The organism is Bacillus sp. RC51 (assembly GCF_044908115.1).
Lineage (GTDB): Bacteria > Bacillota > Bacilli > Bacillales > Bacillaceae_G > Bacillus_A > Bacillus_A mycoides.
This window is the reverse complement of sequence record NZ_JBIYCW010000001.1, coordinates 230,685-288,355: the sequence shown is the minus strand read 5'-3', so window position 1 is coordinate 288,355 and position 57,671 is coordinate 230,685. Positions and strand designations below refer to the sequence as shown.

Sequence of the window (57,671 nt, the reverse complement as noted above, 5' to 3'; positions counted from 1 at the left end):
AATACTTCCTTATTAATGACAAGCTCTGGCGCTGTTGCATTTACTGCAAAAGCTAGTGTATTTAATACATAATCATCACCAGATGTAGCAGCTTTTAATCGTATTTCTTTTTGTTCTGGTTTAATATATCCTGCTGGTAGCCTAATTAAATCTGCATCAATTCCTAAATTATTTTTATAATCTGGAGCAAAAGTACCTGGATACTTATCTCGCATATGCTCCTCATATTCAGAAATAGTCGAATTGAATATATTACCAGTTGGATTTAATTTATCCGTAACTTCTTTCCATGCATTATCTGTATGCACAAACAGTTTATCACCTTGCCAATATCTATCTCCTTGAACAGCGAAAACAGAAACTTTCGGATCTAGATCCCCAGCTTTTGAAGCGACAAAATTTTTCACTGTGAATTCTTTTTCACCAGAACCAGTTGCTCTTTTTAATCCACCATCATACACAGTAAACGCTTTTCTTGTTTTTGACTTATCCTTTGTGATAACTAACATGTACCATCCAGCAAAAGAATAGTATCCAGAATTATATGCAAGCTTTGTATTCGGATAAGGTATATTTGCTACAGTATAGCTTCCTCCTTTTGAATTAGAAGAATTTAAAAGCTCTGTAACATCTGCATAGTTAGAAAAATAAGTACCATCAATACCGAAACCATACAGTAAACCACCTCCGGAATACGTATTACTTGGTGATACTTGAAAGCTCTTCCCTACAGGAGTGGTCAACTTAACTGGTGCTACATACTGCTGTTGTGTTAATTCGTAACGTGTTGAACTCCAATATAATCCAGCCCACTCAATTTCAGCATCCTCCGGAACAGGAATATATGCCTTAGATGAATTTGTAGTCGTTGGGTCATCATCCACATCAATTAGTTCCCGTGTATAACCATTCGGTGTTGTCCCATAAATATATGTTATATCCGAATACAATGCCGTTTTCTTCTGAGCTTCAGTGGCTTTAATACCTAAATTCACATTACCGGTAGAATACATATCACCTTTATGAATAGATTGATAAGTTGGCGTATCAAAACCTTCTTCCTCTGTTATTTCTGCCTTTACCTCATCAATTGGACTCAAAAACTGTAACTGCGATAATAGTAAAAATAAACTCATAACAACTACAAATGTATTTAATATTTTTCTATTTCCTTTCATCCTATTGTGCAAAGAGTTCACCTCCTTAATTACAGTTTTTTAGTATATTATTCAAATATACTTTATATGTATTATTCTAATATAAATCTTGCTATTTGTTAACAAAATATGTGATAAATTACTAATTTATACATTTTTATATAGAGATTTTTAGATTTGCAGTATTTATTAATCATTAAATTCTGAATATAAAATAGAAACTTCATACCTTTTCTCTCATTTATGATGTTCTATATTACGGAAAGAAGTGCCATTGTCCGATTTCGAAAAACTACTTACAATTGACCAAATTATACAAGTAATAATGTGGGAACGTAATATTCAAAAGAAGACAGCGCAAGTATGCTGGATTAAAATTTACAGCCTAAAAAGAAAAGAAGCCCCATGCTTCTTTTCTTTTTATTACGTGCTAAAATACTTATTAAAGGGGGAATTTACATGGGAAATGCTCCACAAAAAACGAATCATTATTATGCAGTTATATTCACTTCAAATCTATCCAATGATACAACAGACTATAGTACCGTTGCTGAAAAAATGGAAGACCTTGCGAAACAGCAACCTGGATTTTTAGGTGTCGAAAGTGCACGTGATAATTCGGGACTCGGAATTACAATTTCTTATTGGGAGTCACTTGAAGCAATTGAAAATTGGAAAAGGAACGCCTTACATAAAGAAGCGAAAAAAAGAGGCCGTGAGCAATGGTATGAAAATTTCCACCTGCGCATCTGCCTTGTTGAGAAAGAATATAAGTTTCATAGAGGTACATTGTAACTATGAAGAAAAAACTAGCTCTCGTTGTTGTTCATGAAATATACGGTGTGAATGATCATATGCATCATGTTATAGACCACTTCACTACATCTCATATAGATGTATTTTGTCCTAACCTTCTACAATTACAAAATGCATTTCATTATAGTGATGAAGAAAAAGCATATCAGTATTTTATGAATCAAATTGGATTTGATGATGGAAAAGAGCAAATTGAAGAACTCATTACTAGCCTTTCCAGTAGTTACACACACATTGGACTTATCGGTTTTAGCGTTGGAGCGACAATTGCTTGGCTCTGTAGTAACAATCCTAGAATAGACTTTATCATTGGATGTTATGGTTCCCGTATACGTGACTATGTTCACATTAAACCTACATGTGCTACATTACTATTACTCATATTCATAATAATTCCCTTCATTTCAGCATTAGCTCTCATTTTTATGACGGTTAAAAAGGAACTTTTCTAAACCGACCACACTTACAATCATTCATCGTATGCACACTATTCTTTGCGAATTGGATATTATATTTAGCAAATTTTTATTCATTACTACCTGAGAAAGTTAGTCAATTTATATTCCTATTCATTTGGTTTTTCCTTTGCGTTTTAGGTTTAATCGTTTTCACACGCGAATGGAAAAACAATCGTGTTTTTTCCATATCTATTGGTTTCCTTTCTTCTATCCCGCTATTTGCCGGGCAGTAAGACTCCCACCTCAAAATTCGGCTGAAGCAAAGAAGTTAGGTGAGAGATTAACTGCCCGTAAACGCCCGATTGGTGAAGGCTAATAATCAGTGGGGGATGAACCAACCCCCCCACTGATTAAAGTTTCACTTTATTAGTTTTCTATTTGGAGTATTGTTGTTAGTTCTTTCAGGAATGTAAAAATAAAAGGAAGAAAAGCCCAACATCAACTTTTCTTCCTTCTATTTTTACCTTTAGATTTTATTGTCATAGTTTCACAAGGTGTATAATAAATTTGAGGTGTCGCCTTATCCACAAACATCATAAACGTAATAAAGCCGATAATAAAAAAAATAAACAACGTTAACAATATTGCTCCTATCGTTAAAAGTATCATAACACCACCCCTATATATTTCATGTTATTACACCTTTCGCTATTATATGAGCTGAATCCTTTTTAGAAAAATAAACGTAACAAAATAATTACAATGACTCCTGTTAATACTGTTCCTAATAAACTACGAGTATATATCGCTACGAAAAATGTAGGAATTGCCGCAATGATATAATCCCACTGCACTGTCTCATGCATAAATAATACTTGTGCTAAAAGTGCTGCTAATATCGCAATTGGTATGTAATTTAACCATTTTAAACCCCAGTCTGGAATTTGTAGTTTACTAAATACGAGAAGAGGTAAAATACGTGGTACGAGTGTGACAGCTCCGGCTGCTAGTAAAAGGAATAATACGTCCAATCTTACTTCCATTTTTCAATCACCACCCCGATTGTCGCAGCTAAAAGTGTTGCGATAATAACTGCTATACTATCTGGCATAAATAAGTGTGAAACGTATGCGATAATAATCGCTACAATTGCAACACTTAGATGAATGGCTAGTTTCGGTTTACTACTTATTAGCTGAAGTACAAATAATCCGATAAACATCGCTGGTAACGCATAATCCATTCCGTACGTATGAGGATCTGGTATCCACTCTCCAAAAAGCCCTCCGAGAACTGTAGCTAAAATCCAATTTAAATATGCTGTTACATTAAGTCCCATCATCCATTTCTCGCCTAAATGGCCTTTTTGTGCTGCTTGTTGCACTGCAACGCCGAAAGTTTCATCTGTAATTTGCGAACCAATTATTAAATTTTTAAAAAGAGGTATCTTGGTGAAGTAAGGTGCGAGTGCAGCACTCATTAATAAGTGACGTAAATTAACAAAGAACACAGTAAAAATAATTGCTGAGGCTGGGGCACCCGCTGCATACATACCCGCTAATATAAACTGAGCAGAACCTGCGTAAATTAATGTGGACATAAAAGCAATTTCTATGATCGAGAAACCTGCTGTTTTCGCAATAACACCAGCCGCTATACCGATGCTCAAATATCCAAATACAGTTGGTAAACAATCCTTTACACCTTGCTGAAATGAATCATCGCTCTGCAGTGTCATATGTGCTTGAGCTTTATTCACCATTATCTCCCTCCATTTCTTCTATAGTACGTTTTCCTGTTACGACATGAACTAAATCTATGTTTTCACGCCATAATGTATCTAATTTATCAGCTCCAAACTCCTTCGTAATCTCTTCCACCATAATGTCGTGCCGAACATATTCTGTAGCGACGAGAACTAAAGCTGGATCGTACGTTGTAACGGCCCATGAAGTGCTATCATTTGAAAAGTTAGCAATTAATACTTCTTCCCCATCACGCGCGATAACAGTTAAATGACCACCCATTCTCTTTTCAACGACGTGAGGTGTCATATAATTATGGTGAAATGTCGCTCCTATTTTTGTTTCTGGAGCACCAAATAAAATTGAAAAAATATGTACGCCTTCCGCTTCCTTTTGATGAATGAATGACTCAATCTCTTGCACTTGATCTTCCCATACAGAAATCCATAACTCTTCTTTTGCTCTATTAATTATATTGCATATTTCTTTCAAAACACGATCATTTGAGCGAATATGCGAAATTACATCAATTTGTCGCTCTTGTTCTAAACAATTTAATTTTCGGTCTAGAAATTCAAAGGACTTTTCAAAATCTTTTCGCATTCGATCTATTAATTCCGTAGCTGGCACTGGTACATATTTCACTGGTTCAGAAGGAACGATATGCACCGCTCCTTTATCCATCAACTTGCCAAGTACTTCATAAATCATCGAACGAGGTACGCCTGTTTGTTTACTAACTTCATAACCTGTTACTGGATAATGTTTTAATAGTCCAATATACGCTTTACATTCGTACTGGGAAAAACCTAACTTTTGTAACTCCTTTATTATTTCATCCATCGGTAACCCCTCACAATTTATATAGCTCTAATTTCAAAACTACGATTTCACTTTCCATTAGTAGTTATTGCTATACCTACTAATATAAAAAAGAAGCCTCTACAAGTCAACTGATAATTCCGAATTTTTATCCGAAATAAAAAGCCTTCTTTTGAAAGGCTTTTTGTTCATAATGAATTATTTCAACTGTAGAGCATTTGATATATTACCCTCCAAATGCTCACGTAAGGTTGAACCTGTATACTCTTCTCTAAATACACCTGCTCTCACGAATAAAGGAATGACTTCACTAAAGAATAAATCCAATGATTTTGGAGGACCGCCTGGAATTGCAATAAATCCATCTAGTGCTCCTGCTTCAAACCTTTCCATAATTTGTTTGAAAACGTCTTGTGGTGTGCCAATAGCGACCCAATGAGCAGAACCAACAACTTCTGGTCGTTCTAGTATTTGCTCAACAGTCGGTTCATTTTTTATGATGAAATTCCGTAATAATTCGGCATGTGTTTTACTACGTACAGCTTGATTTCTACTTGGTAGCATATGTTCAGTAACCTTACTTTCTAATGGCATCCCTCTAACGTCTAATCCGAGAACCATTTCGAGTAAAGCGTACCTCTTCTCTTTTGTAAGATGTTGATGAGCTTGCCTGTGCATTTCTAGTGCTTCTTCATATGAATCACCAATAAAGAAATATAAACCAGGCAATACACGTATATCATCTTGCTTTCGGCCATGCTTTTCTGCTCTTCTTCTTAAATCTTGACGCAGTTCCATTCCTGACTCTACATCTGGCGTTGCAGCAAAAATTGCATCCGCAACAGAAGCAGCAAAATTCCGTCCTGACTCTGAAGCACCAGCTTGAAATAATGGCATTTCCCCTGAAATATGCTGCGGAATATTAAGTGGACCTTTCACCTCAAAATATTTACCTCGATGTTCAATTGGCTGGACCATTTCTCTAATAACATCAGGATTATCTACTTTCAAAACTTTATTAGGGTGACTTCCCCAAAGTTTTCTTACTAACGCTGTACATTCTGCCGCTTTCGCGTATCGTTCCTCAGATGGTGGCATTCCTTCCTCTCCAAAGTTTTCAGCACCATCAATTGATGTGACAATGTTCCATCCTACTCGGCCGTTACTAATCCAATTTAAAGATTGTAGTTGCCTCGCTAGTATATATGGTGGATAAAACGAAGTTGAAGCAGTCGTAACGACTCCAATTTTTTCTGTTGCATAAGCAATAGCCGTAAACAGTAACGTCGGATCTAAAATGACATTCCCCTTATTACGAGCAATTAAATCTGGGTGCGCCACTAAATAATCTGCTTTAAAAACAAAATCTAACTTAGCCTTTTCTGCCTGTAGTGCCAACTCTACTTGTTCATCTATCCCTGAGTTAAACATACTCTCTTGTTCTTTCTTTCTAGAAATCAAGCATAGTCCAATGCAAAGCTGTTTTTTTGTAGACATATGTACACACCTTCCCCTTATTTTTAATTTACCTAGTTAAACAAATGATACGACCCTCACATCTTGTATTTTTTACAACACATAAAATGATAATGATTATCAATATCATTTTATGGTGTTACGGAAATAAATGCAATAACAAAAAAGACTCCCGCTAATAGGAGTCCTTTATCTCAATATTTCATTTGCTTCTTTTTCATAAATTTTATCAAATGAAGTCATAATACGTTGCGATGCTTGAATCATTTTTTGACTCGACATAAGGTCAGCCATTTCTTTCGTCATATCCACATTTGAATTTTCTAGCATATGATTTTTTACTATTCCTGTTCCGTTCGGTAAATCAGCGAGGTTACCTTCTGCTAGTGTAAAACTTTTATTTTCTCGTTGCACAAGGCGAGCATTCGTTTCTGCATCTACTGTTTTCGTTTGCAAGCGGCCAATATTATTTTGTGTTACTTCATCGTATAATGTACCGTCTGCTTGTACAGCTACCTTTGCTCCTTCTGGAATACGAATACGTTCATTATTCTCACCCATTACGAAAGCACCAGATGCTGTTTGTAAATAACGATCACTATTTAATGTAAAACTACCGTCTCTCGTTAAAAATGTTTCATCATTTTTAGATGTAACGAAAAATGATGATGTTCCGGCCGCACCGTCATCTAAAAAGAAATCTGTAGCACTATTTGTCATTTGTATATTTCCTTGTACTAAGTTCACATGCGTCGCAGCTGGTACGACAGCGTAATCGACCGAACCGATATTTGTCGTAGCTCCGTCTCCGCGGCGGTATGTGTCTTGCACATCAAATACTTTAGAAGTCATATTTTCTGCTTTAAATCCTGTCGTTTGGGCATTTGCAACGTTATTCGAATGAACATTAATATGCTGCATGTAATTCATCATACCCATAGAACCTATATAAAGACCGTTCATACTTGTTTGAATAAGGCAAGCGCCTTATTCTTCACCTCTTTTCTTACGATGTTTGTAACATTTGTTTTGCTAAATGTTCAGCTGTAGCGATATGTATATGTTGCTTCACGTCTTGTCCGTCTGTCATTAATACAATTGGTGCTGATGATACTGCTGGAATTTTTAACAATTCACCACTACTCGCTGTTTCATCAAATTTCGTAAATACGATTCCATCAATATGAATATCTTTAAAATTCGTAATGATTTCAATCATATCTTTACTTTTCATAGAAGCAGATAACGTTAAACAAATATAATCTGGCTCTACTTGCCCCATCGTCTCAATCATTTCTTCAACTGTATCTGACGTACGATAATTTTTACCGGCTGTATCTATTAAAATATAATCGACGCGAGCTTCTTCTTTAAAATAAGTAAGTGCCCTTGCCATTGCGGGTTCATCTCGCACAGCGATAACTTCTGCTCCAATTGTTTTTACGTAATCTTGCAGTTGCTGTACTGTCCCGATGCGAGAGTGATCTGTCGTAATAAAACCAACCGTTTTTTTCTTACCGTGAAACTGCCATGCCATTTTCGCAAGTGTCGTCGTTTTTCCAACGCCAGTTGGACCGATTAATGCAATTGTTTGTACCTCTTTCTCAAATACGTTTTCAGTATTAAAATGAGATCTCATATCTTCCAATATGTATCCGATGACTTCTTCTTCTGTAATCATCGTTGCATTCTCAAACTTCACTTTTAATTTTTCAGCATATGCATGAATGAAATATTGTTCCACATCGTTTTGTTCTAACATCCGAATTACTTTTTGAATAATAAATGGTACAGATTCCTGGTTTTCTTTTTTTATAACTACTTCTTCTTTCTTTACAGAAATAGCTTGTTTCACAACAGGCTGTTTTTTAGCTACTTTCGTCTCTTCTGTATGTTTCACAACGACAATACCCTTTTCAAACAGTTGTAATAGTTTCTCTTTTTTTCTTGCCCATTCTTCACTATTTCCTGTTTGCATCGCTGCGTACGACATAGAAGTCGTTACGTTTTCTAAATTGTGCAGTACCGATTGAATTCCATTTGCCTTCACAATTTCTTCTGAAGGTTCATTTACAACATCCATTAATTGTTCATGAAATTGAGTTACGCCTTCGTTACTTTCTTCCTGTTTATCTTCAGGAAAAGCGACTAACATCTCATAATTCTTCTTCCAAAAAAACGGGATGTTTCGTTTTACACTTTCATCGACAACGTAGTAATAATCTGTACCATATTGGTCAAATAACTTTCGATACAATTCATTTTTCGAAGCTGCTTTTATTCGCATTAACGCTTCTTTTTTTTCTGTACTTTCCATTACTTCACCCCCTACTATTCAATATAAGCAATTTGATCTACAACAATTTCTGGTGCTAATTCACTAATACATAATACTTTCGCTTCTATTTGATAACGTTCAAGAAGTCTCACAATCGCAAACCTGAAATCTTTTCTGCGTGTTAATAATACTGGCTCTCTTCCCATTAAACGAGCTTGTTTGAAAACGCGCTGTACTTGCTCTACTACTCGCGTTTCTAAATCTAAATCCCAGTTTAATAAATAACCTTGGTATGAATTATTAACAACATCCGCATCTAACTCAAGCGAGTCAGCGAAGAGTGCCGCATAAATTTTTCCATCAGGATTTTTCGCACTCTCACAAATAACTTTTGAAATACATTCACGAACAAATGCCGTTACACCATCAACGTGGTTTTGATAAATTTCTTTCCCGTCAATAATACCTTCAATAATTGTTGGTAAATCACGAATTGAAATTCCTTCTTTCAGAAGTTGTTTAATAACATTTTGCACGAGTGATAAATCGATTTCTTTCTTCTTAATTTCTTCTAATAAAACGCCATTATCAGTTTCAAGCGAGTTAATCAAGTCTTTCACATGTTGACGCTGAATTAACTCATGAAGATTACGTCTAACGACAACATCTAAATGCGTAATTAATATGCTAAGCGGCTCTAACACTTGATAGCCTTTCATTTGTGCATCTTGTACCATATGCTCCAAAATCCAATATCCATCTTCACCAAAAATTGGATCTTTCGCCGGCTCTGCATCTAAATCAGCCATTACATTCGGTGTTTTCAGTGCTAATAAATAACCTGACTTTAAAACACCTTCAGCCGCCTTCGCACCTTTAATACGAATAATGTAACGTCCGCGTGGTCTAAAGCTCGTATTATCTTTAAAGTTAATTCCCGGAACGTTAATTCCAAGGTCGGTAATAATTGACTTCCTCATAAGAACAACTTTATCTCGAGCTGTTTCCCCGTTAATCTTCTGCTTTACAAGCGCCGCTAAATCTAAACCGAGCTCTACAATAATTGGATATTTATCTGTAAAGACTCCGAATGAATCTTCCACTTGCTGTAATTGCTCATCCTCGCCTTGAATCATTTCTAATTCTTTTTGAAGCTCGTCTTCTTTTTCTTTCTTTATTCGCTTTTTATTGCGAATTCCTAAGAAGATAATTGTTCCACCAACGAGAGCAAATGGTAGAAATGGTAGCGGGGTAAAAACACCCATTGCGATAAATAAACCACCAAGCGCATATACAACAACTTCATGCGCTAATAACTCTTTAAAGATTCCTTCAGTTACTGTATCTGCTGAACCGTCAAATACACGCGTTACGATAATACCTGTTGAAATCGCAAGCATTAACGAACCGATTTGGTTTACAATTCCGTCACCGACAGTTAACTGTGTATAGTGAATAGCCGCATCTGCAAAGCTCATTCCTTGCTGCATCATACCGACAATTAAACCGAAAATAATGTTTACGAATAAAATGACAATCCCGAAAATAACGTCCCCTTTAATGAACTTTCCGGCACCATCCATCGCTCCGTAAAACTCTGTTTCCATATTTAATTTTTTTCGTTTCGCCTGTGCATCTTTTTCTGTAATAAGACGCTGATTCAAGTCAGCATCGATAGACATTTGTTTCCCTGGTAAAGAATCAAGTGTAAAACGAGCTGCTACTTCAGCTGTACGAGACGCACCGTTTGCAACGATAAACTGGAATATGATTAATACTATAAAAATAACGATACCAATTAATAAGTTCCCGCCAATTACGAACTGGCCGAACTCTTCAATAACATGACCCGCATTTCCGTCTGTTAAAATCGCTCGCGTCGTCGAAACGTTAATCGATACGCGGAAAATCCCGATTAATAACAACATCGTCGGAAATGACTTTAATTCATCCCACTCGTTAATACTTGTAGCTCGCATATAAATAAGCACTGACATACTTAGTAGAAAAACGATAACGATATCAAGTATAAATGGTGGAAGTGGAATTAAGAGCGCCACAACGAATGACGCTGCTAAAAAGATAGAAAAATAGGTTCTTGCAGAATCCATCTTAAACAAAGAGATCCCCTCCAAACGCGCTATTATACTTCAAGTTCTTTCGTTTGAATTAAATAGCGCATAACTTCAATTACAGCTACATATAAATCTTCTGGAATCGTCTCATCTTCCTCGACTTGATAATATAAAGAACGAGCGAGCGGACGGTTTTCCACCATTGGTATTTCTTGTTCACGGGCAAGCGTTCGTATATATAATGCGAGCTCATCTTCCCCTTTTGCAACGACAATAGGCGCCGCATCAACTTGTTTATTGTAACGAAGCACAACTGAAATATGCGTCGGGTTGTTCACAATAAACGTTGCACCATCCATCTTCTTCGCGATTGTCCCTTGCAAGATGGCATGCATAAAGTTTTTTCGTTTCCCCTTTACTTGCGGGTCACCTTCATTATCTTTATGCTCTTGTTTCACTTCTTCTTTTTTCATCTTAATATCTTGTTCGTACTCCCATTTTTGATAAATGAAATCAATAATAGAAAGAATGATTAAAATAATTAAAATGGCTAGAAAGATAAATTTAATTTGGCTAATAATTTCAGTAAGTGACGCTGTCCAGTTAAATCCAATCATACTAACAATCTTCTCTAAATTCTTTTTAAAGAGAACGTACGAAACGTAACCGATTAATCCCATATAAAACAGTGATTTCAAAATATCTACTAAACTTTTACGACTAAACAATCTCGTAAAATAGTTTTTCGGATTAATACGTGATGCTTTCGGCTTAAGTACTTTAGAAGAAAATAAGAAACCAACTTGAATCATATAATTGAACAAATGAAAAGCATATACAAGTATTAATATAGGAGCCGATACTTTCAGAAGTAATATACCCATTAAATAAAAATACTCGGTCGAATCTGTATTTTTTCCAATTTGATCAAACAGTACCGCTACGGAATGTGCAATCTCATAGCCGAGCCAATCTCCGAAAAAGTAAACGACAACTGCTAATACAAGAATGGAAAATAAATTATTTAAATCTTTACTCCGGGCGATATTCCCTTCTTCACGCGATTTTTTACGCTTCTGCGGGGTGGCCTTTTCTGTTTTATTATCCTTTGCCATGCGCGTCCCCCTACTTCGTTAAGAAAAAGTTAAATAGTTTCGTATACTCTTCCAGTAATACGTCTGTCATATTTTTAAACACATAACCGAGCATCGGTACACTCATCGCAATAAACAAAATACCACACGTTATTTTAATTACGTACGCATTCATAAAAACGTTTAATTGCGGTGCATTTTTTGCAATTAAAATAAGGACGAAATTAATAATGAATAGACTGCCCATAAGTGGCAAAGCAATTTCAACCGCTGATGTAATTGCAAATAATAACGTTGCAAGTAGACTATCTAAAAAACTAGTCGTCAACAATTTTGAAATCGCCTCTGTATATTGAAACGACTTTAAAATCGTAGCAACGAAATAGTTAATGCCGCCCAGTGAAATAAAAATAATAAGAAAAAATATATCAAAAATTGTTGATAGCAAAGTGGACTGTGACCCTGCATTTACATCAAATAAACTCGCCTGTGATAAACCGATATCAAAGTCTAAAATATGCCCTGCCATTTTCGGAATGTTCCACAGCATCTCTACAATTTTTGAAAGTGATAATCCAATTACAATTTGCGTTCCTGCATAAGCTGCTACATCCCAAACTGTCTTTATGTGAGAGACATCCACTTGATCTGCCACTGTAATCGAAAGAGCGAGTCCAAATGTAACCTTTGCCATCGCCGGAATTGATCGACCTGAGAAAAACGGTAGAAAATATAAAAATGAAGTAATGCGACAAAACGCAAAAAACGTCGCCGCCCATAATTCCATATTCATTTCAGTTCACCTATCTTAGTACGAACGCAATAGCGATGGGATTTTATCAAATAAATCTAAAATAAGCATCGTTAACTCTTGAAACATCCACGGACCTAAAATGATAATAACGAGCACAATACTCGCCATTTTCGGTAAAAACGTCAGCGTTTGCTCTTGAATTTGCATCATCGCCATAATAACCGCGATAATAATAACGACAATCATACTTACAACGGCAATCGGCATTAAAATCATAACCCCTTTATAAAAAAAGGTTTGGAAAATATCTATAATTGGTGACGTATTCATTTATATGACTCCTATCACATAGCATCAAACGCTTCAGGCGACCGTCTTAAACATAATATCGACGATTTTTGTATATCCACCTAAATATACGAAAACGAGTATTTTAAATGGTAAACTTAAAATCATCGGCGGTACCATCATCATCCCAAGGTACATTAAAAGTGTACTAATAATTAAATCAATAAAGACAAACGCTAAATAAATGAACATCCCTGTAAGTAACCCTTTTTGAATTTGCGTTAACGTAAAGGATGGCACAAGCGTAAACAATGAAAGATCCTTTAAATCTTTCGGCAACTCTTCTCCACGCACTTTCAGCATCATTTTCAAATCATGCTTATACGTATGCTTCGACATATAATCTTTCATAATCGGAGCTGTCGTCTCCGCAGCTTGACTTACTGTTATTTTTTCTTTCGTCATCGGGTCCCACACATCACTCTTTAATTGACCAAGTACTGGCTGCATTGTAAACAGCGATAAAAATAATGCGAGTCCAACAAGCACTTGGTTCGGTGGTAAATTCATAACCCCAAGCCCTTGACGAGTAATCCCAAGAACAATCATAAAATAAGTAAAATGCGTAAATAAAAGAACGATAGAAGAAGATAATGATAGAAGGGTAACGAGCGCGAATAGTTGTACACTTGAATTACTCGTAAACTCTTTTCCATTTTCGAAATTAATAAAGCCGTTCGGGGCTGCATACGCTGGATTTACAAAAACAAATGAAAAAATAATAGAAAATACGAAAATAACGGCAAATAACGATAACTGTTTCTTTATTCTCATGATGGATCCTCTACTTTTTTCGTTTCACTCTTCACCGCGTCTTCTAGCGCTTGTTGAAACTGATTTCCTGTTCCTGTTAACTGCACAGATTGTACACCGTTATTACTAATAACAGTGAACACTTGCTTTCCGTCCACTTCAAATAAAAAGGCACTCGTTTGATGATTTAAATAAACACCGTCTTTCACTTGAATGTGTCCATTTTCACCTTGCTTAAAAAACTGCTGTTTGCGCGTCTTTTTCGTCATATAATATGCACCATAGCCGAGCGCACCAAACAGTAAAACGACTTGAAATAAGGTCGTCATATACGACATATGACTCCTCCTCTACTCTTTATCCTGCATTTGATTTTGCGCCTTCATAAGCGCTGCATGTTTCTTATCAGCTTCAATTTCAGAAATAATAATACCAAACTTCTCGTCCATTACTATTGCCTCACCAATACCGACTTTCATATCACTTAAATATACATCTACTTTATGTCCTAAATTTTTCTCTACTTCAAGAACATCGCCAACTTTTAACTGCTTCACATCACCAAGCGTAATAGATGACTTCCCAAGCTTTACTCCAAGTTCAATCGAAATATCTGAAACGGTATCAATATGTGCCTTCCCCGCTTCATTTCGTTTCCCTGCAAATTCTTCTAATCCCATTAATGACACAGGAGATACTTCATGCTTCATATGGATCCTCCTACTCTATAAAACTTTTAAATAGGAGCGCCTTACGCGTTCCATCTTTCCCGATAAAACAATTAAATTTATGCTTTCCATCTACATAACCACGTAGTTGGTCTGAAACTTTCGTATGAAGCGGAATAATATCGCCTTCTTCAATTTGCTCAATCTCGCCCATTGTCATCTTCTGCTCACCAACCGCAACGTGAACAGGCTTGTACACTTGATTTACTTTCACTTCTACTTCAGACGTATACTTTTTACGCTTATCCGAAGAATGTTCGACAATATTTTCAGACGTTAACTTATCCATAATTTCTTCAACAGATAAGAACGGAATACCGATACGAACTGTCGTATTCCAAAACTCTGTTTTCATATTTACGTTCAATAATGAAATAATATCGCTCGCCGTCGTAATCTTCAGCGCATTCGGATCTGTCTCCGTCGTTACAAACTTCGGTTCAATCGCAACAACGCTTTCAAATGATTGCTCTAAATTTTTACAAAGAAGCAAGAATATATTATCAAGCGTTAAAAATTCAAACGCCGTTAGCGGTCTGCGCATCGTAAAGTTACGCTTACTATCTCCGCCAAGCCAACATTCATGAATATAAATAACAAATGCTAAATCAATCTCAATAACAATTTCTCCAAGCTCTGGTAAACCGAGATCTATCACGCAATATAAATAATAATCTTTCGGCATTTTCTCCACATACTCACTCGTAAATGGAACTTGCTCAACAGTAGAAGGCTCGAGTTCAATTGGAATACGCATACGCGCTGACAACGTCTGTGACGTCTGCTTTCCAAATGTAGACGCAATCGCCTGCAAACTACGTAAATGTTCAACACCAAACTTCTCTGGTCTATTAAAATCATACTCTTGAAATTTATCTTGCTTCCCTGCTTCTTGTGCGAAAGCCGGCATTTCCTCGCCTTCATTTACCGCCTTCAGCAGGGCATCAATTTGCTCTTGGCTTAATTTTTCGCCACTCATGACAATCCCCTTCCCTACCTTTTCAATTCAACGATTTCGACATACATTTTCCCATTCTTCGTCAAAATCTTTCCGGTTCCAATCTCTTCATTCTCAAGCATAAGACGCACCGTATTTTTCGTTGAATTTTCAAGACGATACAATGTACCTTTCGTAATATGAAGCAGATCTTCAATTTTCTTTTTCGTATTTCCGATTTCAAAATAAATTGTTAACGGAATATCATCTTGTAATTTCAAATCTAGCCAACTCCCATATCATGTTCACAAAAATTTCATGTTCTCTATTTATATAATGAAATTTTCTATTTCGAAACGTCGATATTTAATATTTTTTTAATATATCCTTGCGTTTCTTTAAATGGTGGTACGCCTCCGTACTTTCTCACATTACCAGGACCAGCATTATAAGAAGCAAGCGCCAATACGAGATCACCGTTATTTTTCTTTAAATAACCGCTTAACTCTTTCACACCGCCCTCAATACTTTCAGCTGGTGAAAATGGATTTTTTATACCCATCTCTTTCACATTCGCTGGCATAAGCTGCATCAGCCCCATCGCCCCTGCATGTGACACCGTTTTTGGATTAAAATTAGACTCTACTTCAATCATTTTTTGAATTAACGTTTTCGGAATTCCATATGTACTACTTACGCGATCAATAATATCCTCATACTTACCTTCATTTGAAGAACGTATTTTCTGAATATTATATTTATTCGTTAATCCCCACGTATCAGCAGGCTCATTTTTCATTTCTGAGAAACGTCGCTCAAACTCTTTTTGTGCAACTTGCACTTCATCTACTTTCTTCGTTTCAGCTTTTTCCTCAGGCTTATTCGCTTCCTCTACTTTATTAATAGATTCTTCCGGTTTATTAACAACCGTTTCTATTTTCGTAGATTGTACCGGCTGACTCATATCTTCTACTTTTGCCGTTTGCGGAGTAACCTTCGTCTCCTTCGCAGGTTCACTCTGCAATTGATCTTGAAAACGGCTACTAACGAACGCCTGCGGACTACTTAACTTTTGCTGCATTTGTCCTTTTTTATATGCAAGAACTTCTTTTACTATATTTCCAATTACCATAATATCACCTTTTCGGTAAACAAAGATAATCTAATATTAGAGTTTTTTAAAAAAGTTTGCAATAATCCTTTTAATAATATTTTAATAAAAAAATGAATATATTGTTAAACTGTTATTTTTTTATATTTATTAATTCGAATTTTTAGTTGACACCCGTTATAGCAAGGCTTACAATAAATCTCGAAATCGATTTTTTCGCATATTACCGTTTTTCGATTTGCAGAAAAGTCAATATAAAAAAATGGGGGTTCTTAACATGAGAATTAATACAAACATTAATAGCATGCGTACTCAAGAGTACATGCGCCAAAACCAAACAAAAATGAGCAACGCTATGGACCGTTTATCAAGCGGTAAACGTATCAACAACGCTTCTGACGATGCAGCAGGTCTTGCAATCGCAACTCGTATGCGTGCTCGTGAAAGCGGATTAGGTGTTGCAGCTAACAACACACAAGATGGTATGTCTTTAATTCGTACAGCTGACTCAGCAATGAACTCAGTATCTAACATCTTACTTCGTATGCGTGACATCGCTAACCAATCTGCGAACGGTACGAATACTGCAGACAACAAAGATGCATTACAAAAAGAGTTTTCTGCTTTACAAAACCAAATCACTTATATCTCAGAAAACACACAATTTAATGACAAAAACTTATTAAAAGAAGATAATACAATTAATATCCAAACTCTAGATTCAAGCAATAAAGATCAACAAATTGGCGTAGAATTAAAAGCTGTGACTCTTGAAAAATTAGGAATCAATGAAATTTCAATTGGTGCTGATAAAGCGGCTCCAACTACTCCAGTTGACCTAACTGACTTTAAAAACGCAATTGCTAAATTAGAATCACCAGATGCTACTGATAGAAACTCAGATGTTACTGCTGCTAAAGGTGAATTTGATAAAATCAAATCTTCTTTAAGTAAAGAAGATGCAGAGGCTATCGATCAAGCACTTACTACATTCGATACAACTAAAAATGACGCTAATGCTACAGCTATCCACACTGCGGGTAAAGATGTGAAAGTTGCTGACACAGATGCAACTAAAGGAAATTCTTTAAATGCAGTTAAACAAATTGATGAGGCTCTTAAAACAATCGCTTCTAACCGTGCAACTCTAGGTGCTACATTAAACCGTCTTGACTTTAACGTAAACAACCTTAAGAGCCAATCTGCTAGTATGGCTTCAGCTGCTTCTCAAATCGAAGACGCTGACATGGCAAAAGAAATGTCTGAAATGACTAAGTTCAAAATCTTGAACGAAGCTGGTATCAGCATGCTTTCTCAAGCAAACCAAACTCCTCAAATGGTTTCTAAATTATTACAATAAGCCATTTGAGTTAGCTTCATGAATAAACCTCTCTGCTTGCGGAGAGGTTTATTTTTTCTATATAGACAGATTTAAAGGCTTTCTTTTTAGCCTAGAGAGAAGCTCCAGCCATGTTTGGAAGCGGTCAGGGCTTATTCGGACCTCGTCCCGTGTATTAAAACAAAAAGATAAAGTGAGCATAAGCCCCTTTTTCTTTTCATAACCGTTATTAGCTTTAAGACCATATATTAACTTATAAGGAATGTCCATTATGCGTATTGGTATGAATGGCTAGACAGTCGTTGTGTGGGATGAATGTTACGATGGAGCATTTAGTTGCATTTAATACCGTTTCACAAGCAAATCAAATTTCGCAAATGGTTTCGCAGTTACTACAATCTTAAATATATAACCTTTAAAACTATTAAAATAACTCCATAAAAAATAAAAAGTGGGATACATACATGCTATGTATCCCACTTTTATATCAATCTATCCGTTATAAATTAGATCCTCCGCTAAAGAAGTAAACATCTCCCCAACAAGTGAATCTTCATCATATACACATGAACCATTGTTCTCTTCACGCTTCGCAAAAGGTATTTGTGCTATCACTTCTGTTTGCAGTTGTTCTGCTAACATTTCACCGCCGCCTTTTCCGAAGAGATAGTTTCTTGAGCCGTCTTGTTCTTCGTAATATGCCATGTTTTCAACGATACCTAAAATATCGTGTTTCGTATGTTTTGCCATTACTCCTACTCTAGACGCGACAAATGAAGCTACGTTATGAGGCGTCGTAACGATAATTTCCTTCGCTTGCGGGATCATCGCAGCAACATCAATCGCAACATCTCCTGTTCCAGGTGGTAAATCAAGAAGAAGGTAGTCTAATTCTCCCCAGTGCGTGTTCGCAAGGAAGTTTTGTATCCATTTGTTTAACATCGGCCCGCGCCACATAACTGGGTTGTTTCCCTCTGTAAAGAATCCCATCGACATAATTTTAACACCGTGACTAACGACTGGAATTGCCGTTTGATCGATCATCGTTGGCTTTTCTTTCGTTTCCATCATCGCTGGGATACTAAATCCATATATATCTGCATCTAAAATCCCAACCTTTTTGCCCATACGAGCTAAAGCAGTAGCAAGGTTACTCGTCACAGTTGATTTTCCAACTCCGCCTTTTCCGCTTGTTATAGTAATAAAACGCACCCCTGAATCAGATTGAAGCATACTAGGCATACCTGTTTCTGTTCTAGCCTCTTTCTTTAAAGATGCTGTTAATGTTGCTCGTTCTTCTGGCGTCATTGAGCCAAATGTTAAGGAAACTTTCGACGCACCAATGTTTCGAAGGGAGTCTTCAATATCTTGTTGAATTTTTGCTTTCAACGGACAACCTTGAATTGTTAAAACAACTTCTAGCCCAACTTCTGTACCATCTATTTTTATATTTCTAACCATATTTAGTTCCACAATACTTTTATGTAACTCTGGATCTTCTACATGGCTTAACGCGTTCATAATCTGTTCGTGAGTAATCATCATACACATTCCTTCCATTGTAATTATTTTACCTTGTGAAAAAAGTCTCCGCTTTTCCCACCCGTTTTTTGTACTAAATACGTTTCTTTCATGACCATCGTTTTATCAACTGCTTTACACATATCGTAAAAAGTAAGGGCGGCGATTGATACAGCAGTTAATGCTTCCATTTCTACACCTGTTTTACCGCTGCATTTTACTGTCGCTCGTATCATTAACTCATACCCATCACTTGTCTTTTCATAATGGAACGTAAAATCTGTCCCTTGTATTAATATCGGATGACACATCGGAATAATATCGGCTGTTTTTTTAGCACCGATTATTCCAGCAACTTGCGCTACTTGGAGCGGGTCTCCTTTTTTCAATCCACCACTTTGAATTGCCTCAAATAATTCATTTGATAAAGAAATCGTACTTTGCGCAATAGCTGTGCGTGTTGAACTATCCTTTTGAGAAATATCAACCATTTTAGCTCTTCCCTCTTCGTTCCAGTGCGAAAATTCACTCATAATGATCCTCCTTAACGTATGAAAATTTTGATACTCGAATAGAAAAAATTAACCTCCACTTACAGGCGGGATAAACGCAACGGTATCTCCGGCTTTTACAGTATCTTCGTCCGTTACAAATTCTTCATTGATTGCTACCATAACTTTTTCTAGCGTCTGTAAGTGATAGTTATCTTTCAGCCATTTTTTCAATTGATGAACAGTCATCTCTCGTTTTTCTATTATTGCTAATCTCTCTGAGCCGACTTCTTCTCGTAAATTTGCGAACAGTAAAATTGTAATCATTTTCTCATTCTTCTTTCTTTGGCTTTCCTTCTGGATACGGAGTATTTTCAAGTTGATCTCCAATCCATTCCGTTCCATCTTCCCAAAATTCTTTTTTCCAAATTGGGACGATTCCCTTTATACGTTCAATTGCGTATTCATTCGCTTCGTACGCTACTTTACGATGCGGTGACGATACTGCAATGACAACGGCGATATCCATTATTTCTAATCGTCCTACTCGGTGCGTGATTGCTATTTTCGCATCCGGCCACTTTTTCTTAATTTCTTCTCCAATTGCAGTAAGCTTTTTTACTGCCATCGGTTTATATGCTTCATACTCAAGATGTAACGTTCGTTTTCCTTTCGTTAATTCTCTAACCGTTCCTATAAAAGTTGTAATTGCTCCTGCTTCTCGTCTTGCTACTTTATTCGTTACTTCTTCAACTACAATCGGATTATCGACAATTTCAAATCGTGCTTGTCCCATCAAAACCTCTCCCTACTTTGCGGAATGTCCAAGGCCATTCACTACCTTCGTTATCTTCTAATAAAAGAATTTCTACAAACATCTCTTTCTTATATCCTCTCGTACCGCCCTGTAGTACAATAAAAACGTTTGATTCTGCTAATGAAGAAACGGAACTAGATTTATCAAATCCTGATGGATAAGCGATTAGTTGTCCTTCGTTATACTTCAGCTTACCTCGTACAAATCTTGTAAATGGATTCGGTTTTAGAAAATCTTCTCCGAGCATTGCTTTTTCTCGTTTTACATGTGGTTTTTCGCTAAACATATATGCACGAATGCTAGGTTTTACGAATAATTCAAAACCTACATAGCAAGCAGATGGATTACCTGATAATCCAAATAATAATTTTCCGTTTAATTGCGCTACAGTCGTGACGCTACCCGGCCGCATGGCTACTTTATTAAAAAGAACTGATGCGCCTAATTTTTCGTATATAGCTGGCAAATAGTCATAGTCGCCTACCGAAACACCACCAGTTGTAATTAACATATCCACTTCGCTTAACGCTTTTTTCACTGCTTCGTAGCACGTATTCAAATCATCGCTAAACTTCCCAAAGTATTTTACTCTTCCACCTGCTCTTCGAATTTGAGACGATATCATATGCGTATTACTATTTCGAATTTTCCCAGGTTGTAGTTCTGCATTTACATCGAGAAGTTCACTCCCAGTCGCTAATAGTCCAATAACAGGCTTTTTCGCTACTGGCACTTCACTATAACCGAATGTAGCAAGAAGAGCAGAAATACCTGGATTAATGTAACAACCCCTTTTTGCGAGAACGGTTCCTTTACGTGCATCTTCACCTTGAAAGGATATATTGTCCCCTTCTTTAAATGAGCGCCTCACTTCCATATAGCTTTTTCCGATATTCTCATATTGACGATGACGAGTCAGTTCTAGCATGACGACCGCGTTACATCCTTTCGGAATTTGTGCCCCTGTCATAATTCGAACTGCTTGAAACGCTCCTACTTCTGTAGGAAATACGGAACCTGCTCCAATTTCACCAATTACTTCAAATACGATCGGATTCTCACGACTTGCTCGCGAAGTATCTTCTGCCCTAATAGCAAATCCATCATATGGCGAGCGATTGAAAGAAGGCACATCGTGATCCGCCACTAAATCTTCTGCTAACGTACGCCCATATGCTAATTCCAGTGGTACTAGTTCTTTTACACCACAATTAGCAAATGCCATCACTTTACGAACAGCCTCTTCAACTGTAATCGGTACCCTTCTTTCCATCATTACCAATCCCTTTCTATTAGCCTAATAGCCGATAGTATAGTTGTTTTGCTTTTTGAATTTCATTCGTGCCATGAATAAATACACGACCATCATGAAAAATGACGATGCGATACTCTTCTAATTGGCAAGAGAGCAAATACGGATTCCGATCAACTTTCCCGTGGTTCTTTAATACTTTTTCTAACTCATCAAAGTTGTAATGTCTATTATGCGCCGGTCTAATTTGAACTGTATTTCTTCCACATAACACAGCTGTCTTCGTTTGATTTTCGTATGATAAATAAGGATAAGTTCTATTTGTTCCGCACGAAGGACAGTCTTCCATTTTGATTTTTCCTAGTTTGATAGAATGATATTGATTACTCCATATATCAAACATTAAAAAAGTTTTCCGAACTGCTTCATAGTCTTCTACTAAAATTTTGAATGCTTCTGCCACTTGGTACGCTGCAACGATTTGAACAGCTGGACTAATAATTCCAACTGTGTCACACGTCGCCCCTGTAACAGGAACACTTTTCAGTACACAATGTAAGCACGGTGTTTTCTTCGGAATAATTGTATAGCTCATGCCATAACTTCCGACACAAGAACCGTAAATCCAAGGGATATTGTATTTTTGTGATATATCATTGATTACAAACCGAATATCGAAATTATCTGTTGCATCAATAATGACACCGACACCACCTAATAAAGCTTCTATATTATCTACTCTTGCATCCATTACTAGCGCCTGAATTTGCACGTCTGAATTAATTTGTTTGAGACGATTCTGCGCTGCGATTGCTTTTGGCAACTTTTCTATCGCATCTTGTTCAGCGTAAAGTTGTTGCCGCTGTAAATTACTCCATTCTACGTAATCGCGATCAATAATCGTTAATTTCCCGATACCTGCACGTACAAACGCCTCTGCACTTGCACTTCCTAATGCACCTGCCCCTATTATTAATACATGCTTATTTCTAATTTTCTCTTGCCCTTCTTTTCCAATAGGAGTGAACAACTGTTGTCGTGAATACCGCTCTATCATGAGGTGCCTTCCTTTCAAATACTGTTATTTTTTCAATACATCTTCTTCGGTAGCACTTTGTTTCTGATAACAAGAAAAATAAGCGAATCCAACAAATCCAGCTCCGCCAATTACATTTCCGATAAAGACTGGCACAAAGTTTTTCGCAAGATCCATCCACGTAAGGTGACCCGCAAAAATAACTGCTGAAATGACAAACATATTTGCTACTACTTGCTGAAACCCAATTACGACAAATGCCATAATCGGAATCCAAATTCCAACAATCTTCCCAATTAAATCGTTCGTTCCGTACGCTAACCAAATCGCAAGGCAAACGAGCCAGTTACAGCCAATCGCTAAAATTAACGTTCTTCCGAAAGATTCATGTAACTTATCTTGAGCTATTGCTATCGTCTTATTTAAATACGCACCTTCAGTTAACCCGCCAAGGTGACCGAAACAATACGCTACGAAAAGTGCACCTGCGAAGTTCGTTAAAGTGATCCACGCCCAATTGTTTAACACATGTTTCAATGAAATTTTCCGTGCATACAGTGCCATGGCCATCGACATCATATTTCCCGTAATTAATTCTCCTCCTGCTAAAACAACGAGCATAAGTCCAATAGGAAAAACCGCTCCTCCTATAAAATTGACTAAACTTCCCCACTGCTCCGGTACATTACCTAAAACACGAATATTAAGTAAAAATCCTAATGAAATGAATGCTCCTCCTAAAAAACCAAGAATAAGCATCGCTGATAGCGGTTGCCCCACCTTTTGAACACCGGATTCAATCACAAGCGCAGCAATTTGTTCCGGTTTATGAAATGCCATAACCAATTCCTCCATTTTTCTCATCTAAAAAAAGCAGCACCAAAACCCCTTAACATCGTAAGGATTTTTGAATGCTGCTTAATCTCTCTGCATATCTCTTACAGAAATATCAATCATCATTTTTACTATACTCATAGAAAGTGTACAAAACTTGCACATTTCCCACTATTTACGTTAACAAAGAGAATCTACATTCTTAGTAGCTTCTCAGCCACCGATATGCGACATTTCAATTTTCGGCATTGCTTTTTTATTCGTATTGCTTAACCGTTCGTCTGAATAACGGTCTGAACGATTATTCCAAATGTCACGAATAACATTAGTAATCTCCTCATCCGTATATCCAAAGCGAAGTAATTCTTTAAGATCGTTTCCTTTAGAAGCAAACAAACATGTATACAATTTTCCTTCTGCAGAAATACGCGCTCTTGTACATGATGAACAGAACGAATCCGTTACAGATGAAATAATTCCTATTTCTTCTTCGCTACCAACATAACGATAACGTGTTGCAACTTCACCAGGATAGTTCGCTTCAATATGTTCAAGCGGCATCACTTTATGAATCATCTCTACTATTTCCTGCTTAGAAACTACTTCACCTAATTCCCAGCCGTTAAAATTTCCGACATCCATATATTCAATGAGCCGAAGGATATGCTTATTCTCTTTAAAGTACTCTGCCATCTGAACGATGTCTTCTTCATTTTTCCCTTTTTGGACAACCATGTTCATTTTAATTTTCATTCCGGCTTCCGCTGCAGCCTGTATTCCCGTAAGAACCGTTTTTACTTTACTTCTATTCCCATTTAAATAAGAGAATCGTTCTTCATTTAACGAGTCTAAACTAACTGTTACACGAGATAAACCCGCCTTATATAAATCTGGAGCAAACTTTTTAAGTAATGATCCATTTGTCGTTAAACCAATATCTTCTACTCCATCAATTTCGTTTAACCGCTGTATGAGTTCAGGTAAGTCTTTTCGAAGTAAAGGCTCTCCTCCGGTAATACGTAACTTTCTTACACCTAAAGAAACGAAAATACGTGTAATCCTTTCAATTTCATCAAAAGATAAAATTTTATCATTAGACAAAAAAGAATAATCACGACCAAATATTTCTTCTGGCATACAATATCGACAGCGAAAATTACAGCGATCAGTAACAGAAATACGTAAATCCTTTAAAGGACGATCTAATTTGTCTAATGTAACAGATTTCATGATTATTGCCTCGTTTCTACTTATTTTATATTTATAATCCGCTCTGGATGCGTATATACATTTAAAGATTTATTACGAATGAAGCCTATTGTAGTAATCCCTAACTGCTCCGCCAGTTCTAATGCTAACTCAGTTGGAGCTGATTTTGACAATATTACTTCACAGCCAATTTTCGCAACTTTTAATAGAATTTCAGAAGAGATACGTCCACTAAAAACAATAATTTTATCACCAATCGAAATGTTATTTTTTAAACAATAGCCGTAAATTTTGTCTAAAGCGTTATGTCTTCCTATATCCATGCGGCTTAAAACAATTCCACTCACATTACATAAAGCTGCATTATGAACGCCGCCTGTATGTTGAAACGTAGACGCAGATTGCTGCATATCATTCATTAACCGAAAACAATCCTCGGCAGAGATTTTTACGCGAATGTCATTCATTTCTTTCGCAGTCAGCGCATCGTTTGCGAAAACAAACCCTTGCCTACTCATTCCACAGCACGAAGTAATATAACGTTTGTTTTGTATGTCGCGATAATAAGGATTGATTTTCGTCGTTTTTACATGTACATAGCCTTCTTTTTCTTGCACCCATATTTCATCAATATCTTCATACTTTCGGATAATACCTTCAGAGGCTAAAAAGCCAATTACCATATCTTCAATATACTCTGGAGTACTAACCATTGTAACAAATTCCTGGCCGTTAATTTTAACCGTAACAGGAAACTCTGTTACAATGCTGTCCTCTATATGTTTAAATTCCCCTTGCTCATATTTAAAAATTTTCCGTTCCACCTGAATCGATTTCACGATGAGCATCCTTCTCTCACGTTATATTTTTATCAAAAACAAACACGGAAACTGCAATATCTTCATCTACTTTCATATCAGAAAACAGATGAACTAACTTCGCACCAACAAGTTCTTCTAAATGTTCATGAGGATTAGCCACATACACTTCTTGAATCATTTTCGTTCGAGCCATATGAACCATTTCCGCCCCATCCGTAGTTCCCGAAATAAATTTTTCAGTAGGTGTTAAATTCCCATAAAGTGTTGCAATCGCCATGTTCTCGGTAAATACAGTATGAATTCTTTCCGGCCCTTTCCCGAACAACTCTTTTCGAAGCTTTCGGATCATATCATTAAATTCATGTACCATTTTTGACATACTCTCATTCCTTCCTAGTTATTCCATCACAACTATTTTAACAAAATGATCATTTCGTCTAAACTATTTAATAATGAGACGAAATGGATCATCTTTTACAATTATCTCAAGTACGCAAACAACATATGAAATACTATTATTGTTGCTTATCTATTCTTCTTTTAACCCTTTACCCATACCTTTTAAGAAATGAAGACCAAATCCGATAGCACGATTAATATCTGGGTCTTTCAGTACTTTCATAAGGTCTAATATTCCTACTTTTTTATTGCTTTGCAGATGCTGGTTTCCTTCATCCATACCTGTCAATACGCTACCTATAAGCTTTTTCGTAAGTTCCGGATCAAGTTCTGTTAAAGCTCCTGCAGCGCCCATCATATTATTAATTAAATTTGTAACTGGTTCACGAGTGACTTGGCCTAGAACGATTTTTGCGATTGGTTCTTTCGCTTTCAGCATAGAATTTGCTGCTTCCAGCATCCCAATGTCATTTAATTCACCTACTATATTAAACATTTGATTTAAAGCATCTTCATTATTAGCTAGCAGTTCTTTTAAAGCTTCGAGTTTTTGTTGTTTAAGTTCTTCCTCAGTTAGCTCCTGCTTCTGGATCGCTTGAATAGGTGCTGCCATATTCTTTTCTCCCCCTTAGTTATCCCGCTATTTGCAGGCAGTAAGAACCCTACCTCAAAATTCAGCGAAAGCAAAGAATTTAGGTGGGGTCGGGCTGCCCGTAAACGCCCGATTGGTGCGAGCTAATAATCAGTGGGTAATAAAGAAAACCCCCACTGATTAAAGTTTCACTTTATCCGTTAAATGTACGTATCCTGGACGAGCCCACTTACGATTTACCTCAATTCCGTTTTGAGGATGACGCTTTTTATTACGCGGGTTCGTTTTTGGCATCGGATTTTCGCCATCAACTTCTAACACTTCCATACGTACTTTCGTTTGCTTATATGCCGGCGTGTTTGTACGTAAGTCAACGGCAGGACCTGTTAAGAAATTAATTGCCGATTCTTTATCCGTCGAGTTCATCGGTAAATACAGTTCATTCGCTTTTACACGATCCGTTACAAGTGCACGTAATTTTAGTGCTCCGAATGGAGAAACAAGGCGTACTAACGAACCAGTTTTCACTCCGCGTTCCCTTGCAAGTTCTGGAGAAACTTCGACGAAAACACCTGGTACTTTCGATTGAATACCAGTTGATTTATTTGTCATGTTCCCTTCATGGAAATGTTCAAGCATACGGCCGTTATTAATGTGAAGATCGTATTCTGCTGGGAATTCAGCAGGACGTACCCAATCAGCTATCGCAAAACGAGCCTTTTTGTCCGGGAAGTTAAATCCATCTTTGAATAGAAGCGGCGTATTCGTACCATCAAAACTTCCCCAGTGGAAACTGTTCCACCCTTCAAGCACTTCATAGTTTGCGTGTGCAAATAGTGATGATAAGCTTGCCATTTCCGCAAAGATTTCACTTGGGTGATTATAGCTCCAGTTTGCGCCTAAATTATTAGCAATTGCCTGCACGATCCACCAGTCTGGTTTCGCATCTCCTAGCGTTGGAAGCACTTGATATAATCTTTGTACACGACGCTCTGTATTTGTAAAAGTACCTTCTTTCTCAAGAGATGGCGCTGCTGGTAATACTACATCAGCGTATTGAGCTGTTTTAGAAAGAAACACATCTTGAACGACAAAGAATTCAAGGCTTGATAACACTTCATGTACGTGATTTGCGTTAGAGTCTACAAGAGCCATATCTTCTCCAACAAGATACATAGCTTTCATTTTTCCTTCATCAATTGCGTGAAGCATTTCAATGTTATTAAGACCTGGTTTGTTATCAATTTTTACTCCGTAAGCTATTTCAAATTTCGCACGTTCTACATCGTCAGTAACGTGCTGATATCCTGGAAGCCAGCCTGGAAGTGTTCCCATATCACAAGCACCTTGTACGTTATTATGACCTCGAAGCGGATATGCGCCAGCACCTGGACGGCGATAGTTTCCTGTTGCAAGAAGTAAGTTTGAAATTGCAGCGGAAGTATCTGAACCACCAGTATTTTGCGTTACGCCCATTCCCCAAAGAATACACGTACCGTCTGCATCACGAATCATTTCTGCCATTTTAACGAGCGTTTCTTTTGAAATGCCTGTAATCTCTTCTGCATATTCAAGCGTATATTCCGCGAGACTATCTTTGAAATCATCAAAGAAGTTTACATTCTCGTCGATGAACTGCTGATCGTGCCAACCTTGATCAATCATATATTTCGTAACAGCCATTAACCATACTTGGTCCGTTCCTTGCTTTGGACTAATAAAGATATCCGAACGCTCTGCCATTTCAGTTTTACGAAGATCTGCAACAATTAGTTTTTGACTGTGAAGTTTATGCGCACGTTTCACACGAGTCGCTAGCACAGGGTGACCTTCTGTTGGGTTACAACCGACGATAATAACAAGACCCGATTGTGCGATATCTTTAATCGTCCCTGCATCTCCGCCCATACCAATTGTACGGAACAATCCATCTGTCGCTGGTGATTGACAATAACGTGAGCAGTTATCAACGTTATTCGTTTCGAACACTTGACGCGCTAATTTTTGAATAACATAATTATCTTCATTCGTAATTTTAGAAGAAGAAATAAAGCCGATAGAGCCTTTACCGTACTCTTCTTTAATAGAGCCCAATTTATTCGCCACTACATGAAGCGCTTCTTCCCAACTTGATTCAACGAACACTCCATTTTTACGAATTAAAGGTTTCGTAAGTCGTTTTTCAGAATTAACGAAATCCCAACCGAATTTTCCTTTTACACAAGTCGAAATCGCATTAACAGGTGCCTCAGAAGTTGGTTGTACTTTAAGAATTTCACGGCCCTTCGTCCATACTTCAAATGAACAACCTACACCGCAAAACGTACAGACTGTTTTCGTCTTCTTCGTACGAATGTCACGCATCGCAGCTTCTACTTCTGACACAGCGAAAATACCGCTATATCCAGGTTCAACCTCTTTAATAAGATCGACCATAGGTTCAAGAATATCCGGCTTCAGCCCAGTCATAAATCCAGCTTCACCGAGCATCGATTTCTCCATTAATGCATTACAAGGACAAATTGTTACACATTGACCGCAGCTTACACATGAAGAATCGTTAATATCTACTCCTTCATCCCAAATAACACGTGGGCGCTCTGCCTCCCAATCAATAGATAACGTTTCATTAACTTGTAAGTTTTGACATACCTCTACACATTGACCGCACGCGATACATTGATTCGGGTCATAGCGATAAAATGGATGGGACATATCAACTTCGCCTGCATCAACTTTTGGCTCATAAGGATATTTTTGATGCTCAATTTCCATTAATTCTGCCGTATTATGCAGTTTACAATTCCCGTTATTGTTGTCACAAACCGTACAGTAAAGTAAATGATTTTCTAGTAAACGGTCCATCGCCTCATGTTGTGCTGCCTTCGCACTAGTAGAGGACAGCTCAATATTCATACCGCTCGTCACTACAGTAGAACAGGATCGCACAAGCTTTCCGTTAACTTCTACAATACAAGTATCACACGTTTGAATAGGATCCACTTCCGGCACGTAACAAATTTGTGGATGTTCAATTCCGTTCTCATTAATGATACCTAGTACCGTTGAACCAGGCTCAGCATTATACTCTTTGCCGTTAATTGTAATATGAACCATGCTGTCGTTCATGGTTACTCCCCCTTTTTGAGAATAAAAAAAACTCCACCACGAAAATATACGCACCACATTTTTGGCACGTTATCATCATGGTGGAGTAGTTTATTAGCACATCTTGCTAAAATACCAATCCATTTATTCATAAATAAAATGATAGATTCATAACAGGTCATATCACGATTCCATCTTTAACACTGTAATTATAGCGTTAAATCCAAAAATACACAATATAAATATCATTACAAAGGACAAAGCACATAATGCTCTGACCTTTGTATTACATTTTAGGATTATTCTGAGATGACTTACTTCCCGGTGCAAACCAACCAATTAGTGCGATGGCAACTAATACCCCATAGAAGATTAAAGTCCAAGTTGTACTGTGCGGAAAATCATGATCTAAAATACCTATATCCTCATGGGCAAGTGTAATTACAGCAAGTTTGACGCCGACCCAGGCAACAATTGCATATGCTGTTGTTTCTAGTGCTGGACGTTTCTCCAGTAATTGTACAAACCAAGTTGCCGCAAATTTAATTAAAATAAGTCCAGCTATCCCTCCAAGAAGTACAACAATGAACTGTCCTCCATCCATACCTCCGAAATCATCAAGCGGAGAATCCGGAAGCCCCAGAGCAAGAGCAACTGCGGCTAATATTGAATCAATCGCAAAGGCAAGGTCAGCTAATGCAATCTTTCCTACTGTGAACCAGTAGCTTTTTCCTGCTGCTTCCTTTTCATCTTCCTTGTGAATATTTTGATTGTTTTTTCCGAATTGCGCCTGAATGACATGCTTTAATCCTAAGTAAAGAAGATAAGCTGCTCCTATCGCCTGTATTTGCCAAACATTTGCAATAAATGATATAGCAAAAAGGGCTGCGAATCGAAAAACAAAGGCCATAATAATCCCGTAATTTATAGCTCTTTTTTTCTCTTCTTCGGGTAAATGCTTGGCTATAACTGCTAGTACAAGGGCATTGTCAGCCGATAACAACCCTTCTAATCCGATTAAAATTAACAATGCCCAAGCATACTCTAGCCATATTGAATCCATCCGCTTCTCTCCTTTCTAAAACTAAAATCAGATAAGGTCTTTGCTCATTAGAATTTCCTATTAAGCCAAATTAAATGCTAAAACATTTTGACAGTTACTTTGCTGTCCTCTATTTGTTATAATTTCAAAAAAACAAATCTAGATTGTGGTTTCCTTAGAAAAGGTGACGCGACATTGTGCTTAAAAACTTGATGAATTCATCTTCACTTACAGGTTTACTGTAGTAATAGCCCTGAATTAGATAACATGCATTACGTTGTAACACTGTTAATTGTTCCTTCGTTTCCACCCCTTCTGCGATCACTTTCATGTTTAAAGTATGCGCTAGTGAAATAATGGTATGAATAATTTCATTTCCATCAGTAGAATTTCCGATCCTATTAACAAATTCTCTTGGAATTTTTAAGGTATCAATTGGATACAAAGGGAGATATGCTAATGAAGAATACCCTGTACCAAAATCGTCAATTGATAAATGTACACCATATGATTTTAATGCTTTTAACTTCGATAAGGTTTCTTTTTCATCTACCATTGCTATTCTCTCTGTTAATTCTAAATCAATCGAATTAGCAGGTACCCCTACTTCTTCTATAGTAGATATGATTGCTTGAACAAAATCTTTCTGTTCAAACTCTATAGCTGATAAATTTATCCCCATTTTTAGATTTGCATAGCCTGCAGAATGCCACTTTTTCAGTTGTCGACACGCTTCCTGTAACGTCCATTTCCCAATTGGAATAATTTGCGACGTTTCTTCCGCGATAGGTATAAATTCAAAAGGAGAAATAAGTCCCAGTTCTGGATGTTGCCAACGAATTAAAGCCTCTGCACCAATAACCATACCAGTCTTACTGTCAACTTGTGGTTGATATAATAAAAACAACTCATTATTTTCTAATGCCTTCGGTAAATCCTGTTCTAATCGTAATCGTCTTGTTATTTTTTTTGATAATGTCTCGTCATACATGCAAACAGCATTATTACCTTTTTCCTTTGCACTATACATAGCAATATCAGCATGTTGTAAAAGTGTAGTAGTATTTATTCCTCCAAACGGATACACCGCTATTCCTATACTAAGAGATAAATAAAAACTATGTTGATTAACTACAAATGCTTCTTCAGTTATACGAAATAGAGTTTCACACAAATCCAATAGCTGTTGCTCTGTGTGGTTATGGACTATGATCGCAAACTCATCTCCCCCTATTCTCGCTAGAGGAATAGCCGGTGACAGACATGTCCTAAAACGTTTAGTAACTTCTTTTAAAACACTGTCACCAATTGAATGTCCCAGTGTATCGTTAATGGTTTTAAAACGATTTAAATCTATATACAAGAGTCCAAATTCACCCTGCGTTTTTCGTGCACGCTCAATGGATTTTTCTAATTCTTTTTGGAAGAATATTCGATTTCCAATCTCCGCCACTGTATCATGGAATGCTAGATAGTTTATCTCATCTTGTTGTTTCTTCATTCTCGTAATGTCTTTTACCATTACATAACTCCCAAAAGTTTGTCCTTCTATCATAATAGGAACAATGGTGACGTACCAAAAATGAATGTCCTTCTCATTATTATTTTTCACACGTAATTGTAACGAAGCCGAACTGCATCGTTTCCCTTCCTGTAGAGCTGCTTCCAATTCAGATCTATCTTCGTCTAAAAAAATCGAGAAGCACTCTTTACCTATTAATTCATCACTGTTTTTTCCTAATAACATACTTCCAGCCTGGTTTATATTTAACACAGTACCATTTGAATTAATCGTTAAAATAGGATCTGGATGATACTCATATAATGACTTAAATCTCTCTTGATTTTTGACCAAGTCATTGGATTTGTTTATTAAATCTTCTGTTCTTTGAGATACTTTTTGTTCTAATTGATTATTAAACACTTTTAACATTTCGGTTAAATCTCTGTTTTGCATTCGTACGATAGTATGACGAATCAGCACAAATACAAATGCAATACAATTCCCAGTAATAAGTGTAGCCGAGGCAGTTTGCTCTTTTAAAGTAAAGCCAATTAATACCGCAACTGCAAGATAAGGAAATATAACAAGAAGTTTCTTCCCAAATGTGGGATCGATAATGAAATAATTCCTTCTAGAAGATGCATTCTTTGAGATCGAAGCAGCAATAGCGATAAATAATAGGAAAACTCTATACAAACACCTTAATAATATAAGTGAACGATCTGACAAATCATCTTGTAAGTAAAAATACAAGTAGTCCGTAATAGCCAATCCAGTTAATACGAGGATAAAAATAAATAATTTACTTTTCGCATTAAAAATAGCTGGTCGAAAGATTAGACTAACTCCTAATAAAAGAAGTAATAAATCTATAATCGGAAAAATAAATGAGAGAAAAACATCTCCAATTGATAAGAATAAGATATTTGCAGAAGGTTTATTAAACAGGTACCACTCTAATGTAAAAATAGCAGTAACAACAATACATAAATCACAAAGTAAATACGCCTTTTCCCACTTGTTACATTCCATAATGATTTTATAAAAGAATGCAAAGAGAAAGAAGAATAAGAAAAACAACAAAAACACATCAGAGATATTAAAATTTTGTATTGGTAATTCTACATTAAGCACTTGAAAAGCGGATATAAAATTCCCTATCAAGAAACACCCTATTGCAATAGTAATGCAAACCCAGAATACTCCTAACTTAATTTTTCCGGATAATATAGAATAAAGTAATGAGATAAATACAATAGTTTCAACAACTAAGGATGATAGTCGGATATTAAAATCTGATACAAAATAATGATTCGGAAAAACAAATAAAAATATAAAACAAAAGCTTATATAGAATATTAGAGCTATTGTTAATAAGATAAATTGCAAATGTGAATGTTTAAGCAATATATTCACCTTCTTAAGTCTTTCATCATTTTTTCAAAAATTTGTTTCTAATTATTATTCATATTATGGCCATTTCAAAAGATTTCTTTCAAAATAAAGCAGCCTTACATTACACCTGCAAATATTTAACAATTCCATAACAGGAATTACAAAAAAATATGAACAGCTATGTCCTTAACACTATCAATTATTGTTATACGAACTATTTATGTAACAAGTTTATTTAATAGCTAATTAGTTCAAAGAATGTTTTCTTTGAACTAATTGTATACTGCCCATCTGAATCATATAACTTAACTATTTTCAAATTAAAATTTCACGTAAAAATAATGAATGTAGGTGTATGCCCCTATCTATTTATCTTTTTTTCTTCATAACTTCTATAGTATTCATTAAGTACGCTAACTTAAACACCGATTTATTTATAATCCTTAATAAGTCGGTGCTAGTATACACTATAAAACTAAAACACATTTCAAATAACAAAACTATACTTTAGCAATTTATAAATTTCATATTCCTAGAATTACTAAACTTTCTTTTACCTATTACAATCTATATTCAGATACATTATTTCCTTTCCATTCATAATAATCTAAAACCCCTTCATAAATGGCTTCTGCTGCAATCTGTCTGCCGTTTGCCGTAGATAGTTTACTGTAATCGATTCCATTATCTATAAAAGCCAGTTCCGTTAACACAGCTGGCATGTCGTTTTCTCTTATAACATGAAGATCTCCATGTTTAACGCCTCTATCACGTGTTTGAAGAGCCTCTACTAAACGTGTTTGAATTTTTTCCGCTAACACACGACTTTCTTCCACATGAGGATTTGTTTTTTCGGATTCAGAAGATTTATAGTAGTATGTTTCGGTCCCTTTTGCATTACCATTAAAAGCATTTGCATGAATGCTTATAAAGATATCCCCCTCATTTTGCTTAGCAAATTTAACACGTTCCTGTAAAGAGCTTTTTTGGTCATGTCCAGGTCTAGTATCAGATTCACGAGTTAGTAAAACTGTAAATGGTGTATGTTTTTCGAGCAATTGTTGTAGGCGTAAGGAAGTGTCTAATACGATTTTACTTTCAGGCAATCCTTTTGTGGACTTTCCGGGATCTGCACCACCATGTCCAGGATCAATAATGATTGTTTTACTTTCTAAAGGGTTTTTCGGACTGTATTGAAGGGTATCTGTTTTGGCAGTAAGTTGTGCGGCTTCTGCACGTGTTATGAATTTATTTGGTTGCCAACCATTATCAGTACCAACAGAAATCTTTAAATCAATTAAAATATTGGCAAATTTTTCACCCCAATGTCCTTTTAAATCATCAAATTTACTTTGCCCATTACTATTTGTTCTATCTTGTAGCTTATATGCATTTACTAACATTGTTGCCATTGCAGCACGAGTAACTTTTCCAGAAGGATTAAATATTCCATTTCCTTCACCTTTAATTATTCCTGCTTTTTCAGCAGCAGCAATATACGGCGTTCCCCAGTGGTTTTGTGAATCTGTAAAAGATGGTTTTGCATTTAAGTCAATATGTATACCAAGGGCCTTTGTCATAATTGTTGCCGCAGAAGCCCTATCTAATGTATCACTTGAACCAAAAGTTCCATCTGGATAACCACTCAATACTTTTTTATCAACTAAATAATTAACGGATTTGTCAGCCCATGCAGGAACATCTGAGAATTTATGAGTATTTGCAAATGCACTAGATGAGTAGGATAGTAGACTTCCAGCAAGAATTCCTGTAGCAATTAATTTTTTCTTCAAAATTTAGCACCTCTAAAAAATTATTACAAGTTGGTAAATATATCATTTATAGTTAATCTTTAAATAATACGACCTAGAATAAAGAATAGATTAAATCCGCATTATCCCTATATTAAAGATATCAAATACAAATCGAACTATTATTCCGAAAAGAATCCTGAGACATACACTTATAGATAGAAACTATTAAATATATTCACCAACGTCGTGTAACCAGTATAGTTACTCGTATGTACGAGTGTCAATTAAAAAAACCTTACATTTTTGTAAGATAACCATGTTAATTATGTAGCAAGTAATTATTATATAATGTGAATAATTACTCGGTATAATAAAATAGTAATCTTATATTTTAAACAAATATTAATTATCTTGGTAGGCAAATAACTTATAACAGCCACCTTTTTGGCTATGCTTTGGAATCCTACTTTACTCTTCAATTCTCCGTATTAAAAGTTTGTTGATGAAATGTAATAACAACTGTACGATTATACAACGTATTCACCTCAATTAAATCAGTTAAATATTGAGGAAGAGTCGGTTTATCTTTAAAATCATTATGTATTAAGTCCTTTCACAGTGACAATACGCATATTCCTAGTATTTTTCTGATCGCAATACTACAAAGTAAGACCTAGCCCCTTCCTTTTGTACAAATTTTTGATTTACTAAAATTAATTGTAACTTTTCCTCTGTCCGAAACGATTCCATACAAAATAAAAGGGAAATACATATACACTATGTATCTCCCTTTTATTTTGTACCCAAATTTTTTATTGCGTTACGGTCATAACCTGTCCACTACGATCGACCATAATTTTCATTTTACCGTCTTGTGCGTTATATAACCCTAGCTTATGCAGATCTTGTTTGCACTCTTTTACGAAGTAAGGCAATGTGCGAATTTGATCGATATCCGAGCTCGTCATGAAATGAATTAAATGATGCGTCATTTCTTTAATATCATGAACGAGCTCTGCCTTCTCTCGTTTTAATCTTTCATTTTCAGCTCGTAATGAATGTAATTCGCCTTCAAGACCACGTGCATTCTTTTCATCTTTTGAACGCTCTGCTGCCATACTGGAAAGCTTATAGATTCCCTCCATGAACTGATGCAATTCGTGTTCTTTCTTGTCACTACATTGACTAATTGTTTCAAAGTTATCCACGATGCCAGATATAACTGTTACGAGGCTTTTTTCATCATCTTCATTTCGAACGTCTTCAATTACTTCCTGCTTACTTTCTTGTTTTGTCTCAGCAATTGTCTCTTTTACAGGTGCATATTTACGTTTTCGCCCCGGCTTTTGTTTTTCAATATTTTCAAACGGGATTTCTTGTTTTTTTAATTTATAATACGTATTTTGTAATTGACTTTCCGTTTTTCGAAAAAGATTCAATTCATTTTTACTAACATATTTTGAAATATTTGCGATGTTTAAGCCATGACGTTGACAAAATTGATACACTTCATACAATAATTCTAGTTCAGACTTCAACCAAGTAATCGCTGATTTTTCATATTCTCGCATACCGCCATTTTTTTCTATATCTATTTGAAATAATACCATTCTATTATATAAATCGATTAGCTCTTCATACCCGATTTGGAATTGTTTCTCTATTTTTTTAAATTCCGCCTCTAATTTCATATCGTTCGTTTTATTATTTGACATGTTTTGTAAAAGACTTAATACATTGATTGCTGTGTGGTGATACATAATATGTGTCACTCCCCCTCATCCTTTCACAATTCTCATCTGACTCCCATGTCTTTTAAGAAAATAGAAATTTCCACATATCCATATTATAACATTTCGAAATTGTCTGTCAAATAATTAACATACAAAAAGGTATAAAAAGTATCGAAATAAAAAATGATTTTTAACAAAAATTAAAAATTAAAAAATAGCTAAGCAAAATATTATATCAGAAAAATTCTACTTAATTATATTATATGGTATTCCTAATATATTTTCACCGAAAAAGTTTGCGTCACCACGAAATCTTATAGATGAAATAATTGAACATCATGTAAGAAAACCCTCACCTTTATAGTAAAGGTGAGGGTTTTACACAACGCTAACTAATTAACCGAAAGAATGACCATTATTACCACGGTGGCTACAGAAAAACAAAAATATCTCAGAAACACTCAACCTTTCTGTCTTTATACACATGGCTGGCTCCTCTCTTCCAACTAAAAGAAGCTTTATAGTACTAACTTATCAACTAGCCCGATTAACTCTTGAATATCAGGCTTACTCACTTGAGCATTCGCTCCAACTGCCTCACCTTTATGGAACAACTCATTTGTAATTAATGAAGAGAAAATAATGACTGGTAATTGATTCATTACTTCACTATCTTTAATTACTTTCGTTAAATGGTGTCCATCCATTTTCGGCATTTCAATATCTGTAATAAGCAGGTGAATATGTTCATACATTTTTTCACCTTGCTCTTTTGCTAGTTTTTCAATTTGTGCTAACGCTTCAGCACCATTACTGAAGAAGTTCATTTTTGTATATCCAGCTGATGATAATGTTTCTTCTAATATTTGGCGAAGCATCGCTGAATCTTCCGCAATATAAATCACCTTTTCAGCTCGATCTGTTTTTTGCTCTAATCCTGCAAGTGATTTATTGTCATAGCCAGTACCGCTAATTTCACATACAATTTTTTCATAATCTAATAGTAAAATGATTTTCCCATCTAGTTTTACAATACCAGATGTCGTTTCTTCTAGTCCCATAGATAATGAAGCTGGTTCATCAATTTGTTCCCATGAAATACGTTGAATACGATGCACTTCATCAACACGGAAAATAACTTTCATTTGATTTAATTCTGAAATGATAAATTTCGTTTGATCAAGTGGTTTTATAGATTTTAAATTAAGAGCCGTTGCTAAGTTAATAACAGGCAAAATTTCACCACGTACTTGAACAACACCTTCAACTGCATGATGAGCTTCTGGCACAGTTGTAACAGGGAATGGATTAATAATTTCACGCACTTTCATTACATTAATACTAAATAAATTTTCACCAACAGTGTACGTTACGATTTCTAATTCGTTTGTTCCGCTTTCTAATAAAATACTTTGTGCTTGTGACATAAAGGTGTCGCTCCCCTTCCATTAATTCCGTATATCTAATTATTAAGCTTTATTAAAACCGAAAAGTCAACTACCTATATGAAAAATATAGATAGTTGAGTGATTCTCACAGTTTTAAAGTAGAAATACTACCGGTAAAACTTAATCTTGTATAAACGAAGCAAGTGCCTCTAGTAACACTTCTTGTGCTCCTACAATTTCTGTGGGCATCGCTTCCCATTTTTTTGAAAGCTCTGTTTCCACTCTCATTCTTAGCTCTGGCCCCATTTCACCTAGCACATATTCTTTCGTCGCTATATCAACATCGATAAGCGAAAGAGCGTATAGTTCAGGATCATTTATTTTCTCAAATAATTTCTTCAGTACACTAGGCGCCATATGCTTTAATTTTTCAATGTGAATTTCCTTATCAGAAAATAGTAACTCATATTGAATATACGTAACATTTTCTTTAATAACTTTAAAATAGCAATTATTTTTTTTATCATTTACAAAATAACCGTTCGGATCTGCAATAATACTCTCTACTTGACGTATTAAATTAGGTAAACTACTCGCCGCCATTACAGTACGTTGCTCAACCTCACTTGGCGAAATGAATGTAACGCGATACTTATTCTGCGCCATCCTCCTCACCTCTCCTTTTATATAAACTTAGTCTAATTGTACAATATCTTAATTAATCTAAATCTATTTCAAATCAATGCTTCTAGACTCGGATAAATCCTCTCTCCCAAAAGTGAAGAGACACCACCTAAACACTTGGCTTTTGGCCTCTTCAACTACCTTAGAACCAATCCATACCTCTCGTCTTACAATGTACGAGCCGCTCATAGGCAACTGACCGCTACTACACTCAGCTAGGTCCTCGCCCCACTTCAACTAACCTAGAACCACTCCATATCTCTGTTCTCACAATGCGCGAGCCACTCATAGGCACTAACCGCTACTACACATCGCTAGGACATCTCTCAAAACCTAAAAGAAAGCTTTTAAGCCCCTTTCAACAACTCAATGTTATTGAACCAAAAAGCAAGCTGCTGATTTGTAATATCCGGCAACATAACGAAAAACTCACGGCACTTCATCTCATCTTTAAACAGTTGATACTTCCAAACACCACTACTACCAATACTTACGAAGTAAAACTCGTGTATACGGCCAATGATTGCTTGTTTTTCACCAAACGAATATGGAGGCACTTGTTTGATTTCAAATTGATCTGGTAAATATACATGCTCTTCTCGTTCTATTTTTAACATTTGCTCAGCAAGCTCACGTTTATTTTCAAAAAAAGGCAATTGTAAAATTCGCTCTTGTCTTGTCATACGAATATAAAACCCTTTCTACTATGTTACAATTTTTCTTTACGATTTATTATCGAATTAAGTTCACAACTTCATTTAATACTTCATCTGAAATTTTGATTACTTTCGCATTTCCTTGGAATCCACGTTGGTATAACATTAAATCAACGAATTCTACAGATAAATCTACGTTTGCACCTTCTTGTGCACTACCGCGTACTTTTCCTGCACCATTTTGACCAGATACACCCATTGCTAAAATACCCGTTGTATTTGTCGCTGTATAGTTACCATTACCAGTTTTCATTAAGCCGCCTTCGTTCGGGAACATTGCAACAGCTAATTGACCCGCAGCTTTCATACTTCCATCAGAATATTTCACCATCAAATATCCACCGTCAGCAATAAAGCAATCTTTAACAGTCGCTGCTGCTCTACCATCTACGTTTGTTACTGCTAATGTTTTTTCTGTCGGATGGTTTGTTAGTTTACTAAAATCTAAATTTACTGTGCCGCCATTAAATGGAATAGATGCCCCAGGATTTTGCTGATTTGGCTTTCCTACCGCATCAAACGTCATATCACCACCTGCGCCTTGAACCTCATTAAACGTTGTTTCTTTCTTCGAGTCGTTACGCATATGTACTGTATATTTATAATTATGTTCACTAGTTTGTGTAAACTCCACGCGCATTGTCCATGTATTACCGGCATCATCGTATACAGGCAATTCTTGCGTAATTTGTTTTGCATCGGCTGGAATATTCCCTCCAACAACTCCTTTTGATGTTCGAATACCACCGATTGCTGATCCCATTGGAATTTGCAATGGTCCCGGGATACCAGATAAGTCAACATTACCAGTTGATGGATCTGCTGGATAAGCGAATACATATTGACCTTCTGTATTCGTAACATAGTAATCTGAAGATATTGCAAATGTCCCTTTACGTGTAAATTCCATATTTCCAGCTTTTGAATCACCTACAACGAAGAAACCATTACCTTCCATTGCTGCTTGTGTTTTACCACCTGTTAACGTAATTGTACCATCGCTATAATCCGTAACCGTTCCACTCATTTTTACACCGTTACCGATACTTTTAGGGTTCGTCCCTGCGTATCTATCATCACCTTTTGCACCAATTGAATTGTTGTATAATAAATCATCAAACATTGCTTTTTGTTTTTTATAACCAACTGTTTGTGCATTGGCAATATTATTTGAAGTTACACTTAATGCATTTTGTGTTGCATTCATCCCTGTAATACTTGTATATAACGCTTTAATCATAATGTATGTACACTCCTTATGAATTTGTAGTTTTTACTTCTTCAGTTACTTTTTGATCGTCGTTCTTTGCATCTTCTGGATTCGTTTCTCCAATCGGTTTATCAGACACCCTCTCAACAAAGCGAAGGGATACAATCTTATTATCAATAACGAGCTGTACATCATTATTTTCCGCAAGGCGAACTGTCTCAACTTGACCAGTTACTTTTTTACCGTCACCGTCGATCCCTCTTACGTATTTCCCTAAAAACTTCATTCCGCCATCAAGCGCTGTCGAATACATCGTCGTTCTTAAAGAATCAACTGCTTTTGTCATATTTTGCACTTGTTCCATAAGAGATAACTGCGCTGTTTGGTTCATCATTTGATTCATATCCATCGCATTAAATGGATCTTGGTGCTGGAAACTCGATAAAAACAATTTTAGGAAATCATCTTTCCCCATTACCCCAGGAGTCTTTTGCTCTCCTGCTGAAACTCCATTTGCTTGTTGAACTGGCGATTGTACACCGTTAACAGGTACATTACTTTTTTGCGCTCCTGCTTGTAACGGAATATGATTTGTACTCGTTGTATTTAATCCAACTGTTGGCACGCTTTATTCCTCCAATAATCCCGCAAATTCTTTTGATTGTTGTTTCTCATGTTTCGTATTTGCTAATTTTTGTTTTTGCCTTTGCTCTTGTTCTCGCTGTTCTTTACGTTGTTCATCTTTTTCTGAATAACTTATTTGAATATTAATTTCTTTTTCTTTTAATTTCAGCTTCAATTCGTCAAAAATTATTTCAACACGCTTTTTCGCATCGTGTTTTTCCATTTCTACATGGACTTCAATTTGATCTCCATGCTTTTTCATAAATACAGTTAATGAACCAAGTTTCTCTGGATTTAGCTGGAATAAAACACGTTCTTGTTTCACTACAAACTTTTGCAGAGCCTCTACTTGTGCTTCCATTTTCTTGCTTAAGTCAGGTAATGTAACCTTTTCAGCTCCACTATTTTGTTTTCCTATTTGATCAGTCCCCGTTGCCTTATTTAATAATTCAGCTCCGGCCGAACTTGAATCGTTTAATTGATCGACTTCTGGTAACTCTAACTTCACATCATCGCTTTCAGCTTTCTGGAGTTCTACTTCCTTAGACTCCTCTTGTTTCTTTGCGATATTACAAGTTTCTGATTCTACGACTTTTAATACTTGCAACGTTTGCTCTGGCATCGTCACCTTGTCTAGCGCCATTTGCATTGTATCTTCTAAACATATGGCATTTTTAATATTCATATTAGAAAAAAGCTCTTGTAATTGCTGTAATTCAGCTGCGGGCAATTCATTCATTTTAATATTTCCGTATTCTTTATATAACGCCTGTATTTTTTGTATGTATTGATATAACAATTCTGGCTGCACACGCAATTGCTCAATTGCAACCATCTGCTCAGATACAGCTAACAATAACTGTTCTGTCTCTTTCTTTTCTTCTTTCTTTACAATCGGCTCTTCTTTCGTTACCGTTTTTTTTGCGAGAATATATTCTTTCTTCTCTTCTTCTGGTGCTTCTTCTCGTTTCGTTTTCTCCGTTTTCGGCTGTTTTTTATTTTCAATTCTCATTGTATTATCGAATGAAGAATTTTCATTTTTCGATTGTACTTCTAGCCCTTTTTCTTTTTGCGGAGGTAAACTTTGCTGCACCGGTAATACAAACTGTATCACTACATCCACCTCATCCGTTCATACACATTTTTAAATCAAGAAGCATTTTTTCTTCCAGCTTTTCTTTTACTTTCACAAGCTTCTTACAATCTTCTTCATACATTTCATCAATGACACGTTCTTTTTCTTTTATTTGCTCTAAAAAGCTTTCGTTTTTTTGAATAAAACCTTCTGTTTTTTTAATTTTTCGATTCCATTCTTCTATTCTTTCAGGTGAAAATGTATGTGATGAAAGCATACCAGCCATAATACGTTGTCCCGTTTGTACAACCTTATTGCGTGATTTCACAACATATAGATCATATTCTTTTTTTTGTTCTATTTTTCTTTTTTCAGCTGTTAGTTCGTACACTTCTTTCAAGATATGTTCTTTCTCTTGATTAATCTGCAATTTAATCGTGTCGTACTGCTGCTTATCCACCCGTTTTCATAGCCCCTTCCTATTATAACGTTACCTTTTTCTATTATATAGTTTTTTTACAAAAAAATCTGTGAAATATTAAAATCAAAAAAATAAGACCTCAAAGGGCGAGATCTTATACAATATGGTGCATCGCTTGGACAATATCTTCAAACTGAAAACTATCCGTTCGACCTTGTTTTAAAAACGTATTTATAGCTTCTACTTTATTTTTACATTCAAAAATATAAGCATTTTCTTCATTCTCTTGAATTGTTCCAAGTTTAAAATACAATTCATTCTCTTTATAAATAGATAAAATTTTTCTCATTTCATTTGCAAGTTGCCAATGATTCGGCGATACGATTTCTTCCATAATCCTACTTACCGAATCTAATACCGAAATGGCAGGGTAATGACTAAGAGTTGCGAGCTCACGTTTTAATACAATATGTCCATCTAAAATACCACGAGCTAAATCTGGTACAGGACCATTTAAATCATCACCATCAACTAACACTGTATAAATACCTGTTATTGACCCTTTTTTCGTTTTTCCTGATCGTTCTAATAACTTTTTCATATAACTTTCCATTAACAGTGTTTTACCACCGATCGGTAATTCCTTTACCGCAATATCAACACTTCGGCGTGCATCAGCAAAACGAGTAACAGAATCCATCATAAGTAATACGTTATTACCTTGGTCACGGAAATATTCAGCAATAGATGTTGCAAGCTTAGCCGCACGAAGTTGCATAAGGTGACTTTCATCTGACGTTGCTACAACAACGACACTTTTTTTCATACCTTCTTCGCCTAATTCTTTTCGAATAAAGTCTTTTACTTCTCGGCCACGTTCTCCTACTAAACTAATAACGTTAATATCAGCTTTTGCGTTTTTCGCAACCATTCCAAGCAAGGTAGATTTACCAACACCCGATCCTGCGAAAATACCAATCTTTTGACCAATCCCAATCGTTAACATGGAATCAATCGATTTAATTCCCGTTTCAAATACATCTGTAATTTCTTCACGCTCAAATGCATGAATCGGCGGTGCATCTAATTTTATTTTTTGTAGTGGAATGTTTTCAGTGCTCTCATTTAACACTTCACCATTCGCACTTAACACTTTCCCAAGTAAATGATTACCACGAGGTACAACAACATCTTCTTCAATTAATGTAACTGCATCTCCGTAACATACTTTTTCTGTCTGTCCAAATGGAAGTAGCATATTATTTTCTTTTTCAATCGCAATTACTTCACATAAGACACTATGTTCTCCAACGAGACAAACATCTCCAATCTTTGCTTTCGGACCTTTCGCTACAAAAAACTGCTCCTGTACACTATGAACTTTGCCAACTTTCGTATAAAACGGTCTTTCAATAAATGTATTCCATTTATTATGTTCATTCATTAGCTCGTTGTTCATACATTTTGCTCCTCAAATAACTTCTCTTCTTCCCACTTATGACGAAGCTTCGCAAATATAGGCGCAAATTTAAACTCAAAAAACTCTTTCTCTTCTTCCAGAACAAATTCGCCAAACTGTAAAGAAAAATCATACTTCCATTCTACTAATTGTAGTAGCCAATACTCTTTCGTATTTTCTTTCTCTTCTTGTATACGTTCAAATGTTTCTGGATGAACCGTTATAATTAATTTTTCAAATGAAGTAGGCAATGTTTGCACGATGCCTGTTAAAATCGGCAAAACGTCTAATAAGCGCGAATCTACCGCTTGATTCACTACTTTTTCTGCTAACTGAAAAGATTGATTCCATAATAACTCTGTCCATTCGTATGCTGTTTCTTGTTGTTCTTTTTGAAACTGTATACGCGCTGCTTCCATCTGTTCCATTTGTTCATGAATATGCATTTGAAACTGTTCTTTATCTTGCAACAACTGCTGACGCTCTCGTTCTAGCATTTGCTGCTGCTGCCTTAGCTGATTCATTTCAATATGTAATGCATCTTGCTGTGCAAGAAGTTCTGCATGATCCACTTGTATCTCTTCTTCAATGTGAACTGATACTGGTTTCGGAAATTGTAATTCATACGTTTCTTCAGAAAAAGAAACAGAATTCTTCGGAATTCTGTTTTTAAATAAGGACATCATCTTCACCTCTTTGAACGATAATTCTTCCTTCTTTTTCTAACTTTTTCACCGTACCTGTAATCGTTTGTTGTGCTTTTTCAGCATCCGTCATCTTAAGCGGTCCTAAGCCATCTAACTCTTCAAGAATCATCTCTCTACGGTTTGAAGACATACATGTAAATAGTTTCTCTTTAATTTCTTCTTTTGCAATTTTAAGTGCTTTCGCGATAACACCGTTATCTGTAATTTCCTCTAATACACGGCGAAGCGCAAGATCCTCAAGACCAAGTAAGTCTTCAAAGACAAACATATTTTCTTTAATTTTCTCAGATAACGCATAATCGACTTCATCCAGCTTTTGAAAGACTGTTTTTTCAACACCTCGTGAAACATTATTTAAAATGTTCACTATTGTTTTCAATCCATCTGTTTTATTAATAGCACTAAATGCCATATTATTTAATTTTGCTTTTAATAACTCACCAATTTGATTAATTAATTCACCATCTACTTGTTCAAGCTTTGCAATACCCATTACCGTCTCTACACGTTTATGATCTGGTAATCTCTCAATTAATTGAGAAGCAAGTTGCGGTTTAATATAAGAAGCAATAATCGCTATCGTTTGTGGCGATTCATCATTAAGCACTGTAAGAAGTGGCTCTAAATCTGTAAGTGAATTTAAGAATTCAAATGGATTATCTTTGTTATACCAAAGGTCTTCCAATAATTTTTCCAACTCGTCTTCTGGCATATTTTTAAATATACGACGAATGTATTCTTTATCTGGAGTTACTAAATTCAACTCTTTTACATTTAGTTCGTACAAAAACTCCCCTAGTACATTTTCTAACGTTTCTGGTTTATATACACGAAACTTCGCGATTTCGCGAAGTAACACTTCTTTTTCCTCAGCCGTCATATATTCAATGACTTTTGCTGCCACCTCTTCGTTTAATGTACGAATGAGGATGGCAGCTTTCTCTTTGGAGGAGATTTCATCTAACATTGTTTTTCCTCCCTTACTGTCCGTTTAACCATTTTTTAATTACTTTTGCAGTACCTTCTACATGCTCTTTCGTAGCTTCCTGCACTTGATCATCTAATGTAGGTTCTGATGGTTCTACCAGTTCTGGTTCTAACTTTGGCTCTGGTACTATTTTTTCTTCAGGAATTTCCAGGATACTTTCACTACTAGCAGCAATTTCTTCTTCTGCTAAGTATTCTTCATATTCCTCTTCTTCTCTCTTTTTCTTACGTCTTGCTAAGAAGAACCATACTAGGCCAATTATTGCTAGCAAGCCAGCTGTAATTCCACCGAATAACCACCAGTTCATACCACTTTTTTCTGGCTCTTTCTCTTTTTCAACTTTCGGCTGGTCGAACTGAACAGTTACAACGTTAACTTGACCGTTTGTAAAGTTTCCATTCGGATCAGCTTGAAGCCCAGCTGCTGTGCCAATCGCTTCTTTAAATGTTGTCATATCAATTTTTCGTTTTACTAACGTATCGTTATCTACCCATACAACAACATTTGTTTTTGTTAATTCCGGATGTTTCTTAATTGTTTCAACTGTTTTATCTATTTCATAGTTTTCAATTTTGTTACCATTTTTATTATCGTAGACAACTTTACCGTTTTGATTATTGTTCGTACCGTAGTTCGGCACTTCACCGTTCGCTGTAATACCCGCACCTTGCTTCGTATCTGCTCCTTCTTGCGCAGTAGAACTTTCCTCTTGCTCTTGTTTACTGCGAAGTACACCTTTATCGCCATATTTTTCTGACTGACGTGTAACTTCATCGTAGTTTACAGACACTTTCGTATTCACTTTATATTCATTTGATTTAAACATCGTCATTAACGTTGCGTCAATATCTTGCTTTAATTTACCTTCAATTTGATGCTGCATCTCTACTTCTTTTTCATAAGAAGAGGAACTGTTAGAATGCGCTTCATCTGTTCCTTTTGAGATGATACCTTTTTTACTATCAATAACACTTACTTCTTCTGCTTTCACGCCAGGAACTGCCGCACTAATCATTTGCTGTATACCAGCAACTTGATCAGCTGTTAATAATTGTCCACGCTTCACACCAACAGTTATCGCCGCTGTTCCTTTTGCTTTTTCTTCATCAAAAATTGTTTCTTTTTCAGGTAATGTAATTTGCACATTTGCCGTTTCAACTGTCGCGAAGTTTCGTACAATATCTTGCTCCAATTGCTTTTTCGTGCCGACAATCTGCTTCATTTTCTTATCTTGTTCACTTGAACCGAGTGAGCTTTCTAATAGAATTTCCTCACCGCTTTTTGAATTAAACGGCAAGCCCATTCCATTCATTTCTTTTCGAACCCATGGAGCATCGTTCTTTTGCACTCGAATCGAACCATCGGCTGCTAATTGGTAATCAACACCTAGCTTCGATAATTCTGCTGTAATCTCTTGCTTATCTGTATCATTTAAATTTTGATATACAACAACATATTTATCTGGCAAGGTGAAGTATAAAAGTGCTCCTGTTGCAATCGCTAAAAGCGCAGCACCAATCACTAACTTATGCCACGTTTTCAACGATTGGAAAACATTTTTTATCTTTTCCATTTAAATACACCCGTCCATTTTCCTAAATTTGCATATTAATTAGTGACTTATAATTTTCAATAAGATTATCGCGTACGAGAGCAGCTGTTTTCATTTGTGATTCAGCTTTCTTCTGCTGAATTAAAACGTCATGCGTTTCTCCTACCCCTTTTGTCAGTAAATCATATACTGCTGTTTGGGCATTATTTTGCGTTTGATTCATATCTTCCAATAAATCAATAAACTTTTTGCCTTCAACTACAGATGTTTCTGAAGTTTTCTGTGTGCCAATCGGCTGAATCGCTCCAAATGGCTGTGTATTTAACATTGGTTGAATTTTCATATTTCCCCTCTTCCCTCTTATCCTCGGCCGATTTCTAAATCTTTATCGAGCATTTTTTTGTTCGCATTTAATACGCTTGTATTTGCTTCATACATTTTTTGAGCAACCATTACATTCGTCATCTCAGCTGTCACATCAATGTTCGGATAACGTACATATCCTTCTTCATTTGCATGCGGATGCGTCGGATCATACACAAGATTTTCATTTCGATCCGTTTCAATACTTTTTATTTTCACTCCGTTAGTAGGAGCTCCATCTAGCATGCTTGCAAAACTATTATTTGATTCCAACACCACACTTCGGCGGTGATACGGCTCTGCGCCCGGTGCTCCCGTCGTATTTGCATTTACGATATTGTTAGAAGTAACTTCCATCCATTTTCTCGCTGTAGTTAGCCCTGAGCCACTTGCATTAATTGCCTGAAACATCGTTGTCTCCCCTTTTACTATTAACGTCCACGTGCTGCTTGGTTAATAGCGTATTGTGTATTAATTGCATTAATTGAAACACCGTATAATTGGTTTGTTTTCATTAAATCTAGCATTTCTGTCGTTACATCAACACTGTTTCCATCTTTATTCGTTTGCATTGATTTCGTTTGAATCTTTGCGTATGTATTTTTCGTATTTGCTGTCGGTAAGTGCATTACATTCGTTTGATATAAATCTGGATTACTCTTTAAATCCGCAGCATTTTTTTTATATAATGCACTGCTCATATTCATTTGCTCAGCAAATGTTACATCTTGTGCTTTATAGCCAGGTGTATTCGCATTTGCAATATTACTAGAAACGGTATTTCGCTTCGTTACTAAATAGTTCATATAATGACTTACATCACTAACTAAATCTGGCATATTCCACACCCTTCCTTTTCCATCATGCTCGTTTAGCGCATGATTATCCACTGATGGAAGTTTCACTTTATTATTCATTTTCCTATATGTATTTATTTATTAAAATATTATCTATTTTGTACCCTTACATATTTTATTCCATTTTCCCATTGTTGTCTTTAGAAAAATACAAAAATATAAAAAAGAATATAAAAAACTGTATACGCGTAGTAATCCATGTACCATTTTGATATATAAACAATAAAAAAAGAACTTCCATACACTTCTCTCCATAAAATAAAGACATCTTATTTTTCATTGCTTGGATTATTACCATTCTTTTTATTACAGTCATAAAGTGAAACCTCAATCAGCGGAACGCCTTATTCAAACAATGGAATGGAACCCCTTTTAAAAGGAGTATCCATTTCCATACTTTCCTATTAAAATTTACCGTAAAACGAATTCGCTTTCATTCGTCCATCATTTGTCATAATCATTTCTTCCAAAATCTTTTGCTTATCTCGAATATGCTGTGCTGCCTTAATTATTAATGGACTCACTTCCGCTGCAACATCTGCTCGCGTCTTTTCATCCAAGGTCATCATCCAGCGATTTAACATAGCACTTTTCTCAGCAAATTCTTCATCTGACACTTGCAATTCACCGATTTCATTAAAACAGCCGACAAACGCTCGATAAATATCATTGTTCATTTTCGAGTGCTCCGCGGTAACCGTCTATTAAATCTTGTAACACTTGTACAATCGCATCCATGTCTTTTGCTTCACGCGTTACTTTCATCGTCTGAATTTGAATGCTAATCCAATCGTATAAACCGAATAGACTATCATATAAATCTTTAGTAATCTCAGGATTTAATTGAAGCTTTAACTCTTCAAAAATACGTTCTAATTTTTCAAGAAGCGCATCTCCTTCTTGTAGTTTAAAAGTATTTAAAAGCTCTTCTAAATTACGAAACTCAACGATACATCTTTCATAAATAAAAATTGTATTTTTAATTGGATTACTTGTCATAATATCATTTTGCATATAGCGTTGCCATGCTTGCATACGATCACTTCCTCAACTTTCATTAATCATCACTTTTTTGTTTTGTCATTGCTTTAATTGTTTTTAGTTGGCTATCTAGCTCCGCTAATGTACTTTCTAGCTTTTGATACTTCTTCACAATCTCATCTTGTTTTTGCAGATTTTGTGTTTCAATATCTTTAATCTTTTTATCTAAATCACTTACACGTGAATCGATGTTTTTTACACGCTCTCCGACTACACCTTTATCACCAAATAGTTTATCAAGTGGTTCTTCCATCATCTTCCCTAAACCGTTAGAACCAAAGAAAAATTGCTTCGCTGCATCCGGCTTGTCTTTTAACGCTTTTGTTAATTGTTCATCATTAACTTCCATCGTCCCGTCTTGCTTTAATTGGATACCAAATGAGAATAAATAATTACCGTCTTGAGAAAATGTCACGACATTATTCATCGCTTGACGTACACTTTGCATAATGGCTTGACCTTGGAAAGCTCCACCTTTCCCAGCAAAGATATCTACTGTAGAAACAGCTTTATTATAATCCGCCACCATCTTTTTAATAACATTCGATGCATCTGTTACGTTTGAGTCACTTACTGTAAACTTCAGATCTATACCTTTTGCTTTTGGATCTGTTGTTGTACCTGCATCTGGTGTCCCTTCTGCTTTCGGCTCAGTTACTTTTAACAATTCAATTTTCACGCCCGGAAGAGCTTCAATTGTATTGGTAAAACTTTCAGTTTCAATACCATTAATACTATATTTGGCATTTTGCGCTTCATTAATTGTATTGACTGCTGTCCCATCCGCCTTAGCTAAACCAATATCTTGAAACAGTGTAGATGTGTTCCCCTTAAAATTAATTTCTCCATCTGTTCCTTCTTTTTTCGAGGACATAAAGATTTTATCTCCAAGTGTATAAGCCGATACACCATAATCTCCGTCATTAATTTTGTTAATTAAATCTTTATATGTCATATCAGTTGTTACTTTTAGTTCTTTACCGCCTAGTTGTAATGTTTCATCTTTAGGAAGCTTCGCATTTATATCAGCAATCTTATTAGAGGCTATTTGATGACGTTGTGCAAGCTGTGTAATCGTCATATTAAAAGTTCCTGCAATCGCTCCACCATCAGCTTTTACATTAATATAACCGTCTTGTGATGTTGTTACCTTTTTCTCATTTCCTTTAAAAGATGCTAAGTTTTTAAAAGTCTGTGTAAAAGAACTAAATTCTGATTTTAAACTTGTATATAATAGTTTATCGTTTGAAAGATCACTCTTTTCTTTCGTATACGGTGCTTTTCTCATATCTAACGCTTGCATTTCTAATTCTACAAAGTTAGAAGTATCGATCATATTATTTCCGAGGTTCCAAATCTGTTGTCTACCACCAATACCTGTTAACGTCCCTGCCATATTTCTCACTCCTTATTGTTTACATATAATCTAAAATGCTCGTTTTACTCATCGTACTAACTGCTTTAAGCGTTGCTTCATACGTTGCATTAATATACGCTAGGTCAGAAATTGCTACCGCTAAATCAACATCTTCAATTTCTTTACGATTTTCTTGAAGCGCTAAATTTTGCTCGCTTAAAATTGTTTTAAACGTTTCCATCGTGTTCATAGTTGAACCCACTTCAGTTGTACGGTTAATGACGCTATCTAAGTTTTTCTTATTTTCTCCTAATAACGGTTGCAAAGCTTTTTGATCACCGTTATTCAGTGCTTCACTCATCTGTTTTAACGTTTTTATAACTGGGGATAATAATTCTTCTCCGTTACGAAATGCTTTTAATTGATAACCGTCATTTAGTTGCCAGTTCACATCATTTTTTCCACCTTGATACGTACCATCTTCTGTAAATGGAGCTTGTTCAGCACTATCCCCACCGAAAATATAACGGCCTTGCTCTTTCGTATTCGCTAAATATACAACTTGTTTTAAAATTTGATCAATCTCTGCACCGATTGCCTTCAATTCTTTTTCACTATTCGTCCCATTTAGCGCTTGTACTGTTAATTGATCCGCTCTTGTTAAAGATTTAAAAACACCTTGTAATGTATTTTCAGTTTGTGTTAATACATTTTTCGAATCCGCTAAATCTTTTTGCATTTGTTCAATATTTGCTAACGAATGCTGAATCGCAAATGATTTACTTGCCGCAAGTGGGTCTTCGCTCATAAAAAGATTTTTCTTACCTGAAGTTACTTGATTTCGATGATATTGCTGTTGCACATTCAAATCCATCATCTGATTCTTTGCCCAATTTGCATTTTGAAACGTAGATACTCTCATCTTTACCTTCTCCTTTATCTATATTTGAATTGGTGCGGGGAAGCAACCACAACTATATACGGCTCTCCTCTTCCCTCATAAAAAAGACTTTTCGTTTTCATTTAATTTATATAGGGGAGGACACTTGCTAAACATGGCTATTCTCCCCCTTAACTTCCCATTCAACCATCTCATATCTCTGGTCTAACATGGCTTGGTCCACTAAAAGGCTCTGTCCGCTTCTACCCTGCGCCGGACCCTCTCTTCCATCATAAAAAAAGCTTTTTCGATCCTTCTACATGTTATCTAATAATCGAAAACAAACTATCAAACACTTCATTCATCGTCGTAATAGCTTTAGAGTTTGCGACAAAATATTTTTGGAAAGCCATTAAATTAACCATTTCTTCTTCCATATTTACGCCTTCAATACTCATTTTTTCTTGTTGAATACCTTCTAATAAATCTTTATGAATATTTTGATAAGCATTCACTGCACTTTTATCAGAAGCTACACCAACTATAAATTGGTCTAATGCTTGTTTATAAGAAAGACCTTCTTTATAATCTCCCTCTGTAATTCCTGCTAGTTTATTTGCTGTTTCAGCAGAGATTTTCATTTTCGAAACATCTTTTGCGAATTCAGGGTTTAACTGAATATCTTTCGCATGATCTCCAACGAAGAAATCTTTTCCCATCACTGTATTCACTTGACCTTTTACAGAACTCATTAATTCTTCAAGGTTTTTCTTATAACTAGCAATCTTCGCTTTCGTATCTATCGCTGATTGAATTGCTCCACCATTTAAAGGAATATCCGATCCATAAATCGCAACAGACATTGGTTCTTTTTCTTTATTTAATTGAAGTGGATATGTATCTTGTCCATTTACTGTTAAAACACCGTTCATTCTAACACTCGCGATATTAGGATTCATAGATTCATAAGATACTTCAATATTGGCATACTTAGACATCTCTGTAACGATGCGATCACGTTCGTCTAATAGTTGATTAGGTACTTGTGTCCCTGCTTGTCCAATTTTTTTATTCGCCTCTGCTAAACTAGCACCAAGACGATTAAATTCATTCACATGTGCTTCAATATCTTCTGTCGTCTGTGCTTCTGCTGTATCTAAGTTTTTTGCAAGACGATTTATTTGACTTGTGAACTTCCCAGTTTCAGAAACTAATGTATCGTAATAGTTTGGTTGTTCTGGATTTTTTGCAACTTCACGAAAAGCATTGAAGAATCCATCCATTAAACTAGATAATGAATTTTTCCCTGTCGTTCCTACCATAGACTCTACTCGCGATAAAGTAGAATTCATATATGCGTAGTAAGAGAACTGTGACAACTGATCATTAAATTGCTTCGTTTTCACTTCATCTGTAATACGGTCAACTCCTAATGTTTGTACACCATAACCGATTCTCTGTTCAGGCGTATGACCGTTACTTGCTCCAACAGATCCGTAATTTACCATTTGACGAACATAACCCGGCGTATGAATGTTAGATAAGTTTTGTTTTGTCGTTTGTAATCCCATTTGGGCCGCTAGCATACCAGATAACGGCGTATTATAATCAGATAATCTCATAATGCTTCACTTCTCCTTTACAATAGTTCATTCATAAAGATTTGCGAATTATTGTTTTTCTCCAAATTGTATTCAGAAACGGAATCCACAATACTTTCTGTAGTTTTTAATAGTACGTTTAAGTAATATTGATTTTTCAAAAGAATCATTTTTACATTTCCTTCTAATTCACTTAAGTTTTTTTGTAATTCTTCCATTTTTTCAATTTCTTCCTGAGAAAAATACAAAAATAGTGAACGCATACGCAAAGGTTCGATTTTCTTTTCCTTACAAAGCTGAACAACCATTTCCTCAAAAGAGCGAGATAATCCTTTTACACCTTCTATGTATTGCAATTGCTCTACTTGTAGCTTTTGAACTGCATTTACATTTTTATGTTTTAAATTCTCATATATTTGTTCGCCAAGCGTTTGAATATTTTCATATGCCTTTTGAATAATAACGAGCTTTTCATATAATTGTATGTACATATAGCTTCCTTCCTTCTTACAAGACTAAATTTACAATCAAACCATGAATTTCTCCAATTTGATTTAACATTTCTAAATGCCCTGTTTTCGTATTAATTAAATTCATAACATCTTCTAACTCAGTTAATCCCATTTCAGCTTGTTTTACAATCGTCATTTTCTGCGAATATCCGTAACGCGGATGACGAGACATAACATCTTTATACTGCAATACATTATCAACGTAAAAATTCAAAAATGATTTTACAGTATTTTTGTATTCCATAACATTATCGAGCGTTAACTCTAATTCGATTTTCTCTTTAATTTCTCCAATGTTATCAACAAGTGCTTCCATTTGTTCTAACAATTTATCTTTTTTCGGATCTGCATGCAAATTATCCGAAAAAGCAAGTCCTGTCCTGACATTTGCTTCTTTCGGCATTTGAGTAGCAGGCGGTATATGCGATAAAATTGGATTATGCGAGATAGAACGCAGCATATATATCACCTATTTATTTTTTTATTTCCTTCCAAACTTAATCGTAAAATCCAGTTATTTATAATTATACTCTGTACAATGATATTTTGCAGTTATTTTTTATAGAAGATATGTTACAATTTAGCATGAGGTGGCACAAATCTATGAATATTTTTCTTTGTGGTTCAAATCAATTAACAGCATTAGATCAGGAAGAAATAAAAAAATTTTTAATTGACTATGCTCACAAACATAAAATTTACATATTATGTTATAAATCTATTGAAAATGAGGTTCTTCGTTTCTTCATTGAAAACGAAAGACTTGCTCAAAACTTATGTCTTTACACACTACAACCGTTACAAGTATTAACAGACGAATTTCAAGAAGTCGTTGATTACTTAAAAAAACACGGAGCCGAGTATATTGCTTTTGATCATCCTTCCGACTCCATTTATCGATCAGATTATATGTTTTTTGTAAAGCAAATTGTCGAAGATACCGATTTAGTTCTCTGTTTTTATAACGGAGATAAACATACGTCTGTCATTCCCGTTGACGTTGCCAAAGAAGCAGGAATTGATGCTGTTATTTATGATTTACCAGGCTTACATGAAAAGCAGATGAAAAAAAGCTTTGAACAAAAAATTCGTATGATGTAAAGGGGGAGGCACAATATCGTTATTGTGCCTATTGTAAATATGATAACTGAACAAGATTATAATCAATTTGTCGTAAGTTTTAAACAGCACTTTAATATGGATATCGCTTCCTATAAGCAAGATAGAATGCGCCGAAGAATCGACGCTTTCATTTCGAGAAAAGGTTTTGAAAATTACACAAATTTTTTAAATAATTTACGCACCGATCAAACGTTATTTTTAAGTTTTATTGACTATATTACAATTAACGTATCAGAGTTTTTCAGAAATAAAGAGCGCTGGCAAACGTTAGAGACGAAAGCTCTACCAAAGCTACTTGAACAAAATAACGGTAAATTAAAAATTTGGAGTGCTGCTTGCGCTGCCGGTGAAGAACCATATACACTTTCTTTAATATTATCGAAGCATCTAGCTCCGTTTCGTTATGACATTCAAGCAACGGATCTTGATTTTCATGTTTTAGAAACTGCAAAACGTGGTCAATATACAGAACGCTCTTTGAAAGAATTACCTAATGATTTAAAACAACGTCATTTCACAAAAGAAGATGATACATATATATTGCATCAAAATATTAAACAGCAAGTTACATTTAAACAACATGATTTATTAATGCAGACATTTGATACGAACTACGATTTAATCATTTGTCGAAATGTAATGATTTACTTTACAGAAGAAGCAAGAATAAAGCTTTATGAAAAGTTTAGTCGTTCTTTACGAAAAGGCGGCGTACTATTCGTTGGTAGCACAGAACAAATTTTAACACCCGAACGCTACAACCTTCAGCGTTTTGATACATTCTTCTACGAAAAAATATAGAAAAAGGTCGTCATAATTGAAATGACGACCTTTTTTTATTATATAATACGAATCAATATGATACCTATAACCCATATAAAGAGAAATAGAGCTGTAACAGACCATTTGTGCTCTTGAATCGTATGTTTCAACGCATGAGATAATTGCGTCATATTCATTTCTGCAAGTGCTCTCCACACGCTCACATCACGTTCTTTAGAAATACGATCTGTACCGCTAATTAAGATTGTTTCATTAGACAATTTTGTCATGTAAGCTGTAATAACTGTTATCATTAAATTCGTATTTCCTTCTGATGTATCTTGTTCCACTCTAGAAATGAGCGCACTTACATCAAGTAACGGAATATGCACTTTTCTTCCAAACGAAAGCTGCACTTCAGCGAAATCATACGTTCCGTCTAATAACGGAACTCCCTTTATATGAGCTTGTTTAATAAGCCCCTGCAAACTTTTAACAATTTGTTCATATATTTTTTCCGATTGCTTTCCTTCCTCAGACAACATATGTAGCTTTGAAAACAACTGCAACACCGTATCCATTTCCTTAGAAAGCATATCTTTTACAATCTTTCCATCACCTAAACTCGCAAGTAGAATCCCTATTTCATTATTTTTCGAAATGATTTGGGACCGCCCGGTAAACACAAGATTACTCCGTTTTCGCTCTTTTTGAATTTCATGTTCTGAAATAGCTGCAGGCTGTTTTAATGGGTGTAGCGTCTTATTTTCAATTGTAGTACGTTTAATTTCCATTTAAGCGCCTCCACTACTATCAAATTATTAGCCCCATTCTTTATTACTCTTTAAAACTAAAAACAGTACAAATAATCCTGACATAACAGCAAACACATTAGAAGTCTGTACTCCCTGCTCACTTTTTCCCTCTTTCTTTTCTTGTTGTTCTTCTATTTTCTCTTTCTTTTTAGAAACGACTTGATTGTCATTTCCGCTTTTTTTCTCTTTATGAACCTT

General features: G+C 35.7%; 61 protein-coding genes and 4 pseudogenes (2 of these 65 cut by a window edge). 6 read left to right on the top strand and 59 right to left on the bottom strand.

Going from position 1 to position 57,671, the window contains the following annotated elements:
• A protein-coding gene (locus tag ABH959_RS01535; protein WP_404492326.1) for an isopeptide-forming domain-containing fimbrial protein crosses the window boundary here: on the bottom strand, positions 1-1,178 show its beginning. Its footprint begins 2,161 nt before the window's first position; the window shows 1,178 of its 3,339 coding nt (coding positions 1-1,178); the start codon lies at positions 1,176-1,178; its stop codon lies off the left edge, out of view.
• 438 nt (positions 1,179-1,616) lie between these two features.
• On the opposite strand from ABH959_RS01535, the gene ABH959_RS01530 reads away from it, so the two are divergent.
• The 3 genes and pseudogenes from ABH959_RS01530 to ABH959_RS01520 all read left to right on the top strand — a co-directional run bounded on the left by ABH959_RS01530 (position 1,617) and on the right by ABH959_RS01520 (position 2,664).
• Positions 1,617-1,952, top strand: coding sequence for an antibiotic biosynthesis monooxygenase family protein (locus tag ABH959_RS01530; RefSeq protein ID WP_242309183.1), 336 nt, complete (start codon positions 1,617-1,619; stop codon positions 1,950-1,952).
• Between the two features lie 2 nt (positions 1,953-1,954).
• Positions 1,955-2,350: pseudogene (locus ABH959_RS01525) on the top strand (dienelactone hydrolase family protein); the annotation flags it as partial.
• 3 nt (positions 2,351-2,353) lie between these two features.
• Positions 2,354-2,664: pseudogene (locus tag ABH959_RS01520) on the top strand (hypothetical protein).
• A 205-nt stretch (positions 2,665-2,869) separates the two neighbouring features.
• On the opposite strand, the gene ABH959_RS01515 reads toward ABH959_RS01520, so the two are convergent.
• The 17 genes from ABH959_RS01515 to ABH959_RS01435 all read right to left on the bottom strand — a co-directional run bounded on the left by ABH959_RS01515 (position 2,870) and on the right by ABH959_RS01435 (position 16,513).
• Positions 2,870-3,040 carry a DUF3951 domain-containing protein gene (locus ABH959_RS01515; RefSeq protein WP_002011981.1) on the bottom strand — a complete coding sequence of 57 codons (171 nt, stop codon included), beginning with the start codon at positions 3,038-3,040 and terminating at the stop codon, positions 2,870-2,872.
• A gap of 62 nt (positions 3,041-3,102) precedes the next feature.
• Positions 3,103-3,414, bottom strand: coding sequence for an AzlD domain-containing protein (locus ABH959_RS01510; RefSeq protein ID WP_002086437.1), 312 nt, complete (start codon positions 3,412-3,414; stop codon positions 3,103-3,105).
• Entirely contained in the window at positions 3,405-4,133 is a 729-nt protein-coding gene (locus ABH959_RS01505) for an AzlC family ABC transporter permease (protein ID WP_002126646.1), read from the bottom strand. Before ABH959_RS01505 ends, ABH959_RS01510 begins: the two co-directional genes overlap by 10 nt.
• Entirely contained in the window at positions 4,123-4,959 is an 837-nt protein-coding gene (locus ABH959_RS01500; RefSeq protein ID WP_404492195.1) for a TrmB family transcriptional regulator, read from the bottom strand. Before ABH959_RS01500 ends, ABH959_RS01505 begins: the two co-directional genes overlap by 11 nt.
• 177 nt (positions 4,960-5,136) lie before the next feature.
• A complete protein-coding gene (locus ABH959_RS01495; RefSeq protein WP_404492194.1) occupies positions 5,137-6,435 on the bottom strand; it encodes an NtaA/DmoA family FMN-dependent monooxygenase in 1,299 nt (432 codons plus the stop codon).
• A 168-nt stretch (positions 6,436-6,603) separates the two neighbouring features.
• Positions 6,604-7,377: a flagellar basal-body rod protein FlgG gene (locus ABH959_RS01490; protein ID WP_033713348.1), complete on the bottom strand. Its 774-nt coding sequence runs from the start codon at positions 7,375-7,377 to the stop codon at positions 6,604-6,606.
• Between the two features lie 43 nt (positions 7,378-7,420).
• Positions 7,421-8,731 carry a flagellar biosynthesis GTPase FlhF gene (gene flhF, locus ABH959_RS01485; protein ID WP_002168716.1) on the bottom strand — a complete coding sequence of 437 codons (1,311 nt, stop codon included), beginning with the start codon at positions 8,729-8,731 and terminating at the stop codon, positions 7,421-7,423.
• 14 nt (positions 8,732-8,745) lie between these two features.
• Positions 8,746-10,812, bottom strand: a complete 2,067-nt coding sequence (flhA, locus tag ABH959_RS01480; protein ID WP_078203041.1) for a flagellar biosynthesis protein FlhA — start codon at positions 10,810-10,812, stop codon at positions 8,746-8,748.
• A gap of 23 nt (positions 10,813-10,835) precedes the next feature.
• A complete protein-coding gene (flhB, locus tag ABH959_RS01475) occupies positions 10,836-11,882 on the bottom strand; it encodes a flagellar type III secretion system protein FlhB (RefSeq protein WP_002011992.1) in 1,047 nt (348 codons plus the stop codon).
• 10 nt (positions 11,883-11,892) lie between these two features.
• Positions 11,893-12,654 (bottom strand): flagellar biosynthetic protein FliR, encoded by a 762-nt coding sequence (locus ABH959_RS01470; RefSeq protein WP_001055697.1) that lies wholly within the window; start codon positions 12,652-12,654, stop codon positions 11,893-11,895.
• A 15-nt stretch (positions 12,655-12,669) separates the two neighbouring features.
• Positions 12,670-12,945 (bottom strand): flagellar biosynthetic protein FliQ, encoded by a 276-nt coding sequence (locus tag ABH959_RS01465; RefSeq protein WP_002011993.1) that lies wholly within the window; start codon positions 12,943-12,945, stop codon positions 12,670-12,672.
• A 33-nt stretch (positions 12,946-12,978) separates the two neighbouring features.
• Positions 12,979-13,737 (bottom strand): flagellar type III secretion system pore protein FliP, encoded by a 759-nt coding sequence (locus ABH959_RS01460; RefSeq protein ID WP_002118006.1) that lies wholly within the window; start codon positions 13,735-13,737, stop codon positions 12,979-12,981.
• Positions 13,734-14,054, bottom strand: coding sequence for a hypothetical protein (locus ABH959_RS01455; RefSeq protein ID WP_000121176.1), 321 nt, complete (start codon positions 14,052-14,054; stop codon positions 13,734-13,736). Before ABH959_RS01455 ends, ABH959_RS01460 begins: the two co-directional genes overlap by 4 nt.
• A gap of 12 nt (positions 14,055-14,066) precedes the next feature.
• Positions 14,067-14,426 (bottom strand): flagellar motor switch protein FliN, encoded by a 360-nt coding sequence (gene fliN / locus ABH959_RS01450; RefSeq protein ID WP_002011996.1) that lies wholly within the window; start codon positions 14,424-14,426, stop codon positions 14,067-14,069.
• Between the two features lie 10 nt (positions 14,427-14,436).
• Positions 14,437-15,423 carry a flagellar motor switch protein FliM gene (gene fliM / locus ABH959_RS01445; protein ID WP_002011997.1) on the bottom strand — a complete coding sequence of 329 codons (987 nt, stop codon included), beginning with the start codon at positions 15,421-15,423 and terminating at the stop codon, positions 14,437-14,439.
• 14 nt (positions 15,424-15,437) lie between these two features.
• Complete coding sequence (locus ABH959_RS01440; RefSeq protein ID WP_000775712.1) at positions 15,438-15,662, bottom strand: flagellar motor switch protein FliN; 225 nt, start codon at positions 15,660-15,662, stop codon at positions 15,438-15,440.
• Positions 15,663-15,727: 65 nt separating this feature from the next.
• Entirely contained in the window at positions 15,728-16,513 is a 786-nt protein-coding gene (locus ABH959_RS01435) for a lytic transglycosylase domain-containing protein (protein WP_404492193.1), read from the bottom strand.
• A gap of 256 nt (positions 16,514-16,769) precedes the next feature.
• Here ABH959_RS01435 and ABH959_RS01430 point away from each other — a divergent pair, with 256 nt between their 5' ends.
• On the top strand, positions 16,770-17,852 hold the full coding sequence (locus tag ABH959_RS01430) for a flagellin N-terminal helical domain-containing protein (RefSeq protein WP_404492192.1): 1,083 nt from the start codon (positions 16,770-16,772) through the stop codon (positions 17,850-17,852).
• Between the two features lie 471 nt (positions 17,853-18,323).
• On the opposite strand, the gene ABH959_RS01425 is transcribed toward ABH959_RS01430, so the two are convergent.
• From ABH959_RS01425 to ABH959_RS01235, 39 genes and pseudogenes are all read right to left on the bottom strand, one after another.
• Entirely contained in the window at positions 18,324-19,376 is a 1,053-nt protein-coding gene (locus tag ABH959_RS01425; RefSeq protein WP_404492191.1) for a P-loop NTPase, read from the bottom strand.
• 20 nt (positions 19,377-19,396) lie between these two features.
• Positions 19,397-19,885, bottom strand: coding sequence for a cyclic pyranopterin monophosphate synthase MoaC (gene moaC, locus ABH959_RS01420; RefSeq protein ID WP_098632120.1), 489 nt, complete (start codon positions 19,883-19,885; stop codon positions 19,397-19,399).
• Between the two features lie 48 nt (positions 19,886-19,933).
• Positions 19,934-20,170, bottom strand: a complete 237-nt coding sequence (gene moaD, locus ABH959_RS01415) for a molybdopterin converting factor subunit 1 (RefSeq protein WP_050000169.1) — start codon at positions 20,168-20,170, stop codon at positions 19,934-19,936.
• Positions 20,171-20,174: 4 nt separating this feature from the next.
• The gene (locus ABH959_RS01410; RefSeq protein WP_098632118.1) at positions 20,175-20,639 is read right to left on the bottom strand and encodes a molybdenum cofactor biosynthesis protein MoaE; all 465 of its coding nucleotides are present in this window, start codon (positions 20,637-20,639) and stop codon (positions 20,175-20,177) included.
• A complete protein-coding gene (locus ABH959_RS01405) occupies positions 20,620-21,933 on the bottom strand; it encodes a molybdopterin molybdotransferase MoeA (RefSeq protein ID WP_404492325.1) in 1,314 nt (437 codons plus the stop codon). The genes ABH959_RS01410 and ABH959_RS01405 overlap by 20 nt, the downstream gene beginning before the upstream one ends.
• Positions 21,934-21,952: 19 nt before the next feature.
• Positions 21,953-22,969 (bottom strand): molybdopterin-synthase adenylyltransferase MoeB, encoded by a 1,017-nt coding sequence (locus tag ABH959_RS01400; RefSeq protein ID WP_404492190.1) that lies wholly within the window; start codon positions 22,967-22,969, stop codon positions 21,953-21,955.
• Between the two features lie 24 nt (positions 22,970-22,993).
• Positions 22,994-23,788, bottom strand: a complete 795-nt coding sequence (locus ABH959_RS01395) for a formate channel (protein WP_016094387.1) — start codon at positions 23,786-23,788, stop codon at positions 22,994-22,996.
• Between the two features lie 207 nt (positions 23,789-23,995).
• Complete coding sequence (gene moaA, locus ABH959_RS01390; protein ID WP_404492189.1) at positions 23,996-25,012, bottom strand: GTP 3',8-cyclase MoaA; 1,017 nt, start codon at positions 25,010-25,012, stop codon at positions 23,996-23,998.
• A gap of 20 nt (positions 25,013-25,032) precedes the next feature.
• Complete coding sequence (fdhD, locus tag ABH959_RS01385; protein ID WP_404492188.1) at positions 25,033-25,830, bottom strand: formate dehydrogenase accessory sulfurtransferase FdhD; 798 nt, start codon at positions 25,828-25,830, stop codon at positions 25,033-25,035.
• 16 nt (positions 25,831-25,846) lie between these two features.
• Positions 25,847-26,191: a Na-translocating system protein MpsC family protein gene (locus ABH959_RS01380; protein ID WP_002012015.1), complete on the bottom strand. Its 345-nt coding sequence runs from the start codon at positions 26,189-26,191 to the stop codon at positions 25,847-25,849.
• 150 nt (positions 26,192-26,341) lie between these two features.
• The gene (locus ABH959_RS01375; protein ID WP_002012016.1) at positions 26,342-26,824 is read right to left on the bottom strand and encodes a helical membrane plugin domain-containing protein; all 483 of its coding nucleotides are present in this window, start codon (positions 26,822-26,824) and stop codon (positions 26,342-26,344) included.
• 159 nt (positions 26,825-26,983) lie between these two features.
• Positions 26,984-29,932: a formate dehydrogenase subunit alpha gene (fdhF, locus tag ABH959_RS01370; RefSeq protein WP_404492187.1), complete on the bottom strand. Its 2,949-nt coding sequence runs from the start codon at positions 29,930-29,932 to the stop codon at positions 26,984-26,986.
• Positions 29,901-30,093, bottom strand: a pseudogene (locus ABH959_RS01365) (hypothetical protein). Before ABH959_RS01365 ends, fdhF begins: the two are co-directional and overlap by 32 nt.
• 104 nt (positions 30,094-30,197) lie before the next feature.
• On the bottom strand, positions 30,198-30,974 hold the full coding sequence (locus ABH959_RS01360) for a TerC family protein (RefSeq protein WP_002086470.1): 777 nt from the start codon (positions 30,972-30,974) through the stop codon (positions 30,198-30,200).
• Between the two features lie 154 nt (positions 30,975-31,128).
• Positions 31,129-33,864, bottom strand: a complete 2,736-nt coding sequence (locus ABH959_RS01355) for a sensor domain-containing protein (protein ID WP_404492186.1) — start codon at positions 33,862-33,864, stop codon at positions 31,129-31,131.
• A gap of 548 nt (positions 33,865-34,412) precedes the next feature.
• The gene (locus tag ABH959_RS01350) at positions 34,413-35,645 is read right to left on the bottom strand and encodes an N-acetylmuramoyl-L-alanine amidase (protein WP_002168735.1); all 1,233 of its coding nucleotides are present in this window, start codon (positions 35,643-35,645) and stop codon (positions 34,413-34,415) included.
• 448 nt (positions 35,646-36,093) lie between these two features.
• Positions 36,094-36,335 (bottom strand): annotated as a pseudogene (locus ABH959_RS01345) (Ger(x)C family spore germination protein); the annotation flags it as partial.
• Between the two features lie 83 nt (positions 36,336-36,418).
• Complete coding sequence (locus ABH959_RS01340) at positions 36,419-37,366, bottom strand: DNA-binding domain-containing protein (RefSeq protein WP_404492324.1); 948 nt, start codon at positions 37,364-37,366, stop codon at positions 36,419-36,421.
• Between the two features lie 491 nt (positions 37,367-37,857).
• On the bottom strand, positions 37,858-38,766 hold the full coding sequence (locus tag ABH959_RS01335) for a chemotaxis protein (protein WP_002126599.1): 909 nt from the start codon (positions 38,764-38,766) through the stop codon (positions 37,858-37,860).
• A 141-nt stretch (positions 38,767-38,907) separates the two neighbouring features.
• The gene (locus ABH959_RS01330; RefSeq protein WP_012260675.1) at positions 38,908-39,393 is read right to left on the bottom strand and encodes a hypothetical protein; all 486 of its coding nucleotides are present in this window, start codon (positions 39,391-39,393) and stop codon (positions 38,908-38,910) included.
• A gap of 365 nt (positions 39,394-39,758) precedes the next feature.
• Positions 39,759-40,094 (bottom strand): DUF3964 family protein, encoded by a 336-nt coding sequence (locus ABH959_RS01325; RefSeq protein WP_404492185.1) that lies wholly within the window; start codon positions 40,092-40,094, stop codon positions 39,759-39,761.
• Between the two features lie 49 nt (positions 40,095-40,143).
• Positions 40,144-41,367: a flagellar hook protein FlgE gene (locus tag ABH959_RS01320; protein WP_098636170.1), complete on the bottom strand. Its 1,224-nt coding sequence runs from the start codon at positions 41,365-41,367 to the stop codon at positions 40,144-40,146.
• Between the two features lie 16 nt (positions 41,368-41,383).
• The gene (locus ABH959_RS01315) at positions 41,384-41,962 is read right to left on the bottom strand and encodes a flagellar hook capping FlgD N-terminal domain-containing protein (protein WP_193664241.1); all 579 of its coding nucleotides are present in this window, start codon (positions 41,960-41,962) and stop codon (positions 41,384-41,386) included.
• Positions 41,963-41,965: 3 nt separating this feature from the next.
• A complete protein-coding gene (locus ABH959_RS01310; RefSeq protein ID WP_404492184.1) occupies positions 41,966-43,075 on the bottom strand; it encodes a flagellar hook-length control protein FliK in 1,110 nt (369 codons plus the stop codon).
• A gap of 10 nt (positions 43,076-43,085) precedes the next feature.
• The gene (locus ABH959_RS01305; RefSeq protein ID WP_404492183.1) at positions 43,086-43,496 is read right to left on the bottom strand and encodes a cytoplasmic protein; all 411 of its coding nucleotides are present in this window, start codon (positions 43,494-43,496) and stop codon (positions 43,086-43,088) included.
• 115 nt (positions 43,497-43,611) lie between these two features.
• The gene (gene fliI / locus ABH959_RS01300) at positions 43,612-44,916 is read right to left on the bottom strand and encodes a flagellar protein export ATPase FliI (protein ID WP_404492182.1); all 1,305 of its coding nucleotides are present in this window, start codon (positions 44,914-44,916) and stop codon (positions 43,612-43,614) included.
• Positions 44,913-45,599, bottom strand: a complete 687-nt coding sequence (locus ABH959_RS01295) for a FliH/SctL family protein (RefSeq protein WP_033706611.1) — start codon at positions 45,597-45,599, stop codon at positions 44,913-44,915. Before ABH959_RS01295 ends, fliI begins: the two co-directional genes overlap by 4 nt.
• A complete protein-coding gene (gene fliG / locus ABH959_RS01290; protein ID WP_002030936.1) occupies positions 45,586-46,590 on the bottom strand; it encodes a flagellar motor switch protein FliG in 1,005 nt (334 codons plus the stop codon). Before fliG ends, ABH959_RS01295 begins: the two co-directional genes overlap by 14 nt.
• A gap of 13 nt (positions 46,591-46,603) precedes the next feature.
• Positions 46,604-48,184, bottom strand: a complete 1,581-nt coding sequence (fliF, locus tag ABH959_RS01285; protein WP_404492181.1) for a flagellar basal-body MS-ring/collar protein FliF — start codon at positions 48,182-48,184, stop codon at positions 46,604-46,606.
• 22 nt (positions 48,185-48,206) lie between these two features.
• The gene (fliE, locus tag ABH959_RS01280) at positions 48,207-48,506 is read right to left on the bottom strand and encodes a flagellar hook-basal body complex protein FliE (protein WP_002064631.1); all 300 of its coding nucleotides are present in this window, start codon (positions 48,504-48,506) and stop codon (positions 48,207-48,209) included.
• A 17-nt stretch (positions 48,507-48,523) separates the two neighbouring features.
• Positions 48,524-48,937, bottom strand: a complete 414-nt coding sequence (gene flgC / locus ABH959_RS01275; RefSeq protein ID WP_002030933.1) for a flagellar basal body rod protein FlgC — start codon at positions 48,935-48,937, stop codon at positions 48,524-48,526.
• A gap of 20 nt (positions 48,938-48,957) precedes the next feature.
• The gene (flgB, locus tag ABH959_RS01270; RefSeq protein ID WP_078184231.1) at positions 48,958-49,443 is read right to left on the bottom strand and encodes a flagellar basal body rod protein FlgB; all 486 of its coding nucleotides are present in this window, start codon (positions 49,441-49,443) and stop codon (positions 48,958-48,960) included.
• A gap of 344 nt (positions 49,444-49,787) precedes the next feature.
• Positions 49,788-50,060, bottom strand: coding sequence for a hypothetical protein (locus tag ABH959_RS01265; RefSeq protein ID WP_002126578.1), 273 nt, complete (start codon positions 50,058-50,060; stop codon positions 49,788-49,790).
• Positions 50,050-50,418, bottom strand: a complete 369-nt coding sequence (locus ABH959_RS01260) for a flagellar export chaperone FliS (protein ID WP_002012050.1) — start codon at positions 50,416-50,418, stop codon at positions 50,050-50,052. Before ABH959_RS01260 ends, ABH959_RS01265 begins: the two co-directional genes overlap by 11 nt.
• A 22-nt stretch (positions 50,419-50,440) precedes the next feature.
• Positions 50,441-51,820: a flagellar hook-associated protein 2 gene (locus ABH959_RS01255; RefSeq protein ID WP_404492180.1), complete on the bottom strand. Its 1,380-nt coding sequence runs from the start codon at positions 51,818-51,820 to the stop codon at positions 50,441-50,443.
• 19 nt (positions 51,821-51,839) lie between these two features.
• Entirely contained in the window at positions 51,840-52,703 is an 864-nt protein-coding gene (locus ABH959_RS01250) for a flagellar hook-associated protein 3 (protein ID WP_002030927.1), read from the bottom strand.
• A 281-nt stretch (positions 52,704-52,984) separates the two neighbouring features.
• A complete protein-coding gene (flgK, locus tag ABH959_RS01245; protein ID WP_002086500.1) occupies positions 52,985-54,283 on the bottom strand; it encodes a flagellar hook-associated protein FlgK in 1,299 nt (432 codons plus the stop codon).
• Between the two features lie 17 nt (positions 54,284-54,300).
• The gene (locus tag ABH959_RS01240; protein WP_113770054.1) at positions 54,301-54,753 is read right to left on the bottom strand and encodes a hypothetical protein; all 453 of its coding nucleotides are present in this window, start codon (positions 54,751-54,753) and stop codon (positions 54,301-54,303) included.
• Positions 54,754-54,769: 16 nt separating this feature from the next.
• Complete coding sequence (locus ABH959_RS01235) at positions 54,770-55,234, bottom strand: YaaR family protein (protein ID WP_002086502.1); 465 nt, start codon at positions 55,232-55,234, stop codon at positions 54,770-54,772.
• 143 nt (positions 55,235-55,377) lie between these two features.
• Between ABH959_RS01235 and ABH959_RS01230 the strand changes: the two genes are divergently transcribed.
• Complete coding sequence (locus ABH959_RS01230; RefSeq protein ID WP_002030924.1) at positions 55,378-55,875, top strand: flagellar motor switch protein FliG; 498 nt, start codon at positions 55,378-55,380, stop codon at positions 55,873-55,875.
• A gap of 39 nt (positions 55,876-55,914) precedes the next feature.
• Positions 55,915-56,697 (top strand): CheR family methyltransferase, encoded by a 783-nt coding sequence (locus ABH959_RS01225; RefSeq protein WP_002166047.1) that lies wholly within the window; start codon positions 55,915-55,917, stop codon positions 56,695-56,697.
• Positions 56,698-56,735: 38 nt separating this feature from the next.
• On the opposite strand, the gene ABH959_RS01220 is transcribed toward ABH959_RS01225, so the two are convergent.
• Together ABH959_RS01220 and ABH959_RS01215 are read right to left on the bottom strand one after the other, a co-directional pair.
• On the bottom strand, positions 56,736-57,452 hold the full coding sequence (locus ABH959_RS01220; RefSeq protein ID WP_002030922.1) for a hypothetical protein: 717 nt from the start codon (positions 57,450-57,452) through the stop codon (positions 56,736-56,738).
• Positions 57,453-57,479: 27 nt separating this feature from the next.
• Positions 57,480-57,671, bottom strand: the 3' end of a protein-coding gene (locus ABH959_RS01215) for a transglycosylase (protein WP_404492179.1). 1,173 nt of this gene lie beyond the right edge of the window; only the last 192 of its 1,365 coding nucleotides appear in the window; its start codon lies beyond the right edge, outside the window; its stop codon occupies positions 57,480-57,482.

What these genes read in the sequence shown, in the direction of transcription:
- ABH959_RS01515 (WP_002011981.1), bottom strand. Translation starts at nt 3,040, where the DNA reads ATGATACTTTTAACGATAGGAGCAATATTGTTAACGTTGTTTATTTTT.
- fdhF (WP_404492187.1), bottom strand. Translation starts at nt 29,932, where the DNA reads ATGAACGACAGCATGGTTCATATTACAATTAACGGCAAAGAGTATAAT.
- ABH959_RS01235 (WP_002086502.1), bottom strand. Translation starts at nt 55,234, where the DNA reads ATGCTGCGTTCTATCTCGCATAATCCAATTTTATCGCATATACCGCCT.
- fliG (WP_002030936.1), bottom strand. Translation starts at nt 46,590, where the DNA reads ATGTTAGATGAAATCTCCTCCAAAGAGAAAGCTGCCATCCTCATTCGT.
- ABH959_RS01260 (WP_002012050.1), bottom strand. Translation starts at nt 50,418, where the DNA reads ATGCAAGCATGGCAACGCTATATGCAAAATGATATTATGACAAGTAAT.
- ABH959_RS01375 (WP_002012016.1), bottom strand. Translation starts at nt 26,824, where the DNA reads ATGGCAGCACCTATTCAAGCGATCCAGAAGCAGGAGCTAACTGAGGAA.
- ABH959_RS01495 (WP_404492194.1), bottom strand. Translation starts at nt 6,435, where the DNA reads ATGTCTACAAAAAAACAGCTTTGCATTGGACTATGCTTGATTTCTAGA.
- ABH959_RS01250 (WP_002030927.1), bottom strand. Translation starts at nt 52,703, where the DNA reads ATGAGAGTATCTACGTTTCAAAATGCAAATTGGGCAAAGAATCAGATG.
- ABH959_RS01435 (WP_404492193.1), bottom strand. Translation starts at nt 16,513, where the DNA reads ATGGTAATTGGAAATATAGTAAAAGAAGTTCTTGCATATAAAAAAGGA.
- ABH959_RS01240 (WP_113770054.1), bottom strand. Translation starts at nt 54,753, where the DNA reads ATGTACATACAATTATATGAAAAGCTCGTTATTATTCAAAAGGCATAT.
- fliF (WP_404492181.1), bottom strand. Translation starts at nt 48,184, where the DNA reads ATGGAAAAGATAAAAAATGTTTTCCAATCGTTGAAAACGTGGCATAAG.
- ABH959_RS01255 (WP_404492180.1), bottom strand. Translation starts at nt 51,820, where the DNA reads ATGGCAGGGACGTTAACAGGTATTGGTGGTAGACAACAGATTTGGAAC.
- ABH959_RS01530 (WP_242309183.1), top strand. Translation starts at nt 1,617, where the DNA reads ATGGGAAATGCTCCACAAAAAACGAATCATTATTATGCAGTTATATTC.
- ABH959_RS01320 (WP_098636170.1), bottom strand. Translation starts at nt 41,367, where the DNA reads ATGATTAAAGCGTTATATACAAGTATTACAGGGATGAATGCAACACAA.
- ABH959_RS01325 (WP_404492185.1), bottom strand. Translation starts at nt 40,094, where the DNA reads ATGACAAGACAAGAGCGAATTTTACAATTGCCTTTTTTTGAAAATAAA.
- ABH959_RS01335 (WP_002126599.1), bottom strand. Translation starts at nt 38,766, where the DNA reads ATGTCACAAGCACAAAGTATTTTATTAGAAAGCGGAACAAACGAATTA.
- flhF (WP_002168716.1), bottom strand. Translation starts at nt 8,731, where the DNA reads ATGGAAAGTACAGAAAAAAAAGAAGCGTTAATGCGAATAAAAGCAGCT.
- ABH959_RS01295 (WP_033706611.1), bottom strand. Translation starts at nt 45,599, where the DNA reads ATGTCCTTATTTAAAAACAGAATTCCGAAGAATTCTGTTTCTTTTTCT.
- ABH959_RS01455 (WP_000121176.1), bottom strand. Translation starts at nt 14,054, where the DNA reads ATGTCGTATATGACGACCTTATTTCAAGTCGTTTTACTGTTTGGTGCG.
- ABH959_RS01405 (WP_404492325.1), bottom strand. Translation starts at nt 21,933, where the DNA reads ATGGAAAGAAGGGTACCGATTACAGTTGAAGAGGCTGTTCGTAAAGTG.
- ABH959_RS01505 (WP_002126646.1), bottom strand. Translation starts at nt 4,133, where the DNA reads ATGGTGAATAAAGCTCAAGCACATATGACACTGCAGAGCGATGATTCA.
- flgC (WP_002030933.1), bottom strand. Translation starts at nt 48,937, where the DNA reads ATGTTTCAGGCAATTAATGCAAGTGGCTCAGGGCTAACTACAGCGAGA.
- ABH959_RS01220 (WP_002030922.1), bottom strand. Translation starts at nt 57,452, where the DNA reads ATGGAAATTAAACGTACTACAATTGAAAATAAGACGCTACACCCATTA.
- ABH959_RS01460 (WP_002118006.1), bottom strand. Translation starts at nt 13,737, where the DNA reads ATGAGAATAAAGAAACAGTTATCGTTATTTGCCGTTATTTTCGTATTT.
- ABH959_RS01410 (WP_098632118.1), bottom strand. Translation starts at nt 20,639, where the DNA reads ATGGGACAAGCACGATTTGAAATTGTCGATAATCCGATTGTAGTTGAA.
- ABH959_RS01230 (WP_002030924.1), top strand. Translation starts at nt 55,378, where the DNA reads ATGAATATTTTTCTTTGTGGTTCAAATCAATTAACAGCATTAGATCAG.
- ABH959_RS01225 (WP_002166047.1), top strand. Translation starts at nt 55,915, where the DNA reads ATGATAACTGAACAAGATTATAATCAATTTGTCGTAAGTTTTAAACAG.
- ABH959_RS01470 (WP_001055697.1), bottom strand. Translation starts at nt 12,654, where the DNA reads ATGAATATGGAATTATGGGCGGCGACGTTTTTTGCGTTTTGTCGCATT.
- ABH959_RS01400 (WP_404492190.1), bottom strand. Translation starts at nt 22,969, where the DNA reads ATGATAGAGCGGTATTCACGACAACAGTTGTTCACTCCTATTGGAAAA.
- ABH959_RS01380 (WP_002012015.1), bottom strand. Translation starts at nt 26,191, where the DNA reads ATGTCAAAAATGGTACATGAATTTAATGATATGATCCGAAAGCTTCGA.
- moaC (WP_098632120.1), bottom strand. Translation starts at nt 19,885, where the DNA reads ATGAGTGAATTTTCGCACTGGAACGAAGAGGGAAGAGCTAAAATGGTT.
- ABH959_RS01430 (WP_404492192.1), top strand. Translation starts at nt 16,770, where the DNA reads ATGAGAATTAATACAAACATTAATAGCATGCGTACTCAAGAGTACATG.
- flgK (WP_002086500.1), bottom strand. Translation starts at nt 54,283, where the DNA reads ATGAGATTATCTGATTATAATACGCCGTTATCTGGTATGCTAGCGGCC.
- ABH959_RS01265 (WP_002126578.1), bottom strand. Translation starts at nt 50,060, where the DNA reads ATGAACAATGATATTTATCGAGCGTTTGTCGGCTGTTTTAATGAAATC.
- fliN (WP_002011996.1), bottom strand. Translation starts at nt 14,426, where the DNA reads ATGAAGCATGAAGTATCTCCTGTGTCATTAATGGGATTAGAAGAATTT.
- ABH959_RS01395 (WP_016094387.1), bottom strand. Translation starts at nt 23,788, where the DNA reads ATGGCATTTCATAAACCGGAACAAATTGCTGCGCTTGTGATTGAATCC.
- fliI (WP_404492182.1), bottom strand. Translation starts at nt 44,916, where the DNA reads ATGAACAACGAGCTAATGAATGAACATAATAAATGGAATACATTTATT.
- ABH959_RS01465 (WP_002011993.1), bottom strand. Translation starts at nt 12,945, where the DNA reads ATGAATACGTCACCAATTATAGATATTTTCCAAACCTTTTTTTATAAA.
- moaA (WP_404492189.1), bottom strand. Translation starts at nt 25,012, where the DNA reads ATGAAATCTGTTACATTAGACAAATTAGATCGTCCTTTAAAGGATTTA.
- ABH959_RS01500 (WP_404492195.1), bottom strand. Translation starts at nt 4,959, where the DNA reads ATGGATGAAATAATAAAGGAGTTACAAAAGTTAGGTTTTTCCCAGTAC.
- flhB (WP_002011992.1), bottom strand. Translation starts at nt 11,882, where the DNA reads ATGGCAAAGGATAATAAAACAGAAAAGGCCACCCCGCAGAAGCGTAAA.
- fliE (WP_002064631.1), bottom strand. Translation starts at nt 48,506, where the DNA reads ATGAAAATTCAACCAATGTTAAATACACAGCCATTTGGAGCGATTCAG.
- flgB (WP_078184231.1), bottom strand. Translation starts at nt 49,443, where the DNA reads ATGAATAATAAAGTGAAACTTCCATCAGTGGATAATCATGCGCTAAAC.
- moaD (WP_050000169.1), bottom strand. Translation starts at nt 20,170, where the DNA reads ATGATTACAATTTTACTGTTCGCAAATTTACGAGAAGAAGTCGGCTCA.
- ABH959_RS01425 (WP_404492191.1), bottom strand. Translation starts at nt 19,376, where the DNA reads ATGATGATTACTCACGAACAGATTATGAACGCGTTAAGCCATGTAGAA.
- ABH959_RS01510 (WP_002086437.1), bottom strand. Translation starts at nt 3,414, where the DNA reads ATGGAAGTAAGATTGGACGTATTATTCCTTTTACTAGCAGCCGGAGCT.
- fliM (WP_002011997.1), bottom strand. Translation starts at nt 15,423, where the DNA reads ATGAGTGGCGAAAAATTAAGCCAAGAGCAAATTGATGCCCTGCTGAAG.
- ABH959_RS01340 (WP_404492324.1), bottom strand. Translation starts at nt 37,366, where the DNA reads ATGTATCACCACACAGCAATCAATGTATTAAGTCTTTTACAAAACATG.
- ABH959_RS01360 (WP_002086470.1), bottom strand. Translation starts at nt 30,974, where the DNA reads ATGGATTCAATATGGCTAGAGTATGCTTGGGCATTGTTAATTTTAATC.
- ABH959_RS01330 (WP_012260675.1), bottom strand. Translation starts at nt 39,393, where the DNA reads ATGGCGCAGAATAAGTATCGCGTTACATTCATTTCGCCAAGTGAGGTT.
- ABH959_RS01490 (WP_033713348.1), bottom strand. Translation starts at nt 7,377, where the DNA reads ATGAACGGTCTTTATATAGGTTCTATGGGTATGATGAATTACATGCAG.